Source organism: Candidatus Acidiferrales bacterium (assembly GCA_035515795.1).
Lineage (GTDB): Bacteria > Bacteroidota > Ignavibacteria > Kryptoniales > JAKASW01 > JAKASW01.
The window spans coordinates 1-55,490 of record DATJAY010000036.1; the positions used below are offsets into that span (position 1 = coordinate 1).

Annotated in this window: 47 protein-coding genes, 1 tRNA gene and 1 other RNA gene; 21 read left to right on the forward strand and 28 right to left on the reverse strand. The window is 47.8% G+C overall.

The genetic code is table 11. From position 1 onward, the window contains the following. On the forward strand, nucleotides 1-1,561 hold a 1,561-nt coding region (locus VLX91_15435; protein HUI31602.1), incomplete at its 5' end, for a TonB-dependent receptor. Nucleotides 1,562-1,899: 338 nt separating this feature from the next. Here the strand turns inward: VLX91_15435 and VLX91_15440 are convergent. The 7 genes from VLX91_15440 to VLX91_15470 form a co-directional block, all read right to left on the reverse strand. After that, nucleotides 1,900-2,496: a hypothetical protein gene (locus VLX91_15440; GenBank protein ID HUI31603.1), complete on the reverse strand. Its 597-nt coding sequence runs from the start codon at nucleotides 2,494-2,496 to the stop codon at nucleotides 1,900-1,902. A gap of 212 nt (nucleotides 2,497-2,708) precedes the next feature. Further along, nucleotides 2,709-4,022 carry an acetyl-CoA hydrolase/transferase C-terminal domain-containing protein gene (locus tag VLX91_15445; GenBank protein HUI31604.1) on the reverse strand — a complete coding sequence of 438 codons (1,314 nt, stop codon included), beginning with the start codon at nucleotides 4,020-4,022 and terminating at the stop codon, nucleotides 2,709-2,711. A 6-nt stretch (nucleotides 4,023-4,028) separates the two neighbouring features. After that, nucleotides 4,029-5,144 carry an alanine dehydrogenase gene (locus VLX91_15450; protein HUI31605.1) on the reverse strand — a complete coding sequence of 372 codons (1,116 nt, stop codon included), beginning with the start codon at nucleotides 5,142-5,144 and terminating at the stop codon, nucleotides 4,029-4,031. A 91-nt stretch (nucleotides 5,145-5,235) separates the two neighbouring features. Beyond that, complete coding sequence (locus VLX91_15455; GenBank protein ID HUI31606.1) at nucleotides 5,236-6,810, reverse strand: glycosyltransferase family 39 protein; 1,575 nt, start codon at nucleotides 6,808-6,810, stop codon at nucleotides 5,236-5,238. 62 nt (nucleotides 6,811-6,872) lie between these two features. Next, nucleotides 6,873-8,300: an NADPH-dependent glutamate synthase gene (gene gltA / locus VLX91_15460; GenBank protein ID HUI31607.1), complete on the reverse strand. Its 1,428-nt coding sequence runs from the start codon at nucleotides 8,298-8,300 to the stop codon at nucleotides 6,873-6,875. After that, nucleotides 8,293-9,192, reverse strand: a complete 900-nt coding sequence (locus VLX91_15465; GenBank protein HUI31608.1) for a sulfide/dihydroorotate dehydrogenase-like FAD/NAD-binding protein — start codon at nucleotides 9,190-9,192, stop codon at nucleotides 8,293-8,295. Before VLX91_15465 ends, gltA begins: the two co-directional genes overlap by 8 nt. After that, nucleotides 9,192-9,359: a hypothetical protein gene (locus tag VLX91_15470; protein HUI31609.1), complete on the reverse strand. Its 168-nt coding sequence runs from the start codon at nucleotides 9,357-9,359 to the stop codon at nucleotides 9,192-9,194. Before VLX91_15470 ends, VLX91_15465 begins: the two co-directional genes overlap by 1 nt. Nucleotides 9,360-9,782: 423 nt before the next feature. On the opposite strand from VLX91_15470, the gene groES reads away from it, so the two are divergent. The 16 genes from groES (at nucleotide 9,783) to VLX91_15550 (ending at nucleotide 22,547) form a co-directional block, all read left to right on the forward strand. Next, complete coding sequence (gene groES, locus VLX91_15475; protein HUI31610.1) at nucleotides 9,783-10,064, forward strand: co-chaperone GroES; 282 nt, start codon at nucleotides 9,783-9,785, stop codon at nucleotides 10,062-10,064. A gap of 19 nt (nucleotides 10,065-10,083) precedes the next feature. Next, nucleotides 10,084-11,709 (forward strand): chaperonin GroEL, encoded by a 1,626-nt coding sequence (groL, locus tag VLX91_15480; protein ID HUI31611.1) that lies wholly within the window; start codon nucleotides 10,084-10,086, stop codon nucleotides 11,707-11,709. Nucleotides 11,710-11,934: 225 nt separating this feature from the next. After that, nucleotides 11,935-12,837 carry a site-specific tyrosine recombinase/integron integrase gene (gene xerA, locus VLX91_15485; GenBank protein HUI31612.1) on the forward strand — a complete coding sequence of 301 codons (903 nt, stop codon included), beginning with the start codon at nucleotides 11,935-11,937 and terminating at the stop codon, nucleotides 12,835-12,837. 104 nt (nucleotides 12,838-12,941) lie between these two features. Continuing rightward, nucleotides 12,942-13,904, forward strand: a complete 963-nt coding sequence (locus VLX91_15490) for a hypothetical protein (GenBank protein ID HUI31613.1) — start codon at nucleotides 12,942-12,944, stop codon at nucleotides 13,902-13,904. A gap of 207 nt (nucleotides 13,905-14,111) precedes the next feature. Continuing rightward, a complete protein-coding gene (locus VLX91_15495; GenBank protein ID HUI31614.1) occupies nucleotides 14,112-14,702 on the forward strand; it encodes a hypothetical protein in 591 nt (196 codons plus the stop codon). A gap of 220 nt (nucleotides 14,703-14,922) precedes the next feature. Continuing rightward, nucleotides 14,923-15,480: a hypothetical protein gene (locus VLX91_15500; GenBank protein ID HUI31615.1), complete on the forward strand. Its 558-nt coding sequence runs from the start codon at nucleotides 14,923-14,925 to the stop codon at nucleotides 15,478-15,480. 200 nt (nucleotides 15,481-15,680) lie between these two features. After that, nucleotides 15,681-16,184, forward strand: coding sequence for a hypothetical protein (locus VLX91_15505; protein ID HUI31616.1), 504 nt, complete (start codon nucleotides 15,681-15,683; stop codon nucleotides 16,182-16,184). 244 nt (nucleotides 16,185-16,428) lie between these two features. After that, nucleotides 16,429-16,839: a hypothetical protein gene (locus VLX91_15510; GenBank protein HUI31617.1), complete on the forward strand. Its 411-nt coding sequence runs from the start codon at nucleotides 16,429-16,431 to the stop codon at nucleotides 16,837-16,839. Nucleotides 16,840-17,012: 173 nt separating this feature from the next. Further along, the gene (locus VLX91_15515) at nucleotides 17,013-17,906 is read left to right on the forward strand and encodes a hypothetical protein (protein HUI31618.1); all 894 of its coding nucleotides are present in this window, start codon (nucleotides 17,013-17,015) and stop codon (nucleotides 17,904-17,906) included. Nucleotides 17,907-17,927: 21 nt separating this feature from the next. Next, nucleotides 17,928-18,107: a hypothetical protein gene (locus VLX91_15520; GenBank protein ID HUI31619.1), complete on the forward strand. Its 180-nt coding sequence runs from the start codon at nucleotides 17,928-17,930 to the stop codon at nucleotides 18,105-18,107. Beyond that, on the forward strand, nucleotides 18,104-18,748 hold the full coding sequence (locus VLX91_15525) for a hypothetical protein (GenBank protein HUI31620.1): 645 nt from the start codon (nucleotides 18,104-18,106) through the stop codon (nucleotides 18,746-18,748). Before VLX91_15520 ends, VLX91_15525 begins: the two co-directional genes overlap by 4 nt. 239 nt (nucleotides 18,749-18,987) lie before the next feature. Further along, nucleotides 18,988-19,401, forward strand: coding sequence for a hypothetical protein (locus tag VLX91_15530; GenBank protein HUI31621.1), 414 nt, complete (start codon nucleotides 18,988-18,990; stop codon nucleotides 19,399-19,401). Between the two features lie 1,127 nt (nucleotides 19,402-20,528). Beyond that, nucleotides 20,529-21,236 (forward strand): acyloxyacyl hydrolase, encoded by a 708-nt coding sequence (locus VLX91_15535; protein HUI31622.1) that lies wholly within the window; start codon nucleotides 20,529-20,531, stop codon nucleotides 21,234-21,236. A 49-nt stretch (nucleotides 21,237-21,285) separates the two neighbouring features. Next, nucleotides 21,286-21,549: a hypothetical protein gene (locus tag VLX91_15540; GenBank protein HUI31623.1), complete on the forward strand. Its 264-nt coding sequence runs from the start codon at nucleotides 21,286-21,288 to the stop codon at nucleotides 21,547-21,549. Beyond that, nucleotides 21,542-22,096, forward strand: a complete 555-nt coding sequence (locus VLX91_15545; GenBank protein ID HUI31624.1) for a YdeI/OmpD-associated family protein — start codon at nucleotides 21,542-21,544, stop codon at nucleotides 22,094-22,096. The genes VLX91_15540 and VLX91_15545 overlap by 8 nt, the downstream gene beginning before the upstream one ends. A 40-nt stretch (nucleotides 22,097-22,136) precedes the next feature. After that, entirely contained in the window at nucleotides 22,137-22,547 is a 411-nt protein-coding gene (locus tag VLX91_15550) for a hypothetical protein (GenBank protein HUI31625.1), read from the forward strand. Nucleotides 22,548-22,675: 128 nt separating this feature from the next. Here the strand turns inward: VLX91_15550 and VLX91_15555 are convergent, their stop codons facing one another. The 10 genes from VLX91_15555 to VLX91_15600 form a co-directional block, all read right to left on the reverse strand. Continuing rightward, nucleotides 22,676-23,059 carry a YciI family protein gene (locus VLX91_15555; protein ID HUI31626.1) on the reverse strand — a complete coding sequence of 128 codons (384 nt, stop codon included), beginning with the start codon at nucleotides 23,057-23,059 and terminating at the stop codon, nucleotides 22,676-22,678. Between the two features lie 316 nt (nucleotides 23,060-23,375). Beyond that, nucleotides 23,376-24,149 carry a trehalose-phosphatase gene (gene otsB / locus VLX91_15560; GenBank protein HUI31627.1) on the reverse strand — a complete coding sequence of 258 codons (774 nt, stop codon included), beginning with the start codon at nucleotides 24,147-24,149 and terminating at the stop codon, nucleotides 23,376-23,378. Between the two features lie 135 nt (nucleotides 24,150-24,284). Next, nucleotides 24,285-25,505, reverse strand: coding sequence for a glycosyltransferase (locus VLX91_15565; protein ID HUI31628.1), 1,221 nt, complete (start codon nucleotides 25,503-25,505; stop codon nucleotides 24,285-24,287). Continuing rightward, nucleotides 25,492-26,142: a DUF5752 family protein gene (locus VLX91_15570; GenBank protein ID HUI31629.1), complete on the reverse strand. Its 651-nt coding sequence runs from the start codon at nucleotides 26,140-26,142 to the stop codon at nucleotides 25,492-25,494. The genes VLX91_15565 and VLX91_15570 overlap by 14 nt, the downstream gene beginning before the upstream one ends. Next, nucleotides 26,139-27,251 carry a mechanosensitive ion channel family protein gene (locus VLX91_15575; protein HUI31630.1) on the reverse strand — a complete coding sequence of 371 codons (1,113 nt, stop codon included), beginning with the start codon at nucleotides 27,249-27,251 and terminating at the stop codon, nucleotides 26,139-26,141. The genes VLX91_15570 and VLX91_15575 overlap by 4 nt, the downstream gene beginning before the upstream one ends. After that, nucleotides 27,229-28,728, reverse strand: a complete 1,500-nt coding sequence (locus tag VLX91_15580) for a trehalose-6-phosphate synthase (GenBank protein ID HUI31631.1) — start codon at nucleotides 28,726-28,728, stop codon at nucleotides 27,229-27,231. Before VLX91_15580 ends, VLX91_15575 begins: the two co-directional genes overlap by 23 nt. A 215-nt stretch (nucleotides 28,729-28,943) precedes the next feature. Beyond that, nucleotides 28,944-29,309, reverse strand: a transfer-messenger RNA (tmRNA) gene (ssrA, locus tag VLX91_15585). A gap of 7 nt (nucleotides 29,310-29,316) precedes the next feature. Further along, nucleotides 29,317-29,583, reverse strand: a complete 267-nt coding sequence (locus VLX91_15590) for an Hpt domain-containing protein (GenBank protein ID HUI31632.1) — start codon at nucleotides 29,581-29,583, stop codon at nucleotides 29,317-29,319. Then, the gene (locus tag VLX91_15595) at nucleotides 29,580-29,945 is read right to left on the reverse strand and encodes a response regulator (GenBank protein HUI31633.1); all 366 of its coding nucleotides are present in this window, start codon (nucleotides 29,943-29,945) and stop codon (nucleotides 29,580-29,582) included. Before VLX91_15595 ends, VLX91_15590 begins: the two co-directional genes overlap by 4 nt. A gap of 58 nt (nucleotides 29,946-30,003) precedes the next feature. Next, nucleotides 30,004-32,253 carry a S9 family peptidase gene (locus VLX91_15600; protein ID HUI31634.1) on the reverse strand — a complete coding sequence of 750 codons (2,250 nt, stop codon included), beginning with the start codon at nucleotides 32,251-32,253 and terminating at the stop codon, nucleotides 30,004-30,006. Nucleotides 32,254-32,408: 155 nt separating this feature from the next. Here VLX91_15600 and VLX91_15605 point away from each other — a divergent pair, with 155 nt between their 5' ends. Together VLX91_15605 and hutI are read left to right on the forward strand one after the other, a co-directional pair. Next, complete coding sequence (locus tag VLX91_15605) at nucleotides 32,409-33,101, forward strand: SIMPL domain-containing protein (GenBank protein ID HUI31635.1); 693 nt, start codon at nucleotides 32,409-32,411, stop codon at nucleotides 33,099-33,101. Then, nucleotides 33,098-34,324 carry an imidazolonepropionase gene (gene hutI / locus VLX91_15610; protein ID HUI31636.1) on the forward strand — a complete coding sequence of 409 codons (1,227 nt, stop codon included), beginning with the start codon at nucleotides 33,098-33,100 and terminating at the stop codon, nucleotides 34,322-34,324. The genes VLX91_15605 and hutI overlap by 4 nt, the downstream gene beginning before the upstream one ends. Nucleotides 34,325-34,372: 48 nt before the next feature. Here hutI and VLX91_15615 read toward each other — a convergent pair whose 3' ends face one another. After that, the gene (locus VLX91_15615; GenBank protein ID HUI31637.1) at nucleotides 34,373-35,326 is read right to left on the reverse strand and encodes an LD-carboxypeptidase; all 954 of its coding nucleotides are present in this window, start codon (nucleotides 35,324-35,326) and stop codon (nucleotides 34,373-34,375) included. Between the two features lie 129 nt (nucleotides 35,327-35,455). Here VLX91_15615 and VLX91_15620 point away from each other — a divergent pair. After that, nucleotides 35,456-35,531: transfer RNA gene (locus tag VLX91_15620), tRNA-Phe, on the forward strand. Nucleotides 35,532-35,891: 360 nt separating this feature from the next. On the opposite strand, the gene VLX91_15625 is transcribed toward VLX91_15620, so the two are convergent. Continuing rightward, nucleotides 35,892-36,431 (reverse strand): hypothetical protein, encoded by a 540-nt coding sequence (locus tag VLX91_15625; GenBank protein ID HUI31638.1) that lies wholly within the window; start codon nucleotides 36,429-36,431, stop codon nucleotides 35,892-35,894. After that, nucleotides 36,428-36,916, reverse strand: a complete 489-nt coding sequence (locus VLX91_15630) for a hypothetical protein (GenBank protein ID HUI31639.1) — start codon at nucleotides 36,914-36,916, stop codon at nucleotides 36,428-36,430. Before VLX91_15630 ends, VLX91_15625 begins: the two co-directional genes overlap by 4 nt. 318 nt (nucleotides 36,917-37,234) lie before the next feature. Between VLX91_15630 and VLX91_15635 the strand changes: the two genes are divergently transcribed. Further along, nucleotides 37,235-37,834: an ester cyclase gene (locus tag VLX91_15635; GenBank protein HUI31640.1), complete on the forward strand. Its 600-nt coding sequence runs from the start codon at nucleotides 37,235-37,237 to the stop codon at nucleotides 37,832-37,834. A 367-nt stretch (nucleotides 37,835-38,201) separates the two neighbouring features. Here VLX91_15635 and VLX91_15640 read toward each other — a convergent pair whose 3' ends face one another. The 8 genes from VLX91_15640 to VLX91_15675 all read right to left on the reverse strand — a co-directional run. After that, a complete protein-coding gene (locus VLX91_15640) occupies nucleotides 38,202-39,500 on the reverse strand; it encodes a T9SS type A sorting domain-containing protein (protein HUI31641.1) in 1,299 nt (432 codons plus the stop codon). Nucleotides 39,501-39,555: 55 nt separating this feature from the next. Then, complete coding sequence (locus VLX91_15645) at nucleotides 39,556-40,590, reverse strand: PorV/PorQ family protein (protein ID HUI31642.1); 1,035 nt, start codon at nucleotides 40,588-40,590, stop codon at nucleotides 39,556-39,558. A gap of 12 nt (nucleotides 40,591-40,602) precedes the next feature. After that, entirely contained in the window at nucleotides 40,603-43,743 is a 3,141-nt protein-coding gene (locus VLX91_15650; GenBank protein ID HUI31643.1) for a hypothetical protein, read from the reverse strand. Between the two features lie 24 nt (nucleotides 43,744-43,767). Further along, nucleotides 43,768-46,464, reverse strand: a complete 2,697-nt coding sequence (locus VLX91_15655; GenBank protein ID HUI31644.1) for a TonB-dependent receptor — start codon at nucleotides 46,462-46,464, stop codon at nucleotides 43,768-43,770. 178 nt (nucleotides 46,465-46,642) lie between these two features. After that, nucleotides 46,643-49,237, reverse strand: a complete 2,595-nt coding sequence (locus VLX91_15660; protein HUI31645.1) for a T9SS type A sorting domain-containing protein — start codon at nucleotides 49,235-49,237, stop codon at nucleotides 46,643-46,645. A 70-nt stretch (nucleotides 49,238-49,307) separates the two neighbouring features. After that, nucleotides 49,308-50,939 carry a sodium:solute symporter gene (locus VLX91_15665; protein ID HUI31646.1) on the reverse strand — a complete coding sequence of 544 codons (1,632 nt, stop codon included), beginning with the start codon at nucleotides 50,937-50,939 and terminating at the stop codon, nucleotides 49,308-49,310. Between the two features lie 185 nt (nucleotides 50,940-51,124). Beyond that, nucleotides 51,125-52,561 carry a glycoside hydrolase family 30 protein gene (locus tag VLX91_15670; protein HUI31647.1) on the reverse strand — a complete coding sequence of 479 codons (1,437 nt, stop codon included), beginning with the start codon at nucleotides 52,559-52,561 and terminating at the stop codon, nucleotides 51,125-51,127. Nucleotides 52,562-52,596: 35 nt separating this feature from the next. Further along, the coding region (locus tag VLX91_15675; GenBank protein ID HUI31648.1) for a glycoside hydrolase family 3 C-terminal domain-containing protein at nucleotides 52,597-55,490 on the reverse strand (2,894 nt) is incomplete at its 5' end.

Consider the following 55,490-nt stretch of genomic DNA (forward strand, 5'->3'; position numbering starts at 1 on the left):
TTTGAATTCAAACGGCCAGGACCTCTCGATCAGCGATCATGTCGGTAATCTCGGCTTTTATCTCTCAGCATCACGTCAGGAAACCGATCGCCGAATTGACACCCCTGTACCGAACCTGTTCCATGATCATGGCTTCGATTACTTCCTCTACGGCAAGTTCGATTATATACTCAGCGATGTCGATTACCTGACGGCAAATTTGAATTTCGGGAGAACAAACACAGAAGTTCCTTACGATCCCAATGTGCAAATTGCCTCCGATGTCCAGGAGACCACAAATTCCTTTCAAGCTATCTCTTATTTTCGGGAGATAAACACAGAGTCAGATCACCAGGAGAATTTGTTTGTCGGAGCGTATGCGCGTCAGGGTGGTCTGATCTATAATCCGGGAGACATCGACCCTCCGAATTTCAAATTCACATCCCAATATACTAGTGACACCACGGAGTCGTATCGCCTATTTGAAGATAGAAATTTCAACACTTTCGGCGTCCGATCTACTTATGACAAAAGAATATCTCACGAGTTTATGTATAAGACCGGCGTCAATTTCAGCAGCGCCGTAGGGAGAGAAAATTTTTCCTCTCAAGATTCCGTCGGCAATCAAGGGCCATCACTTCACAGTCCTTTTGCGGGGTCAGATTTTGGAACATTCCTCGAAGCAGACTGGCGCGTTCTCGATTGGACTTCTTTCGATGCGGGAGTTCGCTACGATCAACATATTGCTCCAGATGTTGAAATACAGCATCAGGTTAGCCCGCGCTTCCAGTGGAACTTTCTGATCGATGATAACAATTCAGCGTATGCATATTACGGCAAACTCTTCATGCCGACAAACATCGAAGGCCTACGATCAATAGCTCAAAATGTCAGCAGCTCAGTAACACCAACATATCCCGAGCGGAGCGATTTCTACGAGGCCGTCTATACACATAGCTTCTCCGTCGGCCTTCGGTTAAAATCAGCAGGCTTCTACAAATATGCACATCCATTTACGGACGATGCCACAATTGGTAACACGGCAATCAAGACTCCATTCAACATTTCTACGGTGAGAACGACCGGAGTAGAGCTGTCTCTGTCATATAGCGATCCGGGCACACCATGGTCGGGACATCTGAACTCGTCGGTTATCCATGCGGTCGGTTACGGTGCATTGACGGGAGGATTTTTGCCTCCTAGTACTGATGGTTCCGGAACAGATCTCGATCATGACCAGAGACTCTCAGTTGTCGCCGACATCAATTACCAGCCGCAGGATTGGTTCGTCAATCTTGAGGCCATCTACGGCTCAGGCCTTTCCAACGGACTTCCGCAAGCCATCTCCGTTTATAAAACGGGATTATTCGATTTCAACCAAGCGGTACACACGACTCCGTATTGGATACTGAACATCGGTGCGGGATATACTTTCTTTCTTACGGGAGAATCCTTCTTCCGTCCATCTCTTTATGTAACAAATGTATTTAACCACATACATTTGATAAAAGGGGCATATACAACTGGCGCGAGCTGGGAAGAGCCGAGAAATGTGGTATTTAAAATCGCATATCACCTATAAGTGGCTGAGTTTTTTTTGTCCATGAAGGAATAAAGTAGATGTCACATGTCCGAAAACCAATTGCCGGGGCTTTGATACTCAACACGTCAATTTGCTTGGTGGAAGCTCCGGCAGGTTTTTCGGCGAACAGTCTCAGTTTAGTCATGGACGGATTTCATAACATGCCGGATGAGACAGCACCGGTGTTTCTTTACCTTGCATTTATTTTATCTGCTAATCTATCTCGGAAACCGCATTAGACCTTAACCGCAGCCAAAGGCTTATTCTTCAGTGGAGCCGCGTGGGGAGAGCCGAGGAGTTTTATGTCTAAAGTCTCGGTGAATGTGGATTAAGAACGTTTATTCCGCCAGATGAAACTCTTGGTATGTGTTCCTTGTCGTATCGATTTGGACAGTCTTCTGAAAAGTGTGTCCACCTGGCGTGCGGAGGACAAATTCTATTTTCGTGGAGACATAGACGGTATCGGCGGTATTGTTCACATCATATTTAGTGAACGGGATTCCGAACCCAAAAATCCCATGGGGTAGGAAGAAATTGCCTGATTCATCTGTGATTGCCAAGGGAGTTTTCTTCACGAGAGATCCATAGTCGACGTCACAGAGCTCGATTCTAATATCCAGTACCATGGTATCCCCTACGAAGTGAATAACGTAAATGCCGTTGGTAATCTTAAGTGAATCCCAATCAATCAAAATCGGCGCAGTGCCCGTGGTGTCTTCAAATATTTTCCCCATGAACTCTCCGGTATACCAACGATAGAGCGTCATCGTCACATGATGGAATCGATAGCCGGGAAGTTGATACGGGATCGAATCCGATGGACATGTCCTCCCGATTTTCTCGAAAAGTGGAACCGGCTCAGTATCAAAAACATAATGAATACCAACTGCACCGATTGGGTCTCCGAAACTATCGACTACGTGTCCATAGAACATCCGTGACTCTTGCTCAACGCCAACGGGGTTACTTCCTTTATTGCAACTTTGGGAAACTATCGCAACGAACACGCAAAAACAGGTAATCGCCTTTTTCATATCCTGCAGCCCATTAACTCTGGAAATTACTCCTCCTATTCCGCGAATGCAACCCGCGAACCGTATTGGTTTAATAGAGAGAAAGACCTCCGACTTCGACGAGTCCGCTCATTCTACATCCACCGCTTCTCTTTTGCGAAGCAGGTCAACTCGTCTCTGAACTTCGGGTGAGCGATGTCGATAAGCGCTTTTGTTCTCTCGCTGATCTTCTTGCCGTGCAGGTTAACGACCCCAAATTCAGTCGCAACGTAATGCACGTCGCCCCGCGAGGTCGTCACGCCTGCACCCTCGGCGAGATGGGTCGCGATTCGCGAGACCGTTCCGCTCTTTGCTGTCGACGGGAGCGCCACGATAGGTTTTCCGCCTTCCGATCTTGCCGCGCCGCGGATGAAATCCACCTGCCCGCCGAAACCGCTGTAGAAATTGTAACCCATTGAATCGGCGCAAACCTGGCCGGTGAGATCGATCTGAATCGCCGAGTTTATCGCAACCATTTTCTTATTCTGGCTGATTATGAATGGATCATTGACGTAATGAGTTGGATGGAACTCGGCTATCGGATTATTGTGGATAAAGTCAAAGAGTCTCTTGCTTCCAAGAACGAACCCGGCGACCATCTTTCCCGGGTGGAGCGATTTCCTTTCATTCGTTATTATCCCGTTCTCTACAAGTTTTATTATGCCGTCTGAAAACATTTCGGAATGGACACCGAGATCCTTCTTCCCTTCGAGCGACATCAACACTGCGTCGGGAATTTTCCCGATGCCAAGCTGGAGAGTCGATCCGTCTTCAATAAGCCCGGAAATATTCTCGCCGATTTTCCTATAGACATCGATTTCATCCCCGGTCGCGTCCGGTTCAACCTGAGGAAGCTCCATTATCGGCGCGTCAACTTCGACCACTTTATGGACTTTGCTGATATGGATGAAGCTGTCTCCTAATGCCCGCGGCATGCTGTGGTTCACCTGCGCGATGACGACTTTTGCGACATCGGTTGCTGCCTTCGTTATGTCGACTCCTACTCCGAAGCTGCAGAAGCCATGTTCGTCGGGAGGTGAAACATGAATAAGCGCAACATCTATTTTTATTTCGCCCGAATAGAAAAGGCCCGGTATTTCCGAGAGAAATATCGGTACGAAATCGGCGCGGCCCTCGTTGACGGCATCGCGGACATTCTTTCCGAGGAACAATGCCGTGTGCCTGAAGTGATTTGCCATGCCTGGCTCGGTATATTTTGCCTTGCCAACAGTGAGAACGTGTATGATTTCACAGTCACAAAGTTCCGGTGCGCGTGCCACCATGGCATCGACGAGTATTTCGGGAACAGCGCAACCCGGGTGGAGATGAATCTTGTCGCCGGATTTGATGACTTTCACCGCTTCTTCAGCGGTGGTAACCCTGCTTCGATATGTATCAACCCAGGACATTGGCGATCACAGACATCCTTCTATCGGCTCAAATTTCTTTCCGAAAATCTTAGCCGCCCTCTCCTGCGTAAAGTGACCATCGAATGCACAAACTCCTCTCGCAAGCCCGCGATCCTCTTTCAATGCCGGTATAACGCCTTTCAGCGCAATCTCAATTACATAAGGCAAAATAGTATTGGTCAATGCGTAGGTCGCAGTTCTCGCAACCGCTCCGGTTATGTTCGGCACGCAATAATGGATCACATCATGGAGCACGAAAACCGGATCCTGAAGTGTCGTCGGCCTGCTCGTTTCAACACAGCCACCCTGGTCAATCGAAACATCGACGATCACTGCCCCCGGCTTCATCGATTTGACCATTTCCTCAGTCACGACATGCGGAGTGCGCTCTCCTCTCATGGAAACCGCTCCGATCAGGACATCCGCATAGGCCACACTTTTCTTCACGTTCACGGGCGTGACAAGCGCTGTCGTGACGCGTTTCATGAGAAGTTGATCAACCTTTCTCAGCTGTTTGATGTCGCGATCAAGTACGATTGCCTGCGCACCGAGTCCGACGGCCGTACGCGCAGCTTCGGTACCGACAACGCCCGCGCCGAGAATCACGACCGCAGCCGGAGCAATTCCGGCGGCACCGCCAAGAATTATGCCGCGACCATGGTTATCCGTTTCAAGCAGACGCGCCGAGATAAAAATTGAGAGCTGCCCTGCAATCTCGCTCATCGAATGGACAACAGGTCTATCGCCGTCTTCAGTCTCCACAAATTCATAACCGATCATATTGATCTTCTTCTGCAGAACGGATTCGATCAACTGCGGCTTTGCCACGGGGAGATTTAAAAAGCTGAAAGTGGTTTGTCCGTGCTCCATCATGTCGATTTCTTCGACCTTCGGAGCTTCGACGGAACAAACCAGCTCGCACCGCCTGAACACTTCGTCCTTGGAATAGACTACGGTAGCGCCCGCTTTCCGGTATGCTTCGTCCCCGAAACGGCTCAACTTCCCCGCGCCGGTTTCGACATAAACCGTATGACTATGGTGGACGAGCGTTGCAACAGCCGACGGGGTCAGCGATACGCGATTCTCATGCTTTGCAAATTCATTCGGAATGCCGATGTTCATAGCTCGGTTATCAGATTAAAGCTGCCATGTTTATTTAATAGTTGCCAAATGTCTCGGTTCTAAGTCCGTATTCAAAAATGTCGGATCACGTTCACTTTGTTACTTCATACAGCACAGCAAGCCGCGGACCGGTAATACACAGAGGCTTCAGCCCTGGATGCGGCACGTCGAGTTGAAGAAGATTGAGAAACTGAGGCCTCAATCCCGCCTCCAAATTACCATAGTAAAGAAATTTCACATCGTCCCTTCTTAGAACGGCTAGCAGCGAATCGTAATTACCAATCATCGGAAATGGATAGAATTGCATTCCAAGAAGATATGCAATATGCGGCTTCCTAGCAACGATCTTCGCGTTATCATACTGACCATGATATGCTTCGTGGAAGCAGTCTCTGACGAAAAGCATTTCATTCGGGCCGCTGCTTATATTGCGAGAATTGAACGAATATGAATCCCAAAAGGAGATTATGAGCAGAGCCAAGACAATATAGCTAAGTGATGGTCGCACATTTTTCTCCGCCCCAAACTTCGCAAGAAATGCTTTCAAAAAAAACGCAAAGGATAACATATACATCGGAACCAGGAATAGCGAAAATCTCTCCGAATAAAAGACCAGCAGTAAAATCACGAAGAAAGAAATGAAGATTATCATCAATCCGATTTTCTTTCTATCTGGACGAAAGAAAACCAAAAACAATCCCCCGGATAGAGAAAGGATGCCTATCGCAATGTTGGTCAAGCGCGAGAGATCATTAATTAGATGAGTAAAAGCGTTTGCCAGGAGAGTCGCGAGAAACAAAAACGGAGCTTTAAAAACAACGTCTGAGTAACCCGTGTATTGGTTGGCGAATTTAGACCAGAAATTGTCCCAGGTAACTCTCCCCCGTGAAAATACCTCGTAAGCGATGTTCTGATAATTCTTGTCGTAGAAAAAACTTCCGCGGTTTAGTTTCAAATAGATAGACCATGGCGCAGCAAAGACGACAAAGACCGCAACCCAAATCACGACAGCGGAATACCTCGTCAGACCTCTGACCTGGACAGATCTCAACAGAATTACGAATGGAACTACCAGGAGAAAAACAAGACCGACGTATCTCACGAGATACGCCAGCGACATGCATGCCGCAGATAGACAGAGTTCTGAAACCGTAATCACGGGTCTCCGAAACAGAAGGAGTAAACCCGCGAGAGAGACGGCGACGAAAAACATGTCGGTACTCGCTGTGTAAGAGTATTGAACGAACGATTTGTTGACTGATACGAAGACTGTGGAAACGAATGCAACATCGGAAGAAAACACGGATTTTAAAATCTCGAATATGAAAAGCAAAGAGAGGGATGCCGAAAGGGCTGAAATAATAATGCCTGACCTGAACAGATCTCCGAAGACCTTGCCAAACAATCCGAGAGTCCAAGGATATAACGGACCATGGAACGCATCTATTGTAATCTTGCCGAGCAAAAAATCCCGTGCCTGAGGAGCATACCCCCAGTAGAAATCGGTCTCAGCGCCGAAATCGCCTACCTTATGAAAAGTCAAACCAAAGAATAGCAGAGCAGCGAAGTATACTCCGGCAAATATCGGGATGAATCTCCTTGAATCGTAAAGCGGCTCCAATTGCGGAAACAATTTGGTCCGATCTAATTGCTCGGTGATATTCATCTCTCAGTTCGGAATGCCTCCTTTGTTGAAGCGGAGCCTCGCGCTTCACTTCAATTTTGATTTTAAGCCTTGGACTTCCGATTTTCCAAATACTCATCAATTGCCGCCGCGGAACGCTGGCCGTCTTCCATCGCAAGAATGACTGTCGCGCCGCCGCGTGAAAGATCGCCGCCTGCGAAAACTCCCGGACGGCTCGTCTGACAGTTCTTATCGACGACGACAGTCCCTCGCTTCGACATATCGAGACCGGGAGTCGTCGCCTGCAATATCGGGTTAGGCCGCTGACCAATTGCGAGGATGACTGTATCGACGTCCATGATGAAACCGGAACCGGGAATCTCGACCGGTCTTCTTCGTCCCGATGCGTCCGGCTCGCCCAGCTGCATCTTGACACACTCCATTGCCTTCACCCATTTGTTTTCGCCGGCGATGATCCTGACGGGGTTGGTCAGCATGTGGAATTCTATGCCTTCCTCCTCAGCATGATGCACTTCCTCTTCACGCGCGGGCATCTCTTCCTTGCTTCGCCTGTATACCAGATATGCCTTCTCGGTCCCGAGACGGTTTGCAGTCCGGACTGCATCCATGGCCGTGTTGCCGCCTCCGATCACCGCGACTCGTTTCCCAATCTTCACCGGAGTGTCATATTCCGGGAACTTATATCCATTCATAAAGTTGACGCGCGTCAGGAACTCGCTTGCAGAGAAGACACCGGGAAAATTCTCTCCCGGGATTCCGAGAAAGTTCGGGGTTCCCGCACCGGTTCCGAGGAACACTGCGTCGAAACCAAAATCGTCCATTAACTCATCGACCGTTGCTGTTCTCCCAATGACGAAGTTGGTTATTACTTCCACGCCAAGCTTCTTTACGTTTTCAATTTCCAGGTCGAGAATCGATTTCGGCAGACGAAATTCCGGAATCCCATACCTGAGGACTCCGCCGGCCGCATGAAGGGCTTCGAAGATCGTTACTCTGTATCCGAGTTTCGCAAGCTCGGCCGCACACGTCAACCCCGCGGGCCCCGATCCGACGATTGCGACTTGCTCTTTGCGTTTCTCATGTGCCATGGACCCGTTGGATAGATTGTGTATCCTCTCATAGTCCGCAACGAAACGTTCCAACTTACCGATCGCAACGGGCTGATGTTTTTTGCCGATAGGGCAAACCGCTTCGCATTGGGTTTCCTGCGGACAAACCCTGCCGGTGATCGCAGGGAGATAATTTTTCTCTTTTATTTTCTTCACCGCCCCGAAATAGTCTTTCTCGACCATCAGCTTGATAAAACCGGGAATGTCTATTCCAACCGGGCAGCCTTCGACACAAAGCGGTTCTTTGCAGTCGATGCACCGGAGCATTTCCCGTGACACAAGATTTTCATCGAAGCCGAAAGAAACTTCCTCGAAGTTATGTCTGCGGACATCCGCATCCTGCTCTATCGGGACTTGTCTCGAAATCTTCAGGCGTTCAGAAGGCTTCAACGTGTTAGGCATTCGCAGGCTCCTTCGTACCGACTTTGCTTCTCGTGGTGCATTCGCAGCCGGAGGAATCGTTTTGAGCAAACTCTTTGTCAAATTTATCGAGCGAGATTTTTTCCAGCTCCATATAACTTCGATTCCTCGTGATAAGCTCGTTGAAATCGACGAGGTGTCCGTCGAACTCGGGGCCATCCACGCAGGCAAATTTTGTTTCGTTCCCGACCGAAACGCGGCATGCTCCGCACATACCTGTCCCGTCCATCATGATCGGATTCAAGCTCACGAAAGTCTTGATTCCGAGAGGTTTCGTGAAATCCGAAACCGCTTTCATCATTATAATCGGCCCGATTGCGTAGACACCTTTGACATCCGGATCATTCTTCAAATATTCATCGAGCGCGTTTGTGACCAATCCCTTCATGCCGTACGAACCGTCGTCGGTCGTCGCAAAAAATTCATCGGAAAGTCCCCGCAGCTCATCCTCGAGTATTATAAGGTCCTTCGATCTTGCACCGACAATGGTGATGAGTTTATTCCCGGCATTCTTCAATGCCTTCGCTATCGGATAAACTTCGGCAGTCCCGACGCCCCCGCCGATGCAGACCACCGTCCCATAGTTGTGAATCGGCGTCGGGTTTCCGAGCGGTCCGGCAACATCCAGAAGAAATCCGCCTTTCTTCTGCAGGCTCAGAAGCTTCGTCGTCTTGCCGATCGTCTGTACCATGATGGTAATCGTACCGCCATCCGGATCGGAGTCGACAATCGTCAGAGGGATTCGCTCGCCGCGATCGTTCACGCGGAGGATAATAAAATTGCCTGCTTTATGTTTCCTGGCTACATAAGGAGCTCTGATCACAAATTTCGTTATGGATTTGGCTGGAGTTTCCTTGGAGAGAATTTCAAACATTAACTAACCTTTCGCTGCATTTTTCTTTTTGATTTTTGATGGACAGGGATATCCGGGACTTGGTGAAAGCCGCTTTCATCCTGGTAACCGATCGGTGCCCTGAGCGTCTCAATCAACAGCCATAAAATTGCCAGCGGCTCACCTGCTCCAACTATCATCCAAACCATTTTTCCTCCGTTACATATTAGATCCGTCACATTCCTCTTGTATCTCTATCTTACTTTCTCCTGATCCATAAGCTAACGAATTCATGCGAGCATTTCTCCGGATATCTCTTTTGTCCGCGAATAAATTGAGTCAATGGTTATGCCGATTTTCCATTATCAAACCAGCTGTTATGAAGCGAAATTCGTATGAATAAGGACAATCATGGCGATCACCACCAGAATCGGCGAGAAACAGGTCAATTTTCCGCAAGATTCGGAGGCAAGTTTCCAATTTCGCGTAATCAAAAGAGCTGTTCGAACATGATTAGCACTCCGATCACTGGAGTGCTTGCTTTTGAGATTTCAATGAGGTAAATTAGCAATCACGAATTGATAGTGCCAATTACAAATCTAATGATTACCAATAACAAGGAGGATTAATAAATGAAGATTAAGCCATTAGCAGACAGGGTAGTCGTAAGGCCGCTTGAAGCAGAAGAGAAAACCAAAGGCGGACTTTATGTGCCCGACACTGCAAAGGAACGCCCACAGCAGGGCGAAGTGGTCGCCGTCGGACCGGGACGAACCGAGGACGGGAAAAAAATTGTGCCCGAAGTAAAAGTCGGAGACAAAATCTTATACGGCAAGTACTCAGGCACCGAAGTCACTTATGACGGTATCGAGTACCTCATCATGCGCGAAAGCGACATTTTTGCAATCATATAAATGAAAGGAGTTTAAGATAATGGCAGCTAAGATAATTCAATTTGGTACGGATGCACGCGCCGCATTGAAGCGAGGAGTCGATACGCTTGCGGATGCGGTGAAAGTCACTCTCGGACCCCGCGGACGAAACGTAGTAATAGACAAAAAGTTCGGCGCACCGACGGTGACGAAAGACGGTGTGACGGTCGCAAAGGAAATTGAGATCGAAGAGACGATAGAAAACATGGGAGCGCAGATGGTGCGCGAAGTGGCGTCGAAGACCTCGGACGTCGCAGGTGATGGTACAACCACGGCGACCGTGCTTGCACAGGCAATCTTCCGCGAAGGTTTGAAGAACGTCACGGCTGGCGCCAATCCGATGGACTTGAAGCGCGGCATCGACCTCGCAGTAGAGAAAGTTGTCGAAGGACTGAAAGGTCAGAGCCGTGAAGTGACCGACAAAAAAGAAATCGCACAGGTCGGAACAATCTCTGCTAACAATGACAGCGAGATCGGCGAGCTTATCGCGAACGCCATGGACAAAGTCGGAAAAGACGGCGTCATAACTGTCGAAGAGGCGAAAGGCACCGATACGACTATGGAAGTCGTCGAAGGAATGCAGTTCGACCGCGGTTATCTATCGGCGTATTTCGTCACCGACACCGAGAGAATGGAAGCGATCTTGGAGGATCCGTACATTCTCATCCACGACAAAAAGATTTCAGCGATGAAGGACCTCCTCCCCGTCCTTGAGAAAGTGGCACAGAGCGGCCGCTCCATCGTTATCATAGCCGAAGATCTCGAAGGAGAAGCACTCGCGACATTGGTCGTCAACAAGATCCGCGGGACGTTGAAAGCGGTCGCCGTCAAGGCGCCCGGATTCGGAGACAGAAGGAAGGCGATGCTGGAAGACATCGCGGTGCTCACCGGCGGTCAGGTAATCTCCGAAGAGAAAGGCTTCAAACTCGAGAATACCACTCTCAACTTCCTCGGCACAGCAAAGAAAATAGCTGTCGACAAAGACAATACCACGATCGTCGAAGGTGCCGGCTCCAAGGACGATATCAAGCGCCGCATCAACGAAATCAAATCACAGATCGACAAGACGACTTCGGACTACGACAAAGAGAAATTGCAGGAGAGATTAGCGAAGCTTTCCGGCGGAGTCGCGGTGCTGAAGATCGGCGCGACGACCGAGGTTGAAATGAAAGAGAAGAAAGCGCGCGTCGAAGATGCGCTCCATGCCACCCGCGCTGCGGTCGAAGAAGGCATCGTCCCCGGCGGAGGAGTTGCCCTGATAAGGACGATAGCGAAATTAGATTCCGCAAAGACCGAGAACGAAGACCAGAAGATCGGCGTCGAGATCATAAAGAAATCTCTCGAAGAGCCGTTGAGATGGATCGTGAACAATGCCGGACTTGAAGGCTCAGTGATTCTGCAAAAGGTAAGAGAAGGTAAAGATGATTTCGGATTCAACGCGCAGAGCGAGAAATACGAAAACCTCATCAAGGCAGGCGTTATCGATCCGACAAAGGTCACTCGCACGGCTTTGCAGAACGCCGCGAGCGTTGCAAGCCTGCTTCTTACAACTGAAGCTGTTATTTGTGAAAAGCCAGAGAAGGAGAAACCGGCAATGCCGAGTCCTCCGATGGGCGACATGTACTAAGCCGAATTCAATAGATTGGCAAATGAAAAGTCCCGCTTTAGCGGGACTTTTTTTATGTTGCGCACTCCCCTGCGCGATTTGATGGCTATTAGGTTGCCGGTTCATGCTATCCACAGATTGGAAGAAATATGCCGCCAGAAACACGGAGACGAGGTGATATCGATTTCCGGACCACTATGCCGTATTGCTTGACAAAGGTGAATCGTTGAATTAAATTGCAAAGTTATGGTTGCGGTTGTCAGGGAACAATCGGATGCAGGCAGGCCTGATAGGTCGGGAAGCCTGTTCGAACTTCTGCGTCAGGAACTAAGCCTCAGGAACTACTCGCACAAGACATTTTCGGCATACAGAAGTTGTCTGAGGAATTTTGTGAATTTTTTTTCGCCGAAGAATCCGCGCGAACTGAATGAGAGTGATATTCGCAGGTATTTATTATACCTCATCGAGCAGAAACATCTTTCAATATCGAGTATTAACCAGGTATTCAACGCAATCAGGTTTTTGTACGTAGATCTGTACCAGCAATCGTTCAAGGTCGGTTCAATCCCAAGACCGCTTAGATATAGAAAACTGCCGACGGTTCTGAGTGAGGAAGAAGTTCTTCGAATTCTTGATTCCGTGCGAAACATCAAGCACAGATCGATTCTGAGCATAATATATTCAGGTGGCCTCCGTGTGGGCGAGGCGGTAAAATTGAGGGTTTCCGACATAGACAGCAAGAGGATGTTGATTCGCGTATGCGGGGCGAAGGGAAGGAAGGATCGGTACACGCTTCTTTCGGATGAGACACTTGAGCTGCTGCGGGATTACTTCAAGAAATACAGGCCGAAGGAATTTTTGTTCGAGGGAGCGAATGGGCGGAAGCATTATTCAGAGCGAAGCGTTGAATCGATCTTTGCAGATGCTAAAGCGGCTGCTCAAATAAGGAAGGAAGTCACGGTACACTCGCTGAGGCATGCATTTGCGACACATCTTCTGGAGTTCGGGACAGACCTGAGGTACATTCAAGAGTTACTTGGGCACGCGAGCAGCAAGACCACGGAGATTTACACGCATGTTACACATAGTAAGCTGGGCAGGATAATGAGTCCGCTGGATCGTGCCCGGAGGAAGATAAAGGAGAAATAAACGCAATGCGTATATCACGCCATAATGGGTGCATAAACGCAATTCGGTTATACAGTAGTTAGCTGAAACTGTTTTGCTTATTATATCATGAAAGGCCTGAATTAATGTCGTATGGTTTTCAAGATGGCAAGACGCTGCTGAGAGAGAGCCTGACAATACTCGGTCGCTTTCCGAAATTGAACGTTCCACTTGCGTTGACATGGTTAATCTACGTGCCAACAGCATTCTATGCTAAGTTCTTGTTTCCTTGGGAGCAGGCTGGCATCCTCAAAGATTTTGCATTTGCTCTGTTGGCAATTTTGATCCTTTCTGCAACAATTGGCTTCTCTTGTCTTGTCCTCCTTGAGATGCTTCGTCAGCAGGAAAGAGGAGAAAACATAAGTATCTTCCGTGCTTTTTTTCATGCTATCTTCCCGGATCTTCCCAAGGCATTCCCAGTCATTTTGTTGTGGATACTGGTTTGGTTTGGGCTTACGATCGTCGAGTTCTTTTCGAAGCCATTAAGCTCAGCTGACTCGAACGAGCAAGCGTCAGCAGATAGTGCAACAAAAGCGTTAGCTGGACTTACATCAACTGCAGACTTCACCCAAGCGTTGTATCAAGCCGTGAAGAAGGGCCTCCGCCTGGTGGTCTTTCTTGTGCTGCCTGCCGTGGCGTGGGATCATTTATGGCCAACCTCTGCCATAAAATACGGAAGGGATATGGTTAAGACACACGTGAACGCTTTTTCGAGTGCCTTTGTCTTGACAGATTTTGCTACATGGATGCTAATGATTCCGACTTCGTTTCTCGTAGTCGTAAGCGTGAAATGGAACCTTGCGCTGGCAGATCCTGTGTGGTACGCACTTATCCCAGTGTGTTCGCTCGCATGGAGTTTTTCTCTCTTTGTCGAGCAAATGTTTGCTGCCCAACTCTATTTATGGGACCTCAGGTGGCGGGAAGCCTGCAAGGTCGCTGCAGAATCCAACCGAGCCCTACCAAATTTGGAGAGTGTTGCGAAGCCATCAATCTTGGAAATTTCACCAGAACTGGTGGCCGTAGGCAAACTGGGAGGAAGACGTTCTTAATGGAAGCAAAACAGCTTCAGCTAACAAGCAGGAAGAAGACGCTCAATTATTATATATCATGGTGTTCGCTTCATTGCTCTCGCCCAAAGTCTCGACGCTACGCGACATTTATAGCGGGCGAGAGCGACGACTTCTTCCTGCGGGACGTTATGTGCAACGCGCCGAAACAGGCAACTCTATGCTATCAATTTTGTGAAGGGCATTCCGATGGCTGCAGGTAGCGAAATGTTAAAAGCAGCATTTGTGCGAATTCTCGTGGTTGGAGGTATAGTGATCGTCACTAGTTATGTCACGTTTGGATCTATCGCTTTCGAACCATTATCGCTATGGTTTGAGTTCGTAGTGAATGGCGTTACAATCACATTGGCTTACGCGGCGTTAATGTCAGGGCGAGTGTGGAATGTGGTTGTCGCTGAGATGCTTTGGTGCGCATTCACACTGCTAGTCGTGCCGCTCCCATATGGCCACCGGGGGAATTTCGTCATGGTCACTTCGAACGTAATTGCGCTTACCTTGGCTGTCTATCTTTACATTTTGGTGGTCAACAGACACATCGTTAATGTTCCGATTCTAAGGCTCATCGTGGCAGTCCTGCTTGTCGGACTCGCTCACGCGGTGGTCGTCATTTTCCTACCACTGGCAGGCGTAGAAGTATGGCTTCATCCAGGTAGGGTTCTTGAATGGAGCATTTTATATGTAAAGAATGGCATGGCAATAGGTATAATTTGCGCGATCGGCATGGAATTGTCTGAGTATCTTATCAATCTGATCGTAGCTCATCGAGAACGAGTCTGCTGACATGCTATTGACTGGGCAAATACCTGTGAGACTGGTGCGCTGCGCATAACATGCGGGACAAAGACGCTCGACATTTGTATATGCAACGTACTCGCTTCATGGCACACACATTATATCAAGAAGGAACGCGCCACGACTTTGTTCCGCGAGACGTTATCTGTCATGGACGCCCGCACCATGAAATAGAAGGGCTATAAGTTAACAAGAAATGGAGGATTATATGAGAGGATTAATCATGTTGTGCTGCTTCGCCATTCTTTTGTTTGGATGCAGCCATACATCAGTCGGCCCAAGTCCGAATGCGCCAGCGAATACCGCGATGTACAAGCTAGCCTATGTGAATTCGCTTGCAGGGTCGTATGGGAAAGGATTACAGTTGGTGATAGTTGAGAATGGTACTGGTGGAGTAAATACTGACGGCACGTCAGAGGAGTGGCTGTATGCTTACGTAGCGACCTCGACGCCTCACGCGACCTATTGGTTCCACGCAAACGAAGGTGGAGTTGCATACGACAGCACTGGCGCGGCACTTCCAGGAATGGGAATCATAAATCAGACATGGTTCAATAGCGATTCCGCTCTCGCTGTCGCAGAAAAAAACGGCGGGTCCCAGTTCAGAACGCAGAATCCGCATTGCATAATAATGGCCGCCCTTGGCGAAGCAGTCGTGCCGAATCCGAAGGCATTCTGGTATGTATCATACTACTCAACCGATAACAAGACAGTCTTTGTCCAAATCAATGTTGATGCGAGCAGCGGTGAAGTTTTTGTCCTCTAGCTATAATCGCCTCTTGGAACATCGCGGGCGTCCACGAACAGATAACAACCGCAAAGAAGACGCTCGATTATTGTATATGTATATGATGGAGCTCGCTTCATCCCGATTGCCGCAGGCCATGGAGCTACGCACATTTGTAGGCGGCAATCGGGACGACTTTTTTCTGCGGTACGTTATCTGCCATTTGCACTGAGTGATAAATGAAAGGAGGAATAGATAAAATGAAAATGATGACAACGCTCGCATTGATTGCTATCCTCATTGCTGGGTGCGACATTCTCAAGACGAAGTCCAACGGTAATGGTGGACTCACCGCAACGTTTTCCCTCACCGATACGACTGGGCACGTGGCCACCGTGTTCCACTCTGGCGAGCAGTTTTTAATGTCTTTTTCCGTCGTGAACACAACCAACGATACGCTGACCTATCATTACTCAGAACCTCCCGTGATATTCAGTATTCTAAAGGATGGTAATGTGGTGGCTTCATCAACTGACGGATATGTGTTCCCCATGAACGTTAACGCTGGTTTCGTAGCACCTGGGAAGGCGCTTGCAGGCTCTTGGAAGGCTCCGAATACTCCAGCTCAGAATCCGAAGGTTATGCTAGCTGCGGGTACCTATCAAGCTAGCGTATCATTTTCTCAATTTGAGGAGGCGAAAGTAAATCCCGTGTCCACGATAACCTTCTCAGTGATCCAATGAGACCCTCCGCACAAAGTTATGGTGGACACCATTCCGTGCAAACGGCAGATAACAACGAGAAAAGAGATGCTCGGTTATTATATATTATGGTGCTCGCTTCACGGCGCGAACATTATAAAAGAAGGATCGCGCCGCGACTTTGTCCGGCAACACGTTAGCCGACACGCGACATCTAACAAGCGTTTAGGCTGAAGCACAACATAAAGAGGATACAGTGAAGCACGCACTTATTTTCATGACGTTAATGCTGGTGGCCGCTGGTTGCACCAGCACCAAGAACCCGGTCTCTGCAGGTTCAGGTACTTTACAATACATCCTAACCACTGCCAAGCAGACCTACACTGCCGGCGATACGCTACATTTCACGTTGAGTGTTCATAATGTCGGTTCTGCGACAGACTCGGTCGCTATTGGCGACGCTATATTGATCACATGGTCTCTGAAGAATACTTCTAGTGCCGTGATGTACTCTGGTCAAGCTCCCACCGGTAATTTGATAGGCCTAGTTCCCGTGGCTCCTGGCGACTCAAAAGTAATCGACGCATGGACGCACGGCTTGACCGACTCGTCCGGCAGCCCCCTCCCGACAGGGTCCTATACGTTCGCTGTGGACTATGGCACCCACTTCGCTTCTGCAGATTTAAGTGTACAGTAAATGTCAAGGCATCGGGTTACTTCAGGGAGTTGCGCGTCGGCTAACAAGCGAGAAGAAGACGCTCGCCAATTTTATATGTCGAGCTCGCTTCATGGCGCGAAGCGCCACGACTTCTTCCCGCATCACGTTAGGCGAAATGCGCGGCATGGATGTAAACCATGAGAAGTGAATTGATGAAATACAAGTTCCTTTTGCGATGCTTCTCTTTTATTTCCCTTTCAACTATTCTGTATCCGTCATCAGGCAATGTTGCAGGTGTCGGGAATGGAGGTTCAGATTCGACCAGACCTTCAATAACAAATGCAATCCAGAGGCTTGAAAAGGCAATGAAATTTAAGTTCGCGTTAGGCTTCTTGATTAGCCATCGGCGTCTCTTGAATCTCGAATACTTGGAGGACTCTGACACGACACGAATACGGATGGAAAGAAACCTTTTTGCTGATAACCTGATTGAGAGATTTGAGATCGCAGATTACACTTACGATCTGTGGAAAGTTAATTCGATGAGGGGAGACAAGGAATACTACTTGCTCACCGATTCCACATTAAATGGAACAGGCGAACTCGATCTTTTTCTCTTCGAAGCAGGCCAATCGCGCTTTTGCGATTCACTTCAGTTGAGTTCTCGAGATGAGGGATTGTATCAATTTACCCAGTTAAACAATCATAGCGTCATCAAAGTCGAAAGAGCCTTTGATGCAACGGGTTACTACCGAGAAGATGAAGCTTTCGTGGGAATAAGCGATGAGAAGTTTCAGGATCTTTTCGATTTTATAAGGCTTGAATTTTACCGACCGGAAGACGAAGAAAACGCGAAATGGAAAGTTCAAAAAATATCTTTCGTTGATCTGAACCAGGACGGCTTTGTGGACATTGTTGAAAGCGAAAAAAAGGAAATAATAAATATCCCCGAAGCTGAATGGGGAGCATTTGCTTCAACTAAACTTTGGTTGAGAACAAAAGACAGCAATTATTTCTATGACCTGAAAGCCGAGAAGGTCCTCTCGAAAAAGCAATACAAATATCTATGGGACGAGAGAAGATGCATCTTTTCCAAGGTGCCTTAATGTGTTCAACCGAGAAAGAAAATGAATAGTCTAAAGCCGCACACTTCGCCTAACACGCGGAAAAAAGACGCTCCACATCTGTATATATCGTGGTCGCTTCATGTCGCGCACGTAGTGGGCTTCAAGGAGCACGGCACGAACGTGATTGCCGCGGACGTTATGCGTCATCGGTTTGCGCGAACCGGAAGGGAGCACACGTGAGAACATGTATCGATTTATTGCTGGTCGTTGTCCTAAGTTGGGCTGCCTCTGGATGTCAGGGCATCCTTGGTCCAAAGTCAGATGGCAACTCCAATCAACTTCTTCCGTTGCACGTTGGGAACCAATGGGTTTACAGCGTCACCGTGTTTGACAGCTCTGGCAATCAGACATCGTCCTATCTCGACACCGCAGTTGTCAAAATTGATACTACAATTGCGGGCCTAACATGGTACCTTGTTCCCACGCTGCCCGGGATTGACACAGAACCTGGTTTATACCTCACGTATTATGCTAATGAGAACGATGGACTTTGGGAGCGGCTCTCGTCGCATGATACAGTATTCCAAGTATTCTTCTTCAAGTATCCGGCCAATGAAGGTGAATCTTGGGAAACTCACCCCAGGGATTCCTCATGTGTTCGGGCGGCTGATTGCCAACTCTCAGTGCCCTACGGCTCGCTGCATTGCATCAAGTATCAGATGGGTATAGAGTTCTCGCGCTATGACAGCGTCTTCGCATACTTCAAGCCGGGCCTCGGTCTCGTAATGTTCGAGGAATACCTTAACAATGGAAACCAGTTTTACTCCGGCCGCTTTTGCTTGGCCGCCAAGGCTGTCTTAGTGAGTGCATCAGTAAAATGAACCATCACGCAAACCGACGAACGCATAACAAGCGGAAGAAAGACGCTTCCCGATCAGGAGTATATCGGGACAGGCTATTTAAGGATCGCTTCATGGCACGCACATTATATAAAGAAGGAGCGTGCCACGACTTTGTCCCGCCAGACGTCAGCCCCAATTGTTTTGGATGACTTGATAAGATGCTAGACTTGCTTCATACGCCTCGACGAAAATCAACCTTTGCGATATTCGCGTTCGTAATGATAGCCCTGTCGCCGATTCTTAACATTATCGACTGGTACCAATCCGACCAGAAGCTCGTCTTCGTGCCGATTGGAATTGACTCGCTAACGATAACAATTTGGCAGTATCTTCTTCTCTGGTCGATGTTTGGTGTACCGTCAATCATTTTCACCTCCGTTTGCCTGGCAGGATATCCTGGTCGCAAGAGTCTTTTTGGTTTCAATAAGGATCGCCCAGTATGGAGCACCGTATGGAGTATTTTATCAATAGGCACCATTGCCTATGCTACGTTCATGTATGTTGAGCCAAATTCCAGGATCATGGTGCTTGAACGACTCTATACGGTTCTCCTGGTGGTGCTGGTCTTACATCTTAGAACCGCTGTTATATACTCGAATCTCTTTGAGAGAGCGCACAGTATCAAAGCATAGTGGAAACCATAAACGGCAAAACAATTTCGCCTGACGGCCAGAAAAAGGACGCTTCCCGATCAAGAGTATATCCCGCTCATTATTATTAGAAAAGGAGTATGCGGGATGCCGCAAGGCGGCATCGGGACAGGCTATCCCTGATCAAGAACATATCAGGGCAGGCATGGATCGCTTTCCCGAACACGATGTTCGGGAAGCCGATCATCACGGGATGTTATTTTGGATCGGCTCACGGCGCACACATTTTATGTCCTAGAGAGGCGAGCCCCGATCTTCTCTTACTGCATATTTGTGAAATTCCAAACCAGACTTTCCGGAGGTATTGATATGGGAAACTTAAACATTGATGCGGGCAAGCATCCGTCAAAGAAGTACCCGACAATCGGTGTCTGTGGTCTTGATTGCGGTTTATGTCCAAGGTTCTACACCGTAGGCCCATCGAGATGCCCGGGGTGTGCTGGTCCCGGCTTTCATGACAAACATCCGACATGTTCATTCATAACCTGTTGTGTAAAGAACAAGAATCTTGAAGTCTGTTCGCAATGTTCGGATTTTCCATGCGCAAAGTTCAAAAGCGCCGAAGAATACGGGCTAGCGAATGAGTCTTCTTCGTATCCATCATCCAGGAAAATTTTGCCGAATTTGTGTTTCATTAGGGAACACGGGATCAAGAAGTTTATGAGTCAACAGAAGAAACGTATCGATTTGCTTGAGACCATGATAGAACAATTTGACGATGGAAGATCGAGAAGCTTTTTCTGCAGAGCGGCCATTTTTCATGATTCTGCGGCCTTGGCGAGCTCAATTCGGAAAGCGACAAAGATAATTGAAGGTAAAAAGATTAAAAAAAACGATAGGAAAACCAAAGCAAGGATTCTTAAAACAGTCATTAATGAGATCTCCTTGACAGAATGATAGAGATGTAATTGTTTACAGTACTTCGAGAATCTTTCCCGGACAGCGTTTGCGAGTTCGCGGGACAGGCGGCTAAAGGCACTCATCATCATAGAACAAGACTACGAAAGACCAACAATGCAGATGACGATTAACCTCGGTGATTTTCATGATAAACTACCCATCGATTAATCCGCTCGCACACAGCATGATCCAACAGATATAACTTTTTTATGAAAAAGAAAATAGCTTCTGCAGTATTTCTTATCTGCCTGTATAGCGGCGCGGCAGAGGCGCAATCATTTGCCTTTGGCGATCACTGGTATAATAACCCGTTGGGCTTTTCTCCGTTGGAGCTCCACGCAGCGAACGGATTTCTTATTCCTGCAGCGGCAGTCACTGCCTGTTTGCTCTTAACAAATAACGACACATCGCTAACGAACCGATACTCATTCTATAATGAAGATGGAGTATCGTGGGGTTACAAGATTCCTTACACAACCCTGTTTCAAGATAACATAGGCATCACCTACGGTTTGCGGCGATGGATGCAAGCGGGAGCGGAGCTGAGTTTTTATTTTCCCAGAGACGAATACAACAATACCGCAGGAATTGGAATACGGCCGTTCGCGAGATTTTTCCCTGTGAACGGGGAAAATTGGAGATTATACTTTGAGTGCGGAGCAGGTTTGATTTATTTCTTTGATAATTTTCCGAAGTCAACTTATGCCGACCCTCGACTCGGCACTTATTTGAATGCCACGTCAAAGTATGGCATCGGGTCTGGAGTCAATCTGGACAAATCGACGTCGCTCGTGTTTGGCGTGAGGCATATCCACGTGTCCAACGGAAATCTTGAAGGATCGAATAGGAACCCATCGCACGACAGCAACGGCTTCTTCATCGGCTTCACTTACGAACCGCGCAGAAGCCTGCCATAGTCAGACCGGCAATCTTCAAGACTGTTTGCACATGATGGACACGTCTTCCTTGTCAAAATATGAAGCGAGCGTCTACATCGGACTCGATTCAGGAAAGAACCGATACGTTGCGCATTGGCTCGACTCATTCGGCGGAGCAGGCGCACGGGTCGTCGGTATCGGGCCGCTGTCACCGGAGAAGATAGAGATTGTGTACCCCTATACGGAAGGAGGCTTCAGAAATCTCTTCACATACGACGCACAAGCCGACAGATGGGAGCTTCTCATTGAATCGGAAGACGCGGGCGATCGTCGGAGATTAGTTGATGGATAAAAGACTTAGGTTTAAGACAAGGCTAGAATATCATAACTGGCTCCAAAAGAATTGTTCGACGAATGAACCGATATGGATAGAATTTTATAAAGACGGGACAAAAGGGATAACATATGATGATGCCATCGAAGAATCATTATGTTTTGGATGGATCGATTCTCTGATAAAGAAGGTCGACGAAAAGATTTACGTAAGAAAGTTTTGCAGGAGGAGATCAAACAGCAAATGGTCCGAAACGAACCGGAAAAAAGCGGAAGAATTAATCGAGCAAGAACTAATGACGCGACACGGATTGAAAACAATTCTAGAAGCAAAGAGTAACGGTCAGTGGGAAAAAGGAGACGAAAGAGAAGAGATTATTAACGTCAGCGGGTTGAGAAGTGTATTGAAAAATAAATTAAGAAGCCTCACTGAATTCGATAGGTTAAGCGAATCGTTAAAGAAACATTACTCGTTGTTTTATTTCTCAGCTAAGAAGGAAGAGACCAGAAACAAAAGAATAGAATTGATAATGGAATATATGAAAACAAAAAAGAGATTTATGTAGAAGTTCTCAAGTCAGTGACTACGTTATAAGAGGAAATATTATGCTAATAGGTGCCCATTGCATCATACACAGCAAAAATCCTGATGCCGATCGCGCCTTCTTCAAAGATGTGCTGAAATTGTCCAATGTGGATGCCGGCGATGGCTGGCTCATTTTTGCACTCCCACCTTCTGAAGTTGCAATCCATCCGTCAGACAAAAACAGCATTCATGAATTGTATCTAATGTGCGAAGACGTCGATCAATTTGTTTCCGAGATGGAGAAGCTCGGCATTCTGTACAGTCCTGTCGAGAATCGGGGTTGGGGACTGCTTACAGAGCTCACATTGCCGAGCGGAGGCAACCTCGGAGTATATCAGCCTCACCACGAGAGACCCAGGACCGATAATAAACGAACACAACGCAGACCCGTAAAACATTTACCCAGGAAGACGAGAATTCGGCGTAAGTGAGGCGGCCGCCAGCTTGCGAACACTGGTTGGTTCCTAAATTTCGTGCAACAATGTGTTTGGACGTTCGTTAACCTAAGAAGGTGACGGCTTGACGGTAATCCCTGACGGCGTTCTATGAACGTGCTCGGCTATTTCTTCGCGGGATAGGTATATTGAATGTTCTCCTCTTTCATCTTGATCGGGCGAACTTCAATTCTGGCGGTGGTTCCATATTCGAACTCCGGATTGCGTTTGGCGATTGCTATGGCTTCATCGATGTCCATTACCCGGACATGATAGTAACCAACGATCACTTCTTTGGATTCGCTGTATGGTCCGATGTCCCAGGTTCCATTCGAGCCGGAGATCATTTTTCCTTCTCTCGCGAGCGGCTGCGCGGAGATCAGCTTTCCCTGTTTTGTCAGATCATCTATGTATACTCTGCACTCCTCCACAAATTGTTTTTCACGTTCAGGTGACCAATTCGCCTGGTGATCATGATGGTTGCGTATAAGTAACATGAATTCCTTCATCAGTTTCACTCCTTTCATTAAGCGCAGGATGTTTTTGTATTCAACCACCATCAATACACAAGAGTTCCATTTGAATTGCGCCATGGATAATGCCAGATAACTCACACAAAGGCGATTCTGATTAAATATGCGTCGGCATGATCAACTCGATTATTGCCCGGAGTATGTCCATGCCGAGATTCTCCGTATGCCATTAAGTCTATGCCGCTCTCTTTACGATCCCCTTCCCTATGCGATAGAAAATAAAAGTAAATTTCGTTTGATACGAATTGATAGCGGCAGGACTGAGACAATCGTCCGGACGGGCCGTCGCCACTTATCTCATCTCTGCGACAAACTTCGCAAGCTCATCCACCAATTCCGCAGGCGACTCTACTTCGTATTTTGCGGCAGTGCTGTGGTGCTTGTTGCCTACGAAGATACTTATCCCGCCCATCTTGTTGACTTTCTTGAAGCCGAATTCGTCAGTTGTATCGTCGCCAAAGAAGATAGGAGTTCCCTGGTTGCCAAACTTTTTTAATATCAACTCAATCGCTTTACCTTTGTCCCACTCCACGGGCGCTTTTATCTCGACCACCTTCTTCCCGTGGAAGACATCTATCCTGCCTTTGCGGACAGGGCCGGAAATAATTTTGTCCAAATCCCGCAAAAGCGGTTTTACCTTTGTCGGCTCGACAGTCCGGTAGTGGATAGAAATGGAATATTTTTTCGAGTTTACTCGTGACCGGTAAGGCCGAAGAACTCTCTTGATTTTTTTCCCAAGCGAAGTAATGTAGCCTGAAGACTTTGCGGAATTCGGCTCGACGAACTTCAAGCCGGGTCCTTGGATTTCAACTCCGTGGTTTCCCGAATAATAAATTCCGTTAATCCCAACGAGTCTTCTGAGGTCTGAGAGCTTTCTGCCGCTTATGATTCCGATGGGAAAATTCTTCCCAAGCTCCTCGATGACGCGCTTTGCCTTCTGAGTCAAACCCGCCTCCTCCGGAGTTGGAACAATTTCTGCAAGTGTGCCATCAAAGTCGAAGAAGAAAACAGGGTTTTCGTCCGCGGCTTTCGCGAGGATCTTATTCGTGAATTTCCGAGGTGACATGCAAAGTCTCTTTCAGTATAGTTATGAAAGGCAGAAAGTGACAAAGGCACACGGGCTCAAAGGAAGAGAAGGCTCATGAAGCGCCCTGACTCTCTGACTTTGTTACATCGCGCGTCCGTGCCCGACATGAGAAATCTACAGATAGACTAAATCCTTATCATAGAACAGCGATAGCGACAGTAAAAGATAGTCGCGCAGATGCCTGGTAATCAAGAAATTCTGCCTGATATGTTCCCTGCCGTTCCTTCCGAGTTCACCTGCAAATGCCGAATCATTGATCAGCTGCTTGATCCAGTATGCGGTTCCTTCGATGCTGTGGGTCAGGATTCCGTTATATTTGTGCTTGATCTGCAGCGGGATCCCGCCGACGGCAGATGCAATTACGGGTTTCGATTTCCAAAGCCCTTCCGCAACTGTCAACCCGAATCCCTCCTTCAAAGATTTTTGCAGGATGACCGTCGACCCTCTTTGAAGGGCATTTATTTCCAGATCGCTCGATGGCGGAAGAAGGAGCACAAAAATATCTTTATCGCCTTCGGCGGCATTCCTCACCTCATTCAGGACTCTATCACCTTCCGGATCATCCGTTGCGCCGCCGCCGGCAAGGACAAGCTGACAATCGACATACTGCTTGACGAGCTTGTAGGCTTTTATCACACCGACAGGATCTTTCAAATAATCGAAGCGTGAAATCTGCGTCACTACCGGACGGGTTCGATCTATGCTAAATCTGTCAAAAATGTCGCTCACATAAGACTCTTCAAGATCACGGTTCTTATCACTCAAAGGATCAATCGACGGAGAAATCAAGAACTGTCTCGTTTTTAACGGTCGGCTGAAAGCAGGAGCGGAGAAAATTGCCCCGTCAAACCGCTCTATGAAATCTTTCAAGAACAGCCATACGTTCTCTTCTGGCTCGGAGAAGTCGATGTGGCACCGCCACACCCATTTGTTATCCAAGTGAGAACGTTGTTCAACCAACCCGATCGGCTGCGGGTCATGGATGAAAACCACGCTGCTATCGAAATTCATGGATCGCCCGTTGTTCCGGTCCACTTCGAGAAAATGATTCCACTCATCGTCGGTGAAACTCTCACTGACTCCGTGCAAAGCGTTATGCATCTTCTTGGTGATTGTAAAAAATCTTTCGCCGCCCTTTATTACGTCCCATCTCGCTTGAACTCCCAGTTCGTTCATCATCGGAACGAGCCGCGTGAGTATCTCCGCCACTCCTCCGCCGACTGCGGTGGAATTCACGTGCTGGACAGTCAGGGAACGCGCCCTATCGCCGATAGTGAACAACTCATCCATGACGGGTTTTCCGACGATGTCTATGTAATCCCTAACCTGTGCCATGACCAACAATCCTTAAGAGCCTCGCTCTCAGGCCTTCGAGCGTGAAAGTGTAGGGATCGAGCCGCGAAATCAAATTCGCCTCCCGTTCCCTTCCCGCTTCACGGAGCCAAATGGAAAAATCATTGTCTCCTTTCTCGAGCCGGAGCTTCGCTTCGAACATGTGGAAGTAAATCGAGTGGATACTGACAGTCATCAGACCTTCTCTGAATTCATTTATGTCGCGGGCAACTTTCCCGGTCGGGACAACAAAAATACGGGAACTCATGAAATGGAACTCTTCACCTTCGGGAGACCTTTGACTGACGCTGTGATCGGCCGATTTCAAATAGTCGTCCAGTAGCTCAAGGAAACGGCGCCTGAGGTCGGCAAGCCGGGTAAATTGCATAATGTCGATGCTTGCGAGTCTCTCGCCCGCCACGTCATCGTTCAGTTCATTTGTCACCCAATACGCAAAATCATTCGGCGGCTCGGGAGAAAGAAAGTGGTGCTGTTGTAAGAAACGGTGGGTGTGGTGGTAAATCGATGAGAGGGGGACCGTCCGGATACCGTCCGCCAATTCCGGAAGAGTAGCGGCTTTTCGCCCCAGCATTTCCGTAAGAATCAATCTCGATTTGAACTCGAAGGGAGCACAGCTCATCGAGCCCTTTTCCTTTTAGCCTTCCGCCCGTTTGTTCTCTCGGACGGCTGCGGCGCCTCGTCCGGGCGGACTTCCCCATTAGCATCGTCCAGATGCACCGTGCGAATTGGGAATGGAATCGAGATGTGTTCTTTGTCGTATCTTTCCTTCAGCCGTTTTATGAACTCATGTTTCATCAAATATTGGTCAACATACGTATTCCCGCGCAGAATCACCGAGAACTTAATTGCTGAATCGCCGAACTCGTTAAACCGAATGAACGGCTCAAATCCTTTCTGCGCCCCCTCGACGGATCTCTGAACTTCACGCGCCACTTCGACCGTAACGTCCTCTACTTTCCTGAGGTCGCTCGAATAATCTACGCCGAGATTAAAAACGATAGATATGTCTGGCTTTGGCTTTTCGTAGTTCGTCACTATTAGATTCGCAATACTCTTGTTCGGAATAATGACGTGATTACCTGAGAGTGTCCTGATGACGGTCGCACGCCAATTGAGATCTTGGACGAAGCCTTCATCGCCGCTGCTCAGCCGGATATAGTTCCCCACCTGAATCTGTCGTGCGACGAGTATCTGTATGCCAGAAAAAAAATTTGACAGTGTCTCCTGAAGTCCGAGACCGATTGCGATGCCGCCGACACCCAATGCCGTCAGCAGCGGAGCTATGGAAACGTTCAAGCCATCGAGGATAATGAGAATCCCTACCGAATAAACCGTAATCCTTATGACATTCTTCAAGAGAGTCGTTGCAGAGGCCAGGCCGACGATGACCGATCTGTAATACTCGATTATCTCAGTACCGATATTAGAGACTACTGCAGTAACTGAAAAGATTACGAGGACGCCGAGTATCTTTGAAGAAACTTCCGTAATTGCCTTCGGCAAATCTTGTGTCTGCACTGATACATAAAGCCCGAGCGCAAGCGACCACAGGATAATAGAGCTCCGGACAGACGCTACCACGACATCGTCAAAACGCCACTTCGTTCGTGCGGCCAGCTTCGCGAGGCGACTCATCACCACCCTTTTGAACAACCAGCCGAAGAGGAGAGAGCCGGCAACAATCGCTGACGGAGCTACGAGCTGCTCAATTATTGACAGCGTCAGCACCATATTCTACAAACTCGAAATTGAATATTTCGCTCAAAAGTTTTGCCGCCCACCTGTAGACGTTCTGATGACCGACTACTTCTCTCATCTTGCTCATTCTTCTCTGACGCTCATCGGGCGACATCTCGACCGCCGTTTTTATTGCATCCGCCAGCCCGTCAGTGTAATAAGGATTCACCAGCAACGCATCGGGCAGCTCCCTCGCAGAGCCCGTGAACTCGCTAAGTATCAATGCCCCTTGCAGTTCGTTTCGCGCCGCCACAAACTCTTTTGCGACAAGGTTCATCCCATCATGGAGCGACGTAACCATGGCTACGTTTGCGATGCCGTTCCATGCGGTCACTTCCTCTTTGGAGTGATTCGCCCGTGTCATCATTATCGGCTTCCACCCCGAAAACTGGTACTTCTGATTGATGCTGACCAGCAACTCATTCAGAGAGTCATTGAGCTCCCTGTATTCAGGAATCTGCATCCTGCTTAGGGCGCCTAATTGAACGAGCACGAATTTGCCCAGGTACTGAGGGTTCTTCTCAAGAAATCTGTCAACTGCATGGAATCGCTCCGCGATTCCTTTTGTGTAATCAATCCTGTCGACCCCGACGGCAACTATCTTGTCTTTCAGCCTGTACTTCTTGACCAGTTCGTTTCTCAGGTTTCCTATACCCGCGCTTGAAGACATGTCGGAGACGTACTGAAAATCAATACCGATTGGAAATGCCCGGACAAGCGTGGTCTTTCGGCCGCGCGTTACGCGCGAGAGGTCGTATTCGACTCTCGACTCGAGATACCGGTTGACGGTATCCAAGAAATTGATTAGATGATATTGGGTCTGAAACGCCAGGAGATCGTTGTATAACAGACTGTCGAGCAACTCTTCCTTGAATGGCAGAATTCGTACCACTTCGCTATTCGGCCACGGTATGTGCCAGAACTGTGCAGTAACCACGTTGCGAATCCTCTCCTTGAGCATCTTCGCAAGATTCGCAAAATGGTAATCCTGGATGAACACGAACGCAGGCCTGTCCCCGACGATATCTGCAACGGCGTCTGCATATTTCTCCTGAACCTCTTTGTAGATGCGGTAGTCGGATTGTTCGAATCGCGGCCTGACATAGGCAACATGGCAGAGCGGCCAGATCCCGCCGTTTGCAAAATTATAATAGAAGCCCGTCTCTTCTTCTTTGGAAAGGAACACGCGTTTCAGAGTAAACTTCGGGTTCTCGGGAGGGCACGCAACCTCATTTGATCCGTTGATCACCAGGTTATCGGCTTCACCCGATGCCTGAGCAACCCAGTATCCGCCGCTTGCTTCCATCACCGGATCCAGAGCAGTAACGAGTCCTCCGGGCGGAACGTAGCACTTTATTTCGTCGCCATCAAAAAAATGCACGTACGGTTCCCTGTTGGAAACCACAATGAGGAGTCTGTCGCCAAGCTTGGACTGGATAAGCTCGGATAATCTATCCTTTGTCCACATATAGTTAATATAAAAACATGCCGGAGAAAACCAAGACTAACCAGATAGAATAACTGGAACGGCAAATGAAAAGAAAAACACGAGGCAAGCGACAACAGCATGAGACAGGATTTCTGGTCCCCGACTCTTACTTCTCGCCTCTGGAAATAGTAGAGATGCGTGGAGTCTCCGCCTGAGGCGAATGCGGCTTCGGCGCAGAACCCCGGTCCGAAATTTTGTGGAGATGCGGGGAGTCGAACCCCGGTCCGAAGATAGGACTCGATGAGCCTCTACGTGCATAGCTTCGACCAAAAATTTCATCCCACACTACTTGCGAAGCAAAGCTATGTGGGACAATCTCGACTGAATATTTTCGTCCGACCGCCGAGAACCTTCAGACGAAAAGCCTGCCTGAGCGACGCCCATTCCAAAGCCGACAGACAGAACTTTTGGATGGACGGGTTACCTTTTTTTAATTAGGCAGCCAATGCGTAGTTATTGTTCGCATTTACAGTTTTACCGATTTTTTAACGCGGCACCAGTAGAACCTCGGCACGCAACTCACCGCTTCCCGAATCCTCGTCGATGCCAATATCATCCCCAAATTTTTCAAAGAACAAGCGCATCTGAAATTTTCTTGACCAAGTCAGCCACCTCACCTAAACTGATTTTGCGGACGGATCGTTCCAGCTCATGCGCCATCGTTGAAATTTCAGGATAACCGAACGATTTCGCCGTGCCGCCGATTTGATGAGATAACCTGCCGACGGCATCCCAGTTTGAATCTACGACTGCCGATTGCAGCGCCTTTATTTTTTCTGCCATGTCGTCATGGAACAGAGTTTTCAGATGTTCAAAACCCTCGTCGTTGCTCAAGAGTTATATATCTCTAGAATCTGGTTCGCAAAAGTTTTCGGTTCGATAGGCTTCGGCAAGTAACCGTCGAACCCAGCTGCCTCAAATCTCTCTTTGTCGCCACGCATCGTGTAAGCGGTAAGAGCGATGACCTTGATTTCTTTCGTCGACCTGTTTTCTCGTATCTGCTTCAGAACCTCCACGCCGTCTATTTCAGGGAGCTGGATATCAAGCAGAATGACATCCGGCGATTGTTTTTGGAGAAATTCGAAAACTTGCTTCCCGGAATCGGCCTCATAAACATTATAGCCGCTTTTCTTGAGCAGGTATACGGCAAGCTGGCGGTTTATCGCATTGTCGTCGACGACCAAGATATCTTTCATGGGTTACACATAGAATATACTAACCGCGAGATGCAAAGGCAATCACGAGAAATCCGACTCATTGATCCAAATCTGACTTTCCGCAGTTGCCCCTGAGATAAAGGTTAAGATACTCATCATAAGTTTTCAGCAGCAAGAGGTAAGTGACGGAACTGTAAACTGCACCGTGGGCGCCAGGCGGAAAAATCCTGAGGTCTACATCTTTGCCGGCATTCTCCAAGGCCGTCAGGAGCTGCATCGTGTTGATCGGGTGAACATTATCATCCATCATCGAATGAACGACAAGCAACTTACCTTTGAGGCTGTCGGCGTAAGTCATGCAGGAGCTTCTGATGTACCCGGAGTCGTTTTGGGAAAGAAGTCCCATGTAACGTTCGGTGTAAATATCGTCGTACAGTCGCCAATCAGTCACAGGGGAATTTGCTATTCCAACTTTAAATATTCCGGGATGCGTCAGCATCGTGAAGACAGTGCTATAACCGCCATAACTCGTCCCCATGATCGCCATCTTTGTTGAATCGACGTAAGGAAGTGATGTGAGGTAACGCGCCGTCTCGACAAAATCGCGGCTTTCCCAATAACCTAAATTATCATACACGACTTTCATAAATGCGCTTCCGTAGTTTGCATTGCCGCGGTTATTCACATTCACGATGATGTAGCCGTTTTGCGCCAGCCACTGGTCCCATCCGGAGGCATCGAAAGAGTTGTACACGCCGTGGGATTCCGGTCCTCCGTAAATCGCCATTATGACCGGATATTTCTTCGTCGAATCGAAGTCGATCGGCTTAATCATAGAACAATCTAACTTGACGGAATCGGACGTTGTAAAACTGAAAAGCACGCGCGGGGAGTATTCGTGACTTTGAACAAATTCGCCGACCGAAGCGTTGTCTTCCAGTTTTTTGACCATCTTTCCGTCGGTGCTCCACAATTCAACTTGACGCGGCTGCCCGACATTCGAATAGGTGTCGATGTAATAATTGCAGTTAGGCGATAAATCGAAAGCATGAAATCCGGATGCTTTCGACAGACGTTTTTCTTTTGTTCCGTCGAAATTGATTGAGTAAATGTTTTCTTCCAGGGGAGAAGCTTCAGCCGATGTGTAATAAATAATTTTCTTGTCCGGATCTATCCTCAAAACTTTTATCACGTCCCAATTCCCCTGCGTCACCCGGTTCAGCAACCTACCATTATAGTCATATCGATAAATCTGATAGTAACCGCTTCTATCTGAGACCCAGAAGAACTCGCGTATCTTATCGGGAAGAAACATCATGTCATTCACGTTTGTGTAAAAATTAAAAATTGCAACCCACGTGTTATTTTTCTCCTCCATGAGCAGCCGCCGGCTACCGTCAGTCACATTGAAAAAATAAAGCTTGAGGTCGTTCTGCGCCCGATTGAGAACGATCATGGCAAGTATATTCGGCTGGCTGGTCCAGTAAACTCTTGGAATGTAAAAATCTCCGTTTTCACCAGGATCCAGCCTTATATTCTTCCCCGTCATTACATCGAGGACTCCGATCCGAACTCTGGGATTCGAATCGCCGACCTGCGGTATAGGAATCTTCTCCCATTCGTTGTGGAGTCCTTCATAATTCGAGATCTGTATCTCGGGGACCGGACTTTCGTCGAATTGCCAGTAAGCGATGTGCTTATCGTCAGGCGACCAATTCCATGCCTGCGCCTGACCGAATTCTTCTTCATAGACCCAATCGTAATGGCCATTGAAAATTTCTCCGGTCGCGTCGTTTGTCAACTGAGTTTCCTTCTTCGAAGCGAAATCGTAGACAAACATATTCCCACCGCGCTCATATCCAACCATGGAACCATCGGGAGATAATTCTGCCGTCCTCGCACTCTTGGCGGCGACTTTTAACTCCTTGTTATCTAAAGAATAAACATAATAATCCGAGATCCCGGACCTCCGATAAATCTTTCTGAAATTCGTCTGGAATAAAATATGTTTCGAGTCTCGCGCCCACTGAAAGGATTGATATTCAAATTGTCTATTCGTGTCGGGAAAAGTCAATCCTTGCGCATCAAACACAAGTTCATCCTTTCCAGTCCCCGGATCGAATGAGCGAATCTCTTCATGTTTTGTTGAATCGTTGGTCGCAATGTACGAATATTGCTTGCCTCCGTCGATCCAGTTCAAGCTTCTCGGTCCGGATTTTCCCGTCAGTATTGAGGTTGAACGAAGCGCTTCCTCTATGTTTGCGTAGGCCTTTTTCGATTGAGCGTCCGCAAACGACGGAATCGCGACAACCAGAAGTAACATGGTACACAGACTATGGTTCTTCATGACTCCTTCTCTCCCGATTTTCATCTGTAATGATGGCACAATTTAAAAGAAGCTGCGGGAATACTCAAGCATACAGACTCCGGTTCAAATGCAACCGACATCGGCATTTGAATTTTCGGCCGTCGTTTCATAAATAGTACAAAATGGAGAAAACGATGAAACCACTTCCCTTTCTTTTCATTTCACTGTTCGTCGCCGGAACAAGTTATTCACAGACCGAATCCTCAAGGACTGAGATCAATTCAGAAATAACGGTCTCTGCAGAAGCAACCGTTTCTGCAGAACCTGATATAGCAGAGTTCCATCTCGCCATAGTATCTAGACAGCAGCTCGCGACGGACGCGTTCAAACATTACGCGAGCACTTACGGAGCTCTTCAGAGTTCTCTCGGTGAATTGATCGATTCGAAGGAGTTGAAGACGGGAAAATTGTCTATAACTCCTTCTTTCAATGAAAAAAATCCCGACCAGACGACGCCGATTTATTATCAGGTGTCTGCACTCATGACACTCTCGGTGCCTCTCTCGCAACTCAACAAACTCCTCGCTCAGATTACTTCCGTAGAAGGAGTTACCATTAATGGGATCGAGTTCCGTGCGAAAAACCAGGACAGCCTGCAGACCGCTGCTCTGGAAGACGCGGTTAAGAAGGCACATGAGAAGGCTCAGGCAATCGCAAAGTTAGAGAATCTCAGAGACCTGAAAGTGAAAACCATGACTACTTCCATCTCCCGTCCTCCTGTGCCATTTTACGGCGCGCGAATGGAATCGATAGCGGCGGCCCCATCATTGAATGCCTCGGATGTTACCGTTTCGGCATCCATCACAGTTACCTATTCGGCTAGGTGAATCTCCTTCTGAAGAATCCCGAGCTGGTTGTCACGTGTTCCGGCAACGCGAAGCGATTCAAACGCGGTTCAGAAATGAATGATGTCGGAATCCTATCCGGCGTGGATATTTACATTGAGGACGGTACAATAAAAAAGATCGGGAAGATTACGCCGGACTCGGACTGTGATGTTCTTGATGTTTCCGGAAAAATCCTTGTTCCGGGATTTGTTGATCCACATACTCACGGAATTTTTGCAGGCACGGGGGAACACGAATTTGCGCTGCGTGCAAAAACGACGGTCCCCCTTGAAACCACATTCGACAACTCCGGGATTCTGGAGACCGTAAGAAAGACGCGCGAGGCATCGAAGTCATATCTTCGTACTCACGCCGAACGCCGATTAGACAAGATGTTGAAATGGGGAACCACGACCGTCGAGATAAAAAGCGGTTATGGGCTCGATTTTAAGAACGAGATAAAACTCCTCGAAGCTATTCGAGAAATGGAAGCTGAGCTAATCCCTGACATAGTCGTAACATTTCTCGGCGCTCATGTAATTCTACCTGAACACGACCATGACGCTTACATGAATATTTTGACGGAGGAACTTATTCCTTACATTGCCAAGAAAAGACTCGCGGACTTCTGCGACGTCTTCTGCGATAGAGAAGGTTTTACAGCTGAGGATGCAAGAAAGATTCTCGCTGTTGCCCGCGACCAAGGTTTCAAGTTGAAGATGCACACGGGCTCAAGTTCCACAAGCGGCGGGGTCAAACTTGCCGTCGAACTCGGTGCAACATCAGTCGACTGCATCGAAAAAATTTCTTCGGATGAAATCGAACTTCTCTCGCGGAGCGATACCGTCGGGGTGATCTTACCGGCCACGTCCTGCTACCTTCGAGCCAGACCTGCGCCGGCAAGAGAAATGATCGACCAAGATTGTGCAATTGCAATCGCCAGTGATTTCGGTCCATGCACCTCGATGGTCGATAATATGCAGACGACCATGTGGCTGGCGATCTGCTTCAATTCAATGACCGTCGAGGAGGCTCTGAATGCCGCGACAATCAACGCTGCCGCCGCCCTCGGGCTGTCGGACGTATTGGGAAGCATCGAGGTGGGAAAGCAGGCTGATGTCCTTATTGTGGATGCAAAAGACTACGCATATCTTCCGTACCACTTTACTGAGAACAGAATCGAGAAAGTTGTGAAACGAGGGATAGTTCTCGAATTCCCTTAAGTGTAGGAGATAAAATTTATCTGCCTGCTGCTCATCATGCCCGAGATTTCAGCTTACGGCAGGTTCGTCAATTGCAAACTTCTTTTTCAAGGGGTCAATTGAAACGAGCGTCCCAATCGGCAGAGTCAATTTCATAGGCAGGTGGCCGTAAGGGATGTTCGTCACGGATGCTCTTCCATCGGAAAGTAAATCTTTCCTGAATATTTCTTCCAGGGTTCGATGAGGCTTGTCAGGCTCCTCGGGAGCACAATTGGTAAACTGGCCGAGCGCAAAAGCCGAGACGCCTCGCAGGATCCCCGCAAGACGAAGCTGGGTTAACATTCTATCGATCGAATACGGCTCCTCCGAGACCTCCTCAAGGAGAAGCACGCCGCCGAAAAAGTCCGGGACATATTCGGTACCAAGGATCGATGTGATCAGAGATAAATTCCCGCCCAAGAGCCTTCCATGGGATTTCTTTTTCCCATGAAATGAAAGCCGATAATCTTTGTGGCTCTTTACGACGCCGGTTTTTTTATGGCTCGTAATCATTTCGAAGAACCTCTCCTCCGTAAACGAGTCGACTTTTTTGCCGAACCCCACACCAAATTCAACTGCCATCATGGGACCGCTGAATGTTATCATGCCGGTTTTCTTGAAGATGGCAAGCTGCAATGCTGTGATATCAGAATATCCGACAAGGATTTTGGGATTCTTCCGTATCGTTCCATAATCGATCCTGTCGAGTATGCGAGGTGTACCATAGCCGCCGCGCGAGCAGATGATCGCCTTCACGTTTCTATCGGAAAATGCCTGGTTTATGTCTTCAGCTCTTTCTTCGTCAGTGCCCGCGAGGTAGCCTTCTACGTTAAAGACGTTTTTGCTTATAGTTACCCTGTAACCCAATGACTCAAAATACTTCGCTCCACTATGCACCTTTTCCGATTCAAGAGGCGCACTCGCAGGAGAGATTATCGAAATGAGATCACCTTTCTTAAGTCGTGGTGGTTTGATTACGTTCATTCTATCAGCGCCTAAATGAAAATAACCTTGCGAGTGTTGAAAATGCAAATTTTGTTATGAAAAGGATTTTCAGCTTGAAGAATTAGGCCCGCAAAATTATATTATTGCACTAAAAAGACTTTCTTGATCGGACAGGTAGCTCAGTTGGTAGAGCAACGGACTGAAAATCCGTGTGTCGGCGGTTCAATTCCGCCCCTGTCCACCAAATTCGCGGGTTTTAGTCAGGGTGGTTGAGACGTAGTTGACTTTCTGCAGTGCATTATGGCACAAATGACTTTCACGAACCTCTCCTACATTATGCTGTTAGACCATCAGCTTTCTAAGCCGGGGGTTGCATGTTCGAGTCACGCACGGCGCGCCGATTTTGATGGTTCACGAAAGGCTGCGGTATTTTCTGGTTACGCTTTTATTCTTGCGATATTATAAGAGGATACAGAGGGGTCGGCCTTCCGCCAGCGGTTTGTACACGATCACCAACTTATCATTGGTACATAGTATGGGGCGGGTCACAGTGACCAGTCGTTATGAAGCAGAGGATATCCGTTCCAACCATGTTGTTTCCACTTCATTTTGGTTTGCGGCTTTGACGAGTCGATCCCTTCGGTTGAAGTCTTCCGACGGTATTCGTGAGTGAATCAAGCGTTGATGTGACTTTTGCTAATGCGGCTGACATTACATTGATCGATGACATTAATCTCTTGTCGTCAATTGCAATGCTGTCGACCCTTCCAGACAATATCCGGACCTGTTCTGCTAAATCACCAATGTGTGAACCTTGAGTTTCGATGATGCCCATTTTATCCTGAGAAAGGTGAAGTTCAAAACGAAGCTCACTGATCCACTTATCATACTTATCAGGGTACAGTGCGTCATTAAGTAATACTGTATCCGGAGCAAAGTCTTTTTCAAGCCTATCAATATCGGCACTGACCGCTCCACATTCCTGAACAGTTGCGGCCTTCTTGATTGATTCACTTATGTCATTGCACTTTGACTCGAACGATTCTACAATTGAGTAGTCCAATTTGACTTGAGCCGTACCCATGGAAACAAAAGCAAACGTGACACCACAAATAACGCTCAATGCACTCGCGAGATATCTCATTTCGTATTCTCCTTCTTGCCTCCATCTTTTGTAAGCATGATCGGTTTGTCGCGGCCGTCGACTAATTCAATGAAAAGGGTCCTTTGATTAAATCCAGGAGACAAAAGCCCATCTTCTGAAACCGCTATTTTATTTTCGAGTACAAGACAACCCTCAGCCTGTCGGAACACATATACGTTTTTGAACTGTGGCCCGGTAAGGTAATAATACCCTTGTACATCTCGAATGATATCGATCAAACGACCGCTGACATTGACGGAGTCATTTGTTTCTTCATACAGCAGGGGTTTGACATTGAAAGAAATGCGGTAACGATCTTCTTGTATCATACCACCCGCATCGACCTTAAGCTCATTTTCGATGGGCCACGAAAAGTTCGCGGACTCAAGTGTCAGTGAAGAACACCCGGCCGCTAATAATGAAGACAGGCTAGTCACGAATACCACAACATGCCCTTTCAAGTAATTATCCCATATTTGGATCATACTCGTTCCTTTGATTTTGTAGAACAAAAAGCTGTGATCTTGTAAAAGAAATGTAGGCAGTGTTAAAGAAGGATGCAAGTGAAATTGAGAATCGGCCCCAAGATCAGGATGCCTTCCCCTAACAATGAGAAGACAATTGGCTTTTTCATGGTGATCTGCCCCCAATTGATGCACCAATGATAAGCTAGTGATTCTGTGTCGGTGAAAATATTAAATTAACACCGAATCACTTCTTGGGGGAATAGGTCAAAGATAAGAACAAGCATGTAGACTTGTGAAACATCTTATCAGTTTTGATCGTAATGTTGAATGAATAACGTGAAGAGAATCTTGGCTTTTGTGATTACGGCGTTCATGCATTTATCAATGTCGCCTGCAACTGGTCAGATGGCAGCGCCACCGGCCGCAATTTCAACGCAGAGCAAGAATGAAGCAGTGGCCATGCGGGTGTTTGAAGAGATACTTAATCAAGGAAAATTCGGCGTTGCAGATGAAATTTATGCAAAGGATTTCGTCAATCACGGGCTGCACAGGGTTGCTGGATTGGAAGAGGATCAGGCGGCAGCTCGCTGGGAGAAGAAGGCTGTGCCTGATCTTACAATGACGGTGGATCTGATTTATGCGGATAGTGATCTGGTCACGGTCGTGTGGACAGCGCGGGGCACGAACACCGCTGCTGCAGACGGAATACCTGCGACAGGTGCAAAACTCGAATTACGAGGTATCACAGTGTGGCGTATTGTCGATGGGAAAATTCGTGAAGAATGGACTTCATACGATCGATTACGAATCATAAATCAAGTGGTGTCGCACTTGAAGTGGCTCCTGATAGGTGTTCTTCTTGCGTTACCAATTCTGATTTTCATAACCGTCAGATTCATCCGAAGCAAGCGGCTTGCCCGTGGTCTTCAAGTCTGATCCTTCGTCTCCTGATTTACTATTCTAGGGTCCGGCACTTTTTTCGTAGACATGCCACCTTCTTAGGCGAGGAAAATTCTGCCCCTGTCCGCCAAATTCGCGGTAATCGGTCTTTTCGCTGCCAGACCCTGAATCATTTGATATCCTTTTTGACAAGACACTCAACTCCATTTCATCTTGGTCACACTTCTTTCGGCGTTTGGGCAAATATTTTACTTCTTGTACGATCACCGGTGACGTTTTGGTTACTCGTGTATAATGTAGAGCAGAGTGATCCCCGCCGTGGTAATGATTTGGTGACCAGAATAAAAAGTCCCGCCATGAGTTCGTATGGCAGGACTTAGATGAAAAACTATAAGCTGATACCTTACTTCATCAGCAGCATCTTCCTTGTCGAAATGTAAGTCCCACATCTCAACTGATAAAAATACATTCCGCTTGCAACTCGTGTGCCTTCGAAAGTAACCTTGTATTGCCCGACGGTCTGATTTGCGCTGACGAGAGTCCGGACCTCGCGTCCTAACGCGTCGTACACCGTCAGGGTCACCATCCCATCGGCCGGAACAGTATAGCTAATGACTGTGGTCGGATTAAATGGGTTAGGATAATTCTGGGAAAGGGAAAACTTACCGGGCATCGCTTGTTGGGATTTCTTCCTGATGTCCGTCACTTTCGCCATCATCGCGCTAATTGGCAAACTCCAAATCTCTCCGTTCGACGAACCGGCAAATAGCTTGGAGCCGTTTTCCACAAAGCAATAAATGTATCCGTCAGTTAATCCTGTATCGATCGCGGTCCAAGATGTACCGTTATCCAAAGAGACAAAAACTCCCTGCCCTGACGTGCCAACAAACAGATCAGGATTAAGAATAACAAAGGTGTTAATGTACGTCGTCGTCAATCCCGAGTCTCTCAAACTCCAACTGAATCCGTCGTCATTGCTAAAGTACACCCCTTCCGTATTCCCCATGTAGACATTTGGACTATCGACCAGAATGTTGTAAACAAACAAATTATTTATTCCTAGATTGCTCTGAGTCCAGCTCTGACCATAATCATCCGAATAAAAGATTCCGTCCCCCCATGTCCCTGCAAAAATCCGTTTCCCATCAGATGCAATCGTGCGGACATATGAATTTGTCAACCCGTTATTGGCCTCGACCCAGGAGTCTCCGCTGTCCGACGACATGTAGATGCCGCCTCCCCATGTTCCTGCAAATACGACCGAGTCAATCCTGGCAAAGGTATAAATATTCGTGTCCGCCAGAGAACTGTCGGCTTTCTTCCAGTTTGTACCCTGATCCGTTGAAATGTAAACGCCGCTTCCCGACCCGTGCATTCCGTAAGTGGCGTTAGCAATGTTCCCATAGCATCCGACATACAACATACCGCCTGTCGCAAGGATCGAAGTGATGTCGGAGGTTGTCAATCCGGAATCTATACAAACCCAAGTGTTCCCGTTGTCGCTGGACTTGTAGACATTACCGCCGAGAGTCCCTGCAAAAACGTTCATGCTGTCTGTAGCCAGACAACTCACTCGACCTGGCAGGGCGCCATGGCCGTAAGGTGGATCAGGGAGCACTGTCTTTGTCCATTGTGCGAACACAGTCCGGGGAAAAAATGACGCGACACACAAAAGAATCGAAAGGAAAAAATACTTTTTCATTTCATCATCCAAGTTTCTTTTGATACGATTGTAAACATCTCATATCACCGTTCAGTCAAAAGCTGATCCCGAGACTAAATTGCTGCACATATGTCAGCCTGCCGAAATCTTGATAAGCATAGTCAAAGGAAAACGCAACATTACCCATGAGGGCGTGTTTTAAACCGAAGCCAAGTGTAAACGATTCTTCGGAATCTCTCAGAAAAAGGGACTTGTATCCGCCTCTGATCGCAATCAGATTGTCAAAAACATATTCAGCCCCGACATTCACGCTCTCATAATTGTCGTTCGGATGGATCGCATCAACATCCAGTGTCAATTGATGCATATCAGTGGAGATGGGACTGTACGCCAGACCAACTCGAAAATTCAGCGGAAGCGACCACGCATCTGTCCCGAGGTAAGCGGGGATCTTGCCGTTATTTCCGGTCGTATTAACATCAGGATCATAAGTAACCAAAAGGGATTGACCTTGCATTTGCATTTTCGTCCCAAAATTCGATATAGACATTCCCAGTACGATTCCATCAAAAGGTGTTTTGTAAAGGATCCCCAGATCCATTGCAAAGCCGGTCGCGCTTGCCTCCCAGATGGATTGGTAGATAATTTTGGGATTGAATCCTATGGCAAAGTTGTCGGTAAGGTTTATCGCATAGCCCAGACTAAAGGCGATGTCCGTAGCCGTAAACAATTGCCCTGTGCCATTCGGATTATCGACGGTGGTGACTTTCATGTCACCGTAATCCGACGCGATAAAACTAAACCCCGCAGTTCCCATTCCACCCAGGTTATAAGAAGCCGCGAGATAGTTGTAGGCAACGCTTGCCAACCAGTTCGTATGGTCGAAGATGACGTCGATGCCATCCATTTTCGCCAATCCTGCCGGGTTCCAATAGAATGCACTCAAGTCGTTGTCGACCGCAACAAACGCGCCACCCATAGAAGCGGCTCTTGCACCTTGACCAATCTCAAGAAACGAAGCGGCAGTGGTTCCTCTTTTTGAAACGTTTGAAATGAAATCACTCTGGCAAAAAGCAGTCGAAGAAATCAGGATTACCATCAACAATTCAACCGTCTTTACAATTTTCATCTTCATTCTCCGCTATTTTATGATGGCAAATTTGCCGATGTAATTGCCAATTCCGGGTGCATCCACATGAAAGAGATACACACCATAGGCGATATCCATTCCATCGTCGGAGACTAAGTCCCACGTCGTCGCGCCGCCATTGTTCAAGTTTGAATCATCTTTGCGTAGAGTCTTCACCAGCGCACCCGCAATCGTATATATCCTGATTGTGCATTTTGCCGGAAGATTTATGAAGCTTATCTGTCGTGTGCCGCGGCCGGTAGGATAAAGGGATCTCGGTTCCCAGGGGGCCGCTGCGATGTAAGGATTCGGGACGACGGAGATGTTGGACAGCGACTTGTTGGCCACAGTGTTATTTACCGACATCGCCTTTGTCGTGAAACTAAAATAGTCGCCGTTGGCAAAGGGCCTCTTCGTATGAATCATGAACTTGTCTCCCGCCTGAGGATAAACTGGAGCAATCGCGGGATTCATGGGTCCCTGATAATGGATTTCCCAAGTTCGTACCGTGGTGCTTGGCGCCTCGAGCTGTGTCATGATTATGTCGTCTCCGAGAGTCAGCGAGTGTGAACCGTCATTATCAATTATAATGGTCGCAACTTTCTGGCCACTGCTCAGATCCGTGATCAGGTAATTGACCGGAATATTTACGGTCGATGATTTAACCGTGTCGACCGGGTGGTCGTAAAACTCGATCTGATAATCCGTAGGCCACGCAACGCCACCGCTGGGATATCTGATAACGGCAAGGTTTAAATTGCTCTTGCTGCCATACCACCCGGTTGATGAATCGTTCACCGAAACCATGACGTCGTTGTTGAAAGAAAAAACCATTCCGTCGAAAGGAGCGCTGTAGACGGTGCTGCCAAAGACTGTCGCATCGACATTTCTCTGCAGAGTATCTACCATGCCGCTGTCGCTTCTGGTAATAAGATATGACGTCGTCGTATAGTTCGGAACCGTTCCCTGCGCAGTGTAAATGATCTGGTATTGGGCCCCATCGTATATCGCGCCTGGATTCAAAACCTGCACACTAATCGAGCCTGTTCCCAGGCCATTGGCGACCCTATCCAGGTTCCCAACCACCTGAGGCGGAACGTATCCCGCGACTGGCGCATTCGGAGTAACCACAGCACAATTCTGGTCCACAAAAGTTATGTTGCCCGAATAATCCTGCGTGATGATCTTCGAGCACTCAGTAGGCTGCAAACCAGTAGGTACTCCATTGACTACGTCATAGGCTGAATCACCGATTGAATAAGAGCACACCGCGTAAAAGTAAGTTCTCCCATTCTCGACTGTAGTATCCACATATGAGTGCTGTAAACCACTGTTGCTGCCTCTCCAGAAACGCGCGCCATTTATTCCGACCGGATCGGGGCCGTATAATGAATCTACTAGATCAAATTGGGCAATCGGTTTGTAATAGGTCGGTTCACCTTGAGAGTCTGTTATCAACTTATCATCTTCGAATTGGGGTTCTTCGCTTCTATATACAGTATATCCTTCAAAAGCTTTTCTATAACCTTGCCGCGGGTCGTTGTTCTGATCGCCGAGAAACTGATCCCTGAATTGTTCGGCAATATTATCCCAATACAAATAGACTCTCCTGTCTCCTGCGACGGCATGCACAGTTGGCTTATAAGGCGGCTTGGTGAAATTGTAATTTGCATTATAGATTGCTTGAACAGTCCGTTTATGAAACAGCAGTTGATCGAGGTCGTTCCCCATAATCAATGCTATGGAGAATCTTTCTCTCAGACCCTTTCCGAGAATGAATGGACCAGAAGCAAAGACCATCTGAATATTGGTGTTTGCTACTGTAGTATCCACGAAACCATTATTCATAGACTTCCACATCACATTGTCATTCTTCGGCCACATACCGTTCGCTGATTTATCCGCAAGAGTTCCCAGAGTTACCGACGTCAGTCCAATCTGGTCAGATTCGTCTTTGTCCGTAGCGTCGAAGTGCGGCTCGCCGTGCGTGGGTAGTCCATCACCTTCTCCAACATCGGGACCTGTATAACCGGGATCCCACGGACCCAATCCATCGGCACCAACATCATCATTCAGGGGTTCATCCGAGTCCCATGTCCCGTTTCCGTTTAGATCAGTGTATGGCACCCAATTATGATTGTTGTCGATGTTATCGTCTCTTCGCTCATCGATCATGCCATCATGGTCATTGTCCACACCGTCGAAAGGATTCCCCGGACTCTCGAGATAAGCAAATCCCAAGTAGCCGGTTTTGTAGTTACCGGGATTTCCTATGCCCGATGGGGCCCACGTGTATGCTATATTTAACAAGGTGTTATAATAAGCGCTGTTTGCCGGCTCGGTCGAATTTGCTCCTCCTACACCTGGATCGGCATAAAAACCAAACGCAGTGCTGTCATAAGTATGATCTGATATGTTGACGATGTCATAATGCCAGAAGATGACGTCCTCTGCCAAGACATGGGACCACTGGAAACCACGCACTTCTACGCGCAAGCCCAAACCGCCTCTCTCGGAATCGCTTGCTACAGGATAATAATTGAACGGAGGTAATGTAAATTTTTTGTCCTGGGCGTCATCCATGACAAAGAACGTTTCGAAATCCGCATTGGAAACACCTTTGCCAAAATAACCATACCACTTTCCATTCCACGATGGGTCCAGCCCAAGCGCCGCCGGCCAAATGGACGGCAATGAGTTATTGTAGTTGCCGTTGGCATCTACAGCCGGGCTTGTGCCGCTTGGATTTGCATAGCCCGGTACAGGTTCCAATCCCCACGGCGTACCTGTGACAGGATCCTGACTGTATTCTTCCCTGTAAGCCGAGACGAGTGGCGTAATCCTCTGACCAGCGGGAGTTGTAACTCTAGCACCAATGAGTACGGCGGTTCCATCTAAATAGTTATGACCGGTGCCGGCCGGCCATTCGATCGATGGAGCAAATTCCCAATATCCAATTTCGCCATAATTATAGTACAACGTGTTTATTCTGTTTCCCACCATTATCCCCTGTCTTCGATATCGATAATTCCCCAATGAATCGGCGCGATAAAGCGGCACACGCGGATCCTCCTGTCCGATATCAATCTGTGCAGCAGCAAAATCGGTAAATGCTCCAACCAAGAGCAGTGCGGTTAACAATCTAGACTTCATTCTATGTTCTCCCAATCGATTTGTCTAAAAATCCAGGCTGCAGCCGATGCGAAGGGAACGGGGGGCCGAGTAGCTTGATGGATCGTTTGTGTATTGCTGAAGAGTGTTAAGTCCTATAATTGTCCCCGCGGAAGTAATATCTTGAATGGGAAGGTCGTTGGCTCGCCCTGTATACGCGTTCACACCGTATTCGTTCTCTATGTCCAGCAGATTGTAAACCAGTAGAAAGAGATTCAAACCAATTCCTCCCACGTTAAAAGTTTTCTGAGCTCTCAGGTCAACATTGTAAGTAGGGGGTTTCATGCCATTATTGTCGAAGAGTATTCCCTGCGAAACCCGCACATCCTCGGTATACGGATAGCCGGAGCCATAATTGAATATCAGTCCGACAGTCCAATCGGTAGCCGGTCCAACATCTATTTCGATGTTCAAGGTATTACGCTGATCCCAATCGAGTGGAACAAATATTTTGTTTGTCTCTATGGGAGGACTGCTTTGATTATTATAGAATACGGACATCGGGTCCGAAGCGTCTCCTTCCGCTAATTGAAATGTGTAATCCAACTTTGCGCTGAAGAAAGCTGAAAAATGTTTGTCGAGCGTGACTATGAAACCTTTCACGTTCGCATAATCCCTGTTTATGAACCGGGCATAGTTTACACCCTGGTATGTATTTATTATTTCCATGCCAAGCCAATTTCTTATGTCTCTGTCGTAGACCGTAAAATCCAAAGAGAGATCAGCTGCTAGAGCCTGTTGGAGTCCAATCTCATACATCACCGTCCTCTGAGGATTCAAATCAGGATTCCCCATTATGCTTGTCAGGCCGCCCGTTTCCAGAACCAACTCTCCGGGATTATCATACAAGTTTGAGAAACTCGGGATCTGGAAGAAATGGCCATATGAGAAATGGATAATGCCTTTATCGGTAATGGGAAAAGATATGCCGAGCCGCGGACTGACCTGCGTTTTCGCGGAGGCATTGACCATTTTACCAGCATTGGAGAAGTTTGGATCTCTCAATGGATTTTTCAGATCATATAAATATTTTGCGTTTGGCTTGAAGTAGTCGAAGCGCAATCCCGCGTTTATGATCATGATATCGTACTCAGCCTTGTCCTGAAAGTAAGCCGAAAACTGAATGGGGTACCTCGCATAGAGCTGGTTGCCGGCCGGATCCTGACTGCTTATGCTTCCCAGTTGGAGATACATTGGTTTGTAAACAGAATCCAAGCCCGTCCCTGTAGCAGGACTTATGAGAGTGTATTCATGGTCATAGAGTTTGTACCAATCAAGCTCAGCACCTACTCCAATCTTGTGATTTTTAGAAACTTGATCGTCAAGCTGCCATTTGACAATGCTTTCAATCGTCTCTCTTTCATATCGTCCCGACTGCTGTCCACCCGACTGAAAAGTATAAGATGAAAGTGGAGAACCTTGTGCTGGATCGACATAACGTGTATCATAAGGATCGGCGTAAACGTAGCCGCGATAGTCGTATCGATTCACGGCAAACTTAAGAGTCTGAAGGATGTCCGCCGAAGGGACATGACTAATCTGAAAACTATGTATCCAATTATTCATATAGTTGTTCATGAGTCCATCCGGAGTCCATTTCCATGCCTCACTGAAATATTTGTTCCAATCATTATTATAAAACAAACTATACGAGAATTTTAATAAAAGAAGTGAGTAAGTCAGCTTCCCATTTATGGAATACATCCGGGACGGGTTCATCGGGACGTAAGTCGAATCACCCGTATGCGGCATAATGTAAATTGGATTTCCGTTTTGGTCGAGAATGTCATTGCCGCTTGGATCAATCAATGGAAACGGTGACCTGTCAGAAGTGTTGTATATTCTGGTTCCGTAAAGGTATCCGGGGTCATCATAATATCTCCCGGTTGCAAAAAAGGTAACTTCGGGGAGAATTACTGACGGACCGCTCAAAGTAAATTCATAGTCTCTCGTCCTCAAGGTGGTTAACTTCCCAACGTCGGGAAAAAGATCGGTATGAGTTGTGACATAGTCCCCCGCATAAGCGGAGAGTGATCCATGAAAGTTTTGTGTGCCGTCCTGCGTAACGATGTTTACGATGCCCGACATCACTTGACCGTACTCTGCGTTGAAAGTTCCACTAATAACCTCTATCTCTCTGATAGTCGAATTATCTACCTGTAGAGGCAGCGAGCCATTAAAGGGATCGGTCACCGGCAGTCCATCAACCAAATAGCCGACTTCATCAGAACGTCCACCCCTGAAATGGCCTCCGACCACTCCCGCCTGCAAACCGATTATCTGGCTCACACTTTCGACAGGCATCTTACTAATCTGGTCCGATGAAACCGTGACTGAGGTAGAGGTCAAATCCTTCTGGACGAGTGGCCGTTGCGCAGTTACGACAACCTCTTTGGAACTTATCGTCTCTTGATTCATTCTCATGTCTAGAGTAAAAGTCAAATCGATTTTGATAGGGACGCTCTTCACTACTACCTTCTGATATCCGACGGCGCTGATCACCACAGTGTAATCTCCAGGTGTAATGTAGTCGATGTAGTAGTACCCATTGACGTCAGTTGCAGCACCCATAGTGGTCCCTTGAAGAAGCACGGTCGCACCGACCACCGGCTCGCCGGTCTCAGCATCCGTTACCTTGCCTGCTAATTTCCCTGTAGTCCCGGCAAATGAACTGTCGTGGAGCACCGCCAAGAAAAATAACACAATTAATACCCCACGCAAATTCGTAAGAAAGCATCCTGTGTTCATTACACACCTATCATTACAATTACACATGATCATTTATCTACAACCATGAGAAAGTAAGAAACCAAAAGAACTCAAAGTATAACTCATACGGTCCGTCCCCACAACGGAGACGGACCGTACATCGTGTCTGATTTCACTTAAGGAGAAGCATTTTCTTTACGTTTTCAAATGAACCAGACTTGATCCGATAAAAGTAGACGCCCGTCGAAAGTTTGGAAGCGTCGAGGATGACAGCGTGACTGCCAGCTGTCTGAATAGCGTTAACCAGCGTAACCACTTTTTGGCCCAGCACGTTGTACACAGTCAGTGTAACTAAACCCGGCTTCATTATCGAATATTGAATTGTTGTGGTCGGGTTGAAAGGATTCGGATAATTTTGCAGCAAGGAATATGTATTGGGTATCTGCCCGCCCTGCTTGACTCCGAGTGTCATCTTGTCTCCGATCCATGTGTATGACCAGACGGCGACGTTTTGATACGAATTACCATGAGCGAGACTTGAGTAATCGAGTTGCCCATTCCTTGACGTATTGCCTGAACTGACACTATTAATTTCCGCATCGAACGGAATCCTCGCACCAACTTGAGGAGCAAACACGCTGTCGGTGCCACTGTAACCGCCATTTCGTTTGTGTGCTATGTCGGTCCACGATATTCTCGCTTCGAAATTGTATCCATCAAGAGGATCGGGCACCAGTCTTTGTCCCCAATAGTAATTTTGACCCGGGGTTACTAGCGAATCCGTTCCTTTGTTATCGATTATCACACGATCTTCTGCAAATCTGAAATGATAATCAGGTTCCGGGCCGCCTTCCAGGGCGCTATGCGGCATCCCGTGCCAGTTATAGAAACCAAGAAATATGTCCGTCGATGTGTTCAGCCAGGAAGACTGCGATGAGTTAAAGACAATGTTGTTTGTATTGATGTGACCTGCGATGTACAAATATGTCTTATCCATCGCAACATAAATGTCGCCGGAGCTTACAGTGTCGCTTGATATTATGCTGCCGGTGACAGGCGTCCCGCTGCCATCACTTACGTACAATCTGAAAGGTTCAATCCCGGCATTTTTCCATTCACTGATATCGCCATCTGCTGCAAAGTTGAATTGCGAGCTCAATTTCCAGAGAGGAGAAATCGACGGGATACCCTTTGCCGTATTTGTAACCGCAGCACTGTATACTGCGGGTGTGCCAAGAAGGCCGTCGCTGCTTCTGCAAACAACGGCATAATAATAAGTAACCGATTGATCTGCCAGAGGAGCCAGAAGCAAGTGAGTGTATGAGTCGGTCCCATGCGCAACACCTGTGGCGGCAACATCAACGATAGAGGAATCAATATTCGTTATCGGTGAGGTCGAGAAGTAGACATTGTAAGTCTCACCGGTTTGTCCAGGGACGTCATTCCAGCTGATTATGTTCGAGTAATTCGATTTTGTCACCACAGCAATTCCGGTTGGCGCTATAGGAGGCACCGGATGCGGCGGGTTGCCCGTCCATATGTTTGATATATAAATGTTTTTTCCAGCAACACCGGCACCGTTCTCGCAAATGAATTGCAGGACCAGAACGCTGTCCGCATTGAAACCTGTGGTTCCATCCTGCGGCACAAAATTTCGCAGCGGATAAATGAATTGATGCCATTGGCCGTCGCCGTTAGGCTGGAATTTAGTGCTGACTTTCGAAACCGTCGATGTGCCATTCAATCTAGATTCAAACTGGACTCTCACGGTATCCGCGCCTGCATCCGATTTGTACATGAACTTCAGGCTGTCTACAGGCCAGCCGCCGGACATATGAAATGGACCTCCGGCGCTCGCTCCTGCAAGCGGACCGATGTTGAAGCCTGCTCCATTCCATCCGGAAGCAGTGACCCAATGCAGCGAGTTCGTGTTCGCAACCGGACCATTCCCAGTTTCCAGACTGAAAGTGGAACCGCCCCAGGTGAACGTGGATTCACTATTTGGGAGACCAAGGCCATTGAAGAACGTGATCGGAACTGGCCTGTTTCCGGTTCTGTCAAAGCCGGCATACTTGACCTCGATCGAATCCAAAGGCACATTGGTGTAACCGGTCGGTGGATTCGGAGTGAGAGTGGTGGTCGTTGTTACCATCACTATGTTCCACCCGACTATATTAGCTATGTCCAATTTATGATTATTCCATGTGAAGCCTCCCCAATTGTACGGAGCCTCAACAAAGCCGCTGTCGCCGGGAGCAACTGTACCACTTTGCGAATTGATCTCATGCAGAGGAATCTTAAGCTGGTACCAGCCCTTAACCACATCCAGAACTGAATCGTTCTGATAGATGAAAGTTTCCAATGGATCTCCGGCATTATCTTGATCGACAAGCTGAATCCTGAACGACATGTACTGAGGGAATAACGGAGCTTTAATAATTTTCACCCAGAGTCTTAGTGTATCGCTCGAGCTAAAGTCCATATAATGTCCGGTGGGCAGTCTATAGATAAGTTGAGAGAAACTTCCCCACGCATGCAGCGAATCAATCTTTGTCTTGATATCAAGCGACGCGGCAAAACCTGTGGGCTTGTCTACAGCATCTTGAGCCCAGACAAAAGAGCTATGGCCGCCCTCGACGTTTGCTGCCCACACAAAATTCGAATCTGCAGCAATATTGCTAAGGCTATCAATCATAGTTTCTTGGGCGTAAGCCGCGGAAGACCATGCAATGACAGCAAAGAGAACGGGTAGAATGACCCTTTTCACACTATCATCTCCTTTTTGTTTCGTTGAATGTTTACGGCTTGCATGTCCACTTCGGACACGGCCGATTTACTTAGAACCAAATGCTCCATAATCCAGCAATTATCAGAAGGATTAGAATAGAAAACAAAGTACCAACTTTATAGGAATTCACAGTTACTTCACCAGCGGATGCAAAGTCCCCGCCGATTGTCAACCCTGGAATCTGGAATCTCAGCTTGTCCTCCAAAGCCTGATCAGACCTATATGCCAACAGACTGATCGAGACGAAGACTACCGAGCTAAGCAAGAAAAGGAAAATGGAAAAGTGAAGAAAGTTTATGTTCACCATCGATACGAGTAATTCATTGTCCACCGATCCGGATTTGACAAGCAATTCGCTCACCAACCGGAGTAATCCGATGGCTTCTCCAATTACAAGAGTCCATATCGCGGCTGCGGAACTTCCTTTCCTTTTCATCACAAAAGCAAAAAGGAATACCGCCGCGATAGGCGGGCTTACAAATCCCTGAATACTCTGTAAAAACAAATACACCTGTGAACTGATTAACTTGACCAATGGAATACTGAGGACTGCGATGACAACCATGAGAGTGGTGACAAGTCTGCCGGCTAAAACCAATTCCCTGTCCGTGGCTTCAGGGTGCTTCGGTTTATAGAAATCATTCGTGACGAGAACGGCGGTTGAAGAAAAGATACTCGCCAGCGAAGACATGATTGCTGCAAGCAAACCCGCCACAACTATCCCTTTTATGCCGCTCGGCAGCAAACTGCTTGTCAGCAGAGTTGGATACGCCTGATCACCATTTACGCCAGGGAAGATTGCAGCTGCAAGGAGGCCTGGAAGAACAAGTATGAACAAGGGGAGCACTTTCAGCGATGCCGCAAAGAGAGAACCCAATCTCGCTTCGTTCAGATTTTTTGCCGAAAGAACCTTCTGAATGAAATATTGGTCCGTCAACCAATACCAGAACGCGATGATCGGAGCACCGAACAACACGCCGGTCCACGGGTAATCCGGATCGCTCTCGGGCTTGAACATATGGAAAAAATCAGGCGGCAATTTCTGCTGAAGGCCGGAAAATCCGCCTGCCGCATTTAAGCCGAAGACCGTCAATAGAACCGCACCCACGATAAGCACAATACCCTGGAACACGTTGGTTCTTATGACGGCGTTTGCACCACCTAAGATTGAATACAAGCCTGTAAATAAAACGACGATCACCGCCGAAGCATACACATTCAAGCCAAACAATCTATTGAAGAGTATTCCGCCCGCAAAAAAAGTAACGGTAATCTTTGTAAATATGTACAAGACTATCGAGACCGCGGCAAAGGGTTTTCGCAATGACTTGCCAAATCTCTTTTCTAAAAATTCGGGAGTGGTCGCTACTCCAGACTTAAGATAAATAGGCACAACAACCCAACCCAAGAATATCAAGACAAAAATGGCCATCAACTCGAATTGGCCCACTGCAAGCCCCCTTGTAGCTCCTGCACCGGCAAGTCCTATGAAGTGCTCGCTGGAAATGTTAGTCGCAAAGACAGACATCCCGATGGCAAACCAACCGACGTTTTTCCCCGCAAAGAAATAATCATTAAAGGTAGGCTCTCTCTTCCCCGAGTAGTACACCCCCATCGCTATTATGATCCCGAGGTACAGAAACATCACTATGGTATCGGCAAACGTAAAATCAATCGACAAACAATTCTCGCATTTCTGTCTTCACACTTTCATAAAGGATGCCACGGAAATATCTGTAGATCGAATCAAAAAGGAAGACTTTTACACCCTGACATAGCAAGATATGACCCGACTTATCGGTTTAATAAAATGTTGGTTATTACATTAATAAATTGCCGGTCTCAGTGTGATCTCGGACGGCCATTCTAAAGAATAATTGATACCACGCCGTTTGGTGGTATCCTGCCCTTTAGCACTTTTCCGCTTACCCAGAGTTGAAACATTTCAGCGCAGTCGTTCTGATTATAAATAACCGTCACGATCTTTCCGTCTGTGTTGATAAATGCCGTGGCTTTAAGGTTGTCGTCATTCGAAGTACACGCAATTCTCTTTGCTCCTGGTTTAATAAACCTTGAAAAATGCCCAAAGACATAATAAGCGGGATTGAATATGACATCTCCAGTGAGCAGGTCAGCAGTGACAATGTTTGCGCCCTCAAGTCCTCCAGCATGCCTTGGCCCACCATCCTGGTCCAAAAGCAAGTTCCACGTCACCCAGCCGACCGCCCAATTATTCAAGTCGTTAATTACATTTTCAGCCAGTTTGTAAGCATCATGCCAGGAACCACCTACACTGGCTTCAGTGAAAAGAATTTGTTTGTCTGGAAAGGCATCATGGACGACCCGGACGTTGTCAAAGTGCCCGCCGACGTACCAGTGGAAAGCTGTTCCCCAAATATACCGCGAAGCCTTCGGATCCTCATAGGCTGCCTGAGACCTTTGGTACATTATACCGCGATTGTGATCCCAGACCATGATCTTCACATTACCGAGGCCATTGTTATCGAATGCAGGACCCAGGTTATCTCTAACGAAATCCTTCTCTTCTTCGGCCGTATAAATACACGATTCCCAAACCTGAACCGCCATTGGTTCATTTTGAACAGTCACTCCCCAAATAGGGATTCCCTCTTTTTGATATTCTTTAATGTACTTAACAAAATAATCGGCCCAGGTTTGATAATATTCCGATTTCAGTTTTCCGCCGTAGAGCATATTATCGTTTGTCTTCATCCATGCCGGCGGACTCCACGGGGAAGCAAACAATCTCAAGCTCCCTCGCGCAATCTTCATCGCTTCCTTGATGAGCGGGATCCTGTATTTCAATTCGTGTGCAATCGTAAAATGTTCCAGGTTCCCGTCTCCTTTCACATCATCGTAGGTGTACATTTCGTCGGAGTAATCACAGCTGTTGATTGTAGTGCGACACAGATTGTACGCATTACCACTATCGGGATCGAAGCATGCCCTTACGAATTTTTCCTGCGACTCTTTCGGCAATCTGGCAAAGACGAGGGCTGCCGCATCAGTGAACGCACCGCCAAATCCCTCTATCGTTTGGAAAGTCTTTGTCTCGTCGATCATGACGGTCGGATAATTTTCGTCCGGCTGCTCGACCGGTTCCAATGCCCGAGATCCCTCGTCGGCAAGAAATTGGTTCGTGGACTTAGCCGTTACAAACACCTCGCCCATTTCATGTTGTTTCTGCTGACCATAAGAATGGACTCCCATCAACACCGAGAGCGCATTGTAAGTCAGCAGGCATCGGAACATGAAACTGAAAACTGCGCTGAATACGTTCATCCTGTCCCTCATTGAATTGGACACAATTGGTAAAATCATTTTACCATCACCATTTTTTTTACGGAGGCATAATTGCCCGCAGTCAATCTGCAGAAGTATACGCCGCTCGAGAGCTTGCTGCCGTCGAAGTTCACTTTGTAATAGCCCGCGTTTTCTTCATCGTCAACAAGCCCGGCGACTTTCCTTCCGAGTACATCATACACATCGAGTGATACCCGGCTCTTGACCGGAAGCTGGTAGCCAATCATCGTGGTTGGATTGAACGGATTGGGGAAATTATCGTCCAGAGAATATCTATCGGGCACATGCAGCGATCCCTCGACAGCGGCGGTCGTGTCCGAGGCATAAACGTCAAATTCGTATAAAGAATATCCCCATTGAGTTGCCCTCTGGATTCCATACATCTCTACATATCTTGCCTGCATCGAGATGGGCAAGGTGTTCAATCCGCCGGTGCCATTCGTAACGTGCTGAGCAACCTCCCAACTGGTATCGTCTCTCGAAATCAGGATCTCAAACTCTTTCGCATATGCAGCTTCCCATGAGAGTGAAACCTGATCGATGTTATATACCGCGCCGAGATCAACTTTAATCCACTGAGGATCGCTGAACTGGGAAGACCACCGAGTAGAGGAATTGCCATCAACTGCGTAAGACGGCGGGTAGCTCGAGGACTCAATCGACGATGCAGTCGCGGTCTTGTAAAGCGCTATGTTAATGGGCGGTTTCGAAATCACCACTACTGTGTCCTCGCAAATATTATCGTCGGGAATGAGCTCGTCTATGGAATTGTCAGCGTTGACGTTCGCTTTCACCGCGAACGTTCCGACCTGGTCAGCCCGCCATGAATTCGTTCCGGCATTGATACCAGTATCTGCACAAATTAATGCCATTCCGCCGGCGGGTATGGATCCTTTGAATCTAATAGCATGGCTTACTTCGATTCCATTGACGGAGAAATCAACTTTGAGCGGTGCGTCGGCCGGGCTGGGACCTGTACCTTGATTTTTCACCATTGCAAGAAAAACCACGTTGTCTCCCTGAACGGGAAAGCGTGGAAACCACTTGAAGTTGGTTATCACGAAATCCGGTTTGGGAGGCGCCGAGAGAATATCAAAATCCCCGGTAAGCGGTAGATTATCAGATGACCCGCCTACCTTCACGGTGTATGTACCAGGATCCACCTCGTATGAAGATGATGTCGTATCATAATAATAAAATTCGTCGCTCGTCAGAGTGAATGTTATTGTCTTTGTTTGTCCAGAATCCAGCGAGACTCGCTTGAATCCTCTAAGCTGCTTAACAGGCATCCAAAGTCCTGTTGAGGACACGTGCGACAAATAGAGTTCCACAACTTCGTCACCAGACCTGGAACCCGTGTTCGAAACGTCAACGCTCACGGTAACATTCTGTCCCTCTGCAACCGATGTCGGTGTGATCGTAAGGCTGCCATAATTGAAGCTCGTGTAACTTAGTCCGAATCCGAATGCAAATTCGGGAGTGTACCCCATCTGATCAAACCAGCGATACCCTGCACCATATTCATTGTCGTAGCTCAGGGTGTACGGCGGAAGCTGCGAATCGGATCTCGGCATCGTAACCGGCAGCTTGCCTCCTGGATTGTAATCGCCGAAGATCACGTCCGCGATCGCGTTGCCGCCCTCCTGTCCGGGATAAAAACCGTAGATCAAACCTTTCATGCTTTGTATGCAGCCGTCGATACCACACACTCCCCCACTCTCGATCACGCAGATCAGACTTTTGTTTACCGCGCTCAATCTATTTACCAAAGCTTCCTGCTCACCCGGAAGATCAATAGAACCGCTTGCCCGATCGAAGCCCTCACCTTCCTGTGTACCATCAAGTCCGCCGACATAAATAACATAGTCGGCAGATTGAGCAGCGCTGATCGCGCCGGCAAATCCGGAGGTATCAGTACTGTTGATGTCACATCCTTTGGCATAGACCACCTTCGATGAGCCGATTTTGTTTTCTATTCCTTGAAGCGGAGAGACGGAGTAGAAGGGCGTAACCCAGCTGCTCCCTGATGCATCCGTCTGACAGACGGAAGCGCTCGGACCGATGACAGCAATGGTTCTTACCGAATCTTTATCGAGAGGAAGTATGTTGTCCCGGTTTTTGAGCAAGACGAGACTTTCCCTGCCCGCTTGCAGGCAAAGCTGCTGATGCTCAGTACTGTTCACATCGCTCGAATTGCCGGGCAGATAATAATCCAGCATCCCGGCAAGCGCCTTGGTTTTTAATTCATCCCTGACGGCGTCATCGATTGTTGAGACGCTGACCGATCCACCGTTAATGTCGTTCATAAGATTATCCTGGTACTGGGTATCGCCCATGTCAATCGTGCATCCAGCATTTACGGCATTGGCAGTATTCCAGATCGATCCCCAATCCGATACCACATAAAATGGGAATCCCCATTGAGTTCTCAAAATGTTCGTCAACAGATTGGGATTCTCGGCGCACTTCTGTCCATTGATCAGATTGTACGCGTTCATCACGCACATCACGCCGCCTTCCTGGACTGCAGTCCTGAAGTTGAGGCCATATTCTTCCATCAGCATTCTTTGGCTGATTGACACATCATTGTTCGTACGATTGTTCTCTTTTCCATTTGCATTATAATGCTTCGCCGTAGCGATGCATCCCGTGCTCTGCGCCCCTTTGATCAAAGATGTCGTTATCCGGGCACAGAGATAAGAGTCTTCACCGCCGCTTTCAGGACTTCGGCCGTACCTCGGATCACGGCATATGTCCATCGATGGACCGAGCATCTGGTGGAATCCTTTTCCGCGGAACTCCTGTCCGAGCGCCACACCGACATCTCTGATTAAATCGATATCCCAGGTTGCGGCCATCCCTATGCTGACAGGGAAACTTGTCGCCATGCCATACCTGACACCATGCG

What these genes read in the sequence shown, in the direction of transcription:
- groL (HUI31611.1), top strand. Translation starts at nt 10,084, where the DNA reads ATGGCAGCTAAGATAATTCAATTTGGTACGGATGCACGCGCCGCATTG.
- VLX91_15615 (HUI31637.1), bottom strand. Translation starts at nt 35,326, where the DNA reads ATGAACGTAATCAAACCACCACGACTTAAGAAAGGTGATCTCATTTCG.
- VLX91_15625 (HUI31638.1), bottom strand. Translation starts at nt 36,431, where the DNA reads ATGAGATATCTCGCGAGTGCATTGAGCGTTATTTGTGGTGTCACGTTT.
- xerA (HUI31612.1), top strand. Translation starts at nt 11,935, where the DNA reads ATGGTTGCGGTTGTCAGGGAACAATCGGATGCAGGCAGGCCTGATAGG.
- VLX91_15670 (HUI31647.1), bottom strand. Translation starts at nt 52,561, where the DNA reads ATGAACGTATTCAGCGCAGTTTTCAGTTTCATGTTCCGATGCCTGCTG.
- gltA (HUI31607.1), bottom strand. Translation starts at nt 8,300, where the DNA reads ATGCCTAACACGTTGAAGCCTTCTGAACGCCTGAAGATTTCGAGACAA.
- VLX91_15640 (HUI31641.1), bottom strand. Translation starts at nt 39,500, where the DNA reads ATGAAAAAGTATTTTTTCCTTTCGATTCTTTTGTGTGTCGCGTCATTT.
- VLX91_15630 (HUI31639.1), bottom strand. Translation starts at nt 36,916, where the DNA reads ATGATCCAAATATGGGATAATTACTTGAAAGGGCATGTTGTGGTATTC.
- VLX91_15520 (HUI31619.1), top strand. Translation starts at nt 17,928, where the DNA reads ATGAATAGTCTAAAGCCGCACACTTCGCCTAACACGCGGAAAAAAGAC.
- VLX91_15650 (HUI31643.1), bottom strand. Translation starts at nt 43,743, where the DNA reads ATGAAGTCTAGATTGTTAACCGCACTGCTCTTGGTTGGAGCATTTACC.
- VLX91_15600 (HUI31634.1), bottom strand. Translation starts at nt 32,253, where the DNA reads ATGAAGAACCATAGTCTGTGTACCATGTTACTTCTGGTTGTCGCGATT.
- VLX91_15495 (HUI31614.1), top strand. Translation starts at nt 14,112, where the DNA reads ATGGCTGCAGGTAGCGAAATGTTAAAAGCAGCATTTGTGCGAATTCTC.
- VLX91_15580 (HUI31631.1), bottom strand. Translation starts at nt 28,728, where the DNA reads ATGTGGACAAAGGATAGATTATCCGAGCTTATCCAGTCCAAGCTTGGC.
- VLX91_15455 (HUI31606.1), bottom strand. Translation starts at nt 6,810, where the DNA reads ATGAATATCACCGAGCAATTAGATCGGACCAAATTGTTTCCGCAATTG.
- VLX91_15500 (HUI31615.1), top strand. Translation starts at nt 14,923, where the DNA reads ATGAGAGGATTAATCATGTTGTGCTGCTTCGCCATTCTTTTGTTTGGA.
- VLX91_15450 (HUI31605.1), bottom strand. Translation starts at nt 5,144, where the DNA reads ATGAACATCGGCATTCCGAATGAATTTGCAAAGCATGAGAATCGCGTA.
- VLX91_15645 (HUI31642.1), bottom strand. Translation starts at nt 40,590, where the DNA reads ATGAAAATTGTAAAGACGGTTGAATTGTTGATGGTAATCCTGATTTCT.
- VLX91_15465 (HUI31608.1), bottom strand. Translation starts at nt 9,192, where the DNA reads ATGTTTGAAATTCTCTCCAAGGAAACTCCAGCCAAATCCATAACGAAA.
- VLX91_15515 (HUI31618.1), top strand. Translation starts at nt 17,013, where the DNA reads ATGAAATACAAGTTCCTTTTGCGATGCTTCTCTTTTATTTCCCTTTCA.
- VLX91_15595 (HUI31633.1), bottom strand. Translation starts at nt 29,945, where the DNA reads ATGAAAGATATCTTGGTCGTCGACGACAATGCGATAAACCGCCAGCTT.
- otsB (HUI31627.1), bottom strand. Translation starts at nt 24,149, where the DNA reads ATGTCACCTCGGAAATTCACGAATAAGATCCTCGCGAAAGCCGCGGAC.
- VLX91_15510 (HUI31617.1), top strand. Translation starts at nt 16,429, where the DNA reads ATGCTGGTGGCCGCTGGTTGCACCAGCACCAAGAACCCGGTCTCTGCA.
- VLX91_15490 (HUI31613.1), top strand. Translation starts at nt 12,942, where the DNA reads ATGTCGTATGGTTTTCAAGATGGCAAGACGCTGCTGAGAGAGAGCCTG.
- VLX91_15555 (HUI31626.1), bottom strand. Translation starts at nt 23,059, where the DNA reads ATGAAGGAATTCATGTTACTTATACGCAACCATCATGATCACCAGGCG.
- VLX91_15505 (HUI31616.1), top strand. Translation starts at nt 15,681, where the DNA reads ATGAAAGGAGGAATAGATAAAATGAAAATGATGACAACGCTCGCATTG.
- VLX91_15545 (HUI31624.1), top strand. Translation starts at nt 21,542, where the DNA reads ATGGATAAAAGACTTAGGTTTAAGACAAGGCTAGAATATCATAACTGG.
- VLX91_15535 (HUI31622.1), top strand. Translation starts at nt 20,529, where the DNA reads ATGAAAAAGAAAATAGCTTCTGCAGTATTTCTTATCTGCCTGTATAGC.
- VLX91_15605 (HUI31635.1), top strand. Translation starts at nt 32,409, where the DNA reads ATGAAACCACTTCCCTTTCTTTTCATTTCACTGTTCGTCGCCGGAACA.
- VLX91_15530 (HUI31621.1), top strand. Translation starts at nt 18,988, where the DNA reads ATGATAGCCCTGTCGCCGATTCTTAACATTATCGACTGGTACCAATCC.
- VLX91_15570 (HUI31629.1), bottom strand. Translation starts at nt 26,142, where the DNA reads ATGAGCTGTGCTCCCTTCGAGTTCAAATCGAGATTGATTCTTACGGAA.
- groES (HUI31610.1), top strand. Translation starts at nt 9,783, where the DNA reads ATGAAGATTAAGCCATTAGCAGACAGGGTAGTCGTAAGGCCGCTTGAA.
- VLX91_15565 (HUI31628.1), bottom strand. Translation starts at nt 25,505, where the DNA reads ATGGCACAGGTTAGGGATTACATAGACATCGTCGGAAAACCCGTCATG.
- VLX91_15550 (HUI31625.1), top strand. Translation starts at nt 22,137, where the DNA reads ATGCTAATAGGTGCCCATTGCATCATACACAGCAAAAATCCTGATGCC.
- VLX91_15445 (HUI31604.1), bottom strand. Translation starts at nt 4,022, where the DNA reads ATGTCCTGGGTTGATACATATCGAAGCAGGGTTACCACCGCTGAAGAA.
- VLX91_15470 (HUI31609.1), bottom strand. Translation starts at nt 9,359, where the DNA reads ATGGTTTGGATGATAGTTGGAGCAGGTGAGCCGCTGGCAATTTTATGG.
- VLX91_15440 (HUI31603.1), bottom strand. Translation starts at nt 2,496, where the DNA reads ATGTTCTATGGACACGTAGTCGATAGTTTCGGAGACCCAATCGGTGCA.